Source organism: Shewanella sp. CG12_big_fil_rev_8_21_14_0_65_47_15 (assembly GCF_002783505.1).
Lineage (GTDB): Bacteria > Pseudomonadota > Gammaproteobacteria > Enterobacterales > Shewanellaceae > Shewanella.
Genome location: NZ_PFGL01000014.1, coordinates 1 through 57,671, shown reverse-complemented (window position 1 = coordinate 57,671; position 57,671 = coordinate 1). Strand labels below are relative to the sequence as shown.

Below are 57,671 nucleotides of genomic sequence, written 5' to 3'. Positions count from 1 at the left end.
CCAGAACGTCAGGCGGATGCGGTATAGCGTCCCCGGTGAAACAAGGCGATAACAGCGCGCCCCATGAACTTGAATTACAGGCTCGTTTACTCGAATGGGTAACCCAAGACAGTGAGCGGGTTAGGGCGCTTCAGCTTGCCGAGCAGTGCGCGGCAGTATATGCCATTTCGCAGTGGTGCCTTGCTGCGGGGTTTGTTCGTAACTTGGTGTGGGATCGTTTGCATGGCTTTGAGTCGAGCCCGCTAAACGATATTGACCTGATTTATTATTGCCCGCTAGACACTCGCCCTGAGCGGGATAGGGCAATTGAAGCCTATCTACGCCGTTTAGCGCCTGAGTTGCCTTGGTCGGTGAAAAATCAGGCTCGCATGCATCTTAAAAATCGAGACGCACCCTATATTTCTTGCCTCGATGCTATGGCCCATTGGCCCGAATTAGAAACTGCAGTGGGTATTTGTGCCTCATCCAATGGGCTGGCGTGCGCTGGCAGCATCCAATCTCCCTATCGACTTATCACTCCCTTCGGCTTGCAATCACTCTTTGCACTGAAATTAAGCCCTAATCCCCGCAGGGCATTAGCAATATGCCAGCAAAGGATCGCCGCTAAAGGCTGGCTTAGTCGATATCCTCTCCTCTGTCTCGAATAACGATTTTCTGTTGGTCATATTTTTATGGGCAATGGCTTCTTTGTGGCTAAAACGCTCCGCGATTTAGGGCATTGCTCTAGCCCTAGCTATGTAGCTTAAATGTTAAATCGTTTTTTGGGCGCTACCCATATCGAGGGGGTTTAGTGATGCCTAATAAATGGTACGGCTCACAAAAAATGAACCTGTATTATCAATAAATGTTCATATTGCGTGATCAAGATCCCATGTGTCATACCTAAAAATAAGTACAACGGCATGGCTTTGATTTGGATCAATAAAGTGGTCGTGTTTCTCTGGCAGTGTAGGCCTCAATTGTTAAGGATGTAATACAAAACAAAAACCTATGTTGTACATATGGAGTATGATGATGAATAGAACGACTGTTTCAACACTGATCGCTGCCACCCTTCTAGCCGCTGGTTTTACGGCTTCTGTTTCTGCACACCAAGCGGGCGATATTATCGTTCGTGCCGGTGTGGTCGTTGTTGCGCCAAATGAATCAAGCCAAGATGTCGCGGGTAACGGTGAATTTATTGTGAGCAGCGATACCCAGTTAGGTCTGAACTTCGGTTATATGTTGACCGATAACTTTGGGGTTGAATTATTAGCCGCCACACCCTTTAGCCACGATGTCTCTTTAGATGGCGTGGGTAAGATTGCCGAAACCAAACAGTTACCACCTACCTTAGTGGCTCAATATTATTTTGGTGATGCTCAATCTAAATTACGCCCCTATATTGGCGTAGGTGTGAACTACACCAATTTCTATGATAATGAGTTCACCAATGACTTAGGCGGTGCATTAACTGACTTAAGCATGAGCACCTCTTGGGGCTTAGCGGCTCAAGTCGGCTTAGATTTTCAAATGAACAAAAACTGGTTAATTAACGCATCTGTGTGGTACGCCAAAATTGACAGTGACGTGAAATTTAAACTGGCCGATGCACCCGTTACCATAGAAACTGATATAGACCCATGGGTCTATATGGTGAGTGTGGGTTACACTTTCTAATTATCTGATTGTAAAATAAAAAAGGAGCCGCAAGGCTCCTTTTTTATTTACTGATAAGACGCTAAGCTAACTTTTCGGTTTTTTAGCTTTCCAGTGGCGAGTGTTATAGATAAATTCCGGTAATAGCTTAGTGAGCCAAGCGACTAGGCGCCAACGTTTAGTCACATAAACGCGGCGTTTTCCCTGTTGCATGGCTTTTATGATCTGCGCCGCGACTTTGGGGAGAGGCGCAAGCCAAAGTGCGCTTTGCTGCATGGCGGCCTTATCAAGCAAACCTAATTGGATATCGGTAATGGTAATAGGCAATTTGAGGCGCTGGGCATGCATACTTAAGCCTTCAAGGTAATTTTGCCCAAAGGCCTTTGAGGCATGATAGGCCACACTCGGTCCTCCGCGCAGTCCCGCAATCGAATTGATTGCCGCCAGTTGTCCGTAACCTTGCTCGCGAAATAGTCTAAAAGCGGTATTGCAGATAGCGGCAAAACCTCGCACATTAACGTCGATAATGTCCTGCTCTGGCAGCCAAGGCAGATCGGGATCGTAGCTATTGAGGCCAGTATTGACTAGGACTAAGTGTGCACCATCTAGGCTATGCCAGACGGTTTCAAGTTGCTTGATAATGGTTTGAGGCTGGTCTATCTGCAGTGCAAATACTTGTACTTTTGTCGGTAATCTTGAGGCAAACTCCCGTAGCGATTCTGGATCTTGAGCAAATAGGGCTAATTCAACCTGTTGATCTGCCAGTTGCTTTGCAAGTTCGCGGCTTAAATGTGAGCTAGCACCCACAATTATCGCAGTTGCTTGGGTCATAAATTTTTCGGCAACGAAATGGTGGCTTATGATAGGAAGATATGTTCAGCAAGACAAGATTTATAGCACGGACATGTGGACATCTAGAAGTCTTTATGTATGATTAGGAGAAACAAAATGAGTCAATGGATAAACTTGAGTGTGCTGAGTTTTGTGGTGCAAAAATTCACCGCAATCGCATTAATCGCCGTGACGGGGCTATTGGCAGGTTGTGCAACCCCCAATGCGGTAGTCGAGATCAAAGGTGAGGCTATGTACCGCGAGCGAATCGCGTTGCCCAGCGAAGCCAAACTCATCGTTCAGTTGCTCGATGTATCTAAAATGGATGTGCCTGCCATAGTGATGGCCGAACGTGTGAGCCAAGGGGCACAAACCCCAACACAGTTTAGTTTTACTATGGGGCGAGATCAGTTTGAAGCTGGGCATACCTATGCCATAGGTGCAAGGATAATGCACGGTGATAAGTTATTGTTTATTAATACTCAAGCCTATCATGTCGATCTCAATTCGACAGCTGCTATGACCATAATGCTTGAGAAAGTCGGTGGCTAGTTAGCCCGCTCAGATGTGAGCTGACATACGCGCCGGATCCGTTGGTATTTACGAACAGAAGAGGCGCGGTATGCCGGTTAAAATTCCAGATCATCTGCCCGCGGCAGGGGTTTTAGAGTCAGAAAATATTTTCGTGATGTCCGAAACGCGGGCGGCGAATCAGGATATCAGGCCGATGAAGGTGCTGATCCTGAATCTTATGCCCAATAAAATCGAGACAGAAACCCAGCTTTTACGTTTACTCGGTAACACGCCGCTGCAGGTGGATGTGGATTTATTGCGCATTCACGATAAAGAATCCAAGCATACCTCCATAGATCATATGAATACCTTCTACCGTGACTTTGAGGATGTGCGCCACAAAAACTACGATGGACTGATCATTACTGGGGCGCCTCTGGGGCAAATCGATTTTGAAGATGTAGTCTATTGGGACCATATTCGTGAAATTATCGATTGGTCCCAAAAGCATGTCACCTCAGTGTTGTTTTTATGTTGGGCGGCCCATGCGGGTTTGTATCATCTCTATGGCTTACATCGAAAAATACTGCAAAAAAAGCGCTCCGGTGTATTTGTGCACCGCCGCACTTGCCAGCATTTTCCGCTGCTGCGTGGTTTTGACGATGAATTTTTTGCGCCCCATTCCCGTTTTGCCGAAATGGACCTAGAAGAAATTAGGCAACATCCACAGTTGCAAGTGCTCGCCGAATCCACTGAGGCGGGGGCCTATCTGGTCCTTAGCCGCAATAATCGTAACTTGTTTGTGATGGGCCATCCTGAATATCAAAAATCGACCCTAAACGATGAATATCGCAGGGATTTGGCCCAGGGCTTAAATCCGCATGTGCCACAAAATTACTATCGCAATAATGACCCCGAAGCCGAAGCGATTGCCCGCTGGCACAGCCACGGTAGCCTGCTGGTCAGTAATTGGCTCAATTATTACGTTTACCAGTTAACGCCCTACGATTTAAGCGATATGACGGCCATGACGCCGTGGGAGTCGCGCTAGCTTATTGTTTAGCATTTATTCTGATGTAGTCACATGGATGTGACTTAAGGTCACACTCATAGGTGCGCGCATGCGCTGCATTAACTTCTATATCCTCCGATAATCCTCTGAATTCAACTGACTCCGGTTAACACCTCCCAATCCCCGCTTGGCTGTAAATCCTTGCTGACATTTCCACCCGAGAAAATCTGCACATTAGACCAAGGAATACTTGCTTTACGTTCGCGTAAACGTCAGAGTGGTTTTATTGTCGATTTTATTAAACGTCCCGAGCCTAGCACTAGGCTGAGTGGTCAATTTAGGTTGGAGTCTCCATGAGTACTGAACAGTTAAATCAAGATATCGTTATCGTTGCCGCTAAACGTACCCCTATGGGCGGATTTCAAGGTTGTTTGTCATCCGTTGCATCACCGACCTTAGCCGCGACGGCGATTAAGGGCTTGTTAGCCGATACCCAATTGGCGGGTGAACATGTCGATGAAGTCTTGATGGGCTGTGTATTGCCTGCAGGTTTAGGCCAAGCGCCTGCACGTCAGGCGACTCTAGGTGCCGGATTACCGCTTTCTGTCGGTGCGACCACAGTCAACAAGGTCTGTGGCTCAGGTATGAAGACGGTAATGTTAGCCCACGATTTGATTAAAGCGGGCAGTGCAAAAGTCGTGATTGCAGGCGGCATGGAAAGCATGAGTCAAGCGCCGTATTTACTCGATAAAGCGCGTAGCGGTATGCGTATGGGCCATGGCAAAGTGCTCGACCATATGTTTTTAGACGGTCTTGAGGATGCCTACACAGGCGGTGCCATGGGGACATTCGCCCAGAAAACCGCCGATGAGTACGGCATTACCCGTGAGCAGATGGACGCCTTTGCCCTAAGCTCGCTCGAAAAAGCCAATGCCGCGATTAACTCGGGTGCCTTTAAAGCCGAAATTACCCCAGTCACCGTCAGTGATCGCCGTGGTGATGTGACTATCGATACCGATGAGCAGCCCGGTAATGCTCGTCCTGAAAAAATTCCTACGCTGCGCCCAGCCTTTAGCAAAGACGGCACTATCACGGCGGCCAACTCTAGCTCGATTTCCGATGGCGCTGCGGCCTTAATGTTGACCTCGCGTGGCGAAGCTGAGCGTTTAGGCTTAACTGTATTAGCGACGATTAAAGGCCACACCACCCACGCCCAAGAGCCTTCACTCTTTACCACTGCACCAGTTGGCGCTATGGCGAAATTGCTGGCGAATGTGGGTTGGTCAACGGATGAAGTCGATTTATTCGAAATCAACGAAGCCTTCGCCATGGTGACTATGCTGGCCGTGTCTGAACTCGGTTTAGATATCGCTAAGGTTAACGTTAATGGCGGCGCCTGCGCCTTAGGTCATCCTATTGGCTGCTCGGGTTCACGTCTGCTGGTGACCTTAATCCACGCATTAAAAGCCCGCGGTCTTAAGCGCGGTGTCGCCTCGCTGTGTATCGGCGGCGGCGAAGCGACGGCGATGGCGATTGAGGTTTAATCGCTAAGATTTTAGTTAAATCAACAAGGCTTAAATTAACAAGACGGGCTGGCAAGGGCAATCACATCCCTTGAGGATAATCATAATATCGCACCGCTAGCCTATCACTCTACAAGGAAAAGGATTGCAACATGACCACACAAGTAAAGCATTACATTGACGGCGAGTTTATCCAAGGTACTGGCACATCACAGATTATTGTCACCAATCCCGCGAATAACTCGCCGATTGCCGTGATTAATGCTGCCACTAGCGATGAGGTTCACGCCGCGATTGCCAGCGCCAAAGCGGCCTTTAAAACCTGGAAAGAAGTGCCTGTGTCAGAGCGCGCACGGGTCATGTTGCGTTATCAGCATCTGTTAAAAGAGCACCACGATGAACTGGCGACCATTCTTGCCAAGGAAACCGGTAAAACCTTCGAAGATGCCAAGGGCGATGTATGGCGCGGTATCGAAGTCGCCGAGCACGCCTGTAACGTAGCGTCATTATTGATGGGCGAAACCGTTGAGAACGTCGCGCGTTCAATTGATACTTATAGCTACACCCAGCCGCTCGGTGTGTGCGCGGGTATTACGCCATTTAACTTCCCGGCGATGATCCCGTTATGGATGTTCCCACTGGCGATTGCCTGCGGTAACACCTTCATTTTAAAACCTTCAGAACAAGATCCTATGACGCCGCAGCGCCTTGTTGAGCTGTTTGTTGAGGCGGGCGCACCAAAGGGCGTATTGCAACTAGTGCATGGCGATAAAACCGCCGTAGATATTCTGCTGGCAGACCCTGCGATTAAAGCGATTTCCTTCGTTGGCTCAGTGGCCGTGGGCCAATATATCTATAAAACCGGTACCGATAACTTAAAACGCGTACAAGCCTTTGCGGGCGCGAAAAACCACTGCGTGATTATGCCAGATGCGAATAAACAACAAGTGATCAACAACTTAGTTGGCGCTTCTGTGGGCGCGGCGGGTCAGCGCTGTATGGCGATTTCGGTGGCCGTGTTTGTTGGCGCCGCCAAAGAGTGGATCCCAGAATTAAAAGAAGCCCTAGCCAAAGTTCGCCCAGGTTTATGGGACGATAAAGCCGCGGGTTATGGCCCGGTTATCAGTCCTGCGGCCAAGGCACGGGTGCTGAAACTCATCGCCCAAGGCAAGGCCGAAGGCGCCGAGTGTTTGCTCGATGGCAGCGATTTTACCGTGGAAGGTTATGAGTCCGGCAATTGGATTGGCCCAACCATGTTCGATAAAGTCACTACCGACATGAGCATCTACAAGGAAGAAATCTTTGGCCCAGTACTGTGCTGCATGGAATCTGACTCCTTAGATGCGGCCATCGAACTCGTCAACGCTAGTCCTTATGGCAACGGCACTTCTATCTTTACCGCTAGCGGCGCGGCGGCCCGTAAATATCAACACGAAATTGAAGTCGGCCAAGTGGGGATTAACGTGCCTATTCCCGTGCCATTGCCATTCTTCTCATTTACCGGTTGGAAGGGCAGTTTCTACGGCGATCAACATGCCTACGGTAAGCAAGCGGTACGTTTCTATACCGAGACTAAGACCATCACTTCCCGCTGGTTCGAGTCCGATATCGCCGTGGCTTCTACGCCAAATATGAGCATTAACTTACGCTAAGCTCTGTTAAAGACACGGCGCCATTAAGGCGCCCAATTTATTCAATAAAAAAGTGACCACAGAGTCATAGGAGAGCCCAATGGATTTTAATTTCAACGATGACCAACGCCAATTTGCCGATCTGGCGCGCCAATTTGCCGCGGATGAGTTAGCGCCTTTTGCGGCTAAGTGGGATGAAGAACATCATTTCCCCAAAGACGTGATCCAAAAAGCCGGCGAGCTGGGTTTTTGCTCACTCTATTCGCCAGAATCCGAAGGCGGCATGGGCCTATCGCGCCTCGATGCCTCGATTATTTTTGAAGAACTCGCCAAGGGCTGCACCGCGACCACGGCCATGTTGACCATTCACAATATGGCGACTTGGATGGTGACAACTTGGGGGACGCAAACGCTACGTCAGACTTGGTCCGAGGCGTTAACCACTGGGCAGATGTTAGCATCATACTGCTTAACTGAGCCGGGCGCCGGGTCGGACGCCGCATCACTACAAACCAAAGCGGTACGTGATGGCGATGAATATGTGATTTCAGGCTCGAAAATGTTTATCTCGGGCGCGGGCGCAACTGAGCTTTTAGTAGTGATGTGCCGTACGGGCCAAGCTGGACCTAAGGGCATTTCAGCGATTGCGATCCCGGCCGATGCCGCTGGCGTTATCTATGGTAAGGCCGAAGATAAAATGGGCTGGAATGCCCAGCCGACTCGCCAAATCACCTTTGAAAACGTGCGCGTGCCAGTAGCTAATTTGCTCGGTGAAGAAGGCCAAGGTTTTACTTTTGCAATGAAAGGCTTAGATGGCGGTCGTATCAATATCGCCACCTGTTCAGTGGGGACGGCGCAGGCGGCCCTTGAGCGTGCAACTCAATATATGAATGAGCGGCAGCAATTTGGCAAACCCCTAGCGGCATTCCAGGCGCTACAATTTAAGCTTGCCGATATGGCAACTGAGTTAGTGGCAGCCCGCCAGATGGTGCGCCTCGCGGCCTTTAAACTCGATAGCGGCGATCCAGAAGCCACTGCCTATTGCGCTATGGCGAAACGCTTTGCCACCGATGTGGGTTTTCAAGTCTGTGATGCGGCGCTGCAAATCCATGGTGGATATGGTTATATCAGGGAGTACCCGCTGGAACGTCATTTCCGCGATGTGCGCGTACACCAGATTTTAGAAGGCACCAACGAAATTATGCGCTTAATTATCGCCCGTCGTTTGCTCGATGAAAATGCAGGACAAATCCTGTAAGTCAACGTGCAATATGCGTGACTTACCGGTTGGCGATAACAGAAAAGGAGTCTATAAAGATGGAATATTTAGTTGAACGTATCGAAGGCCACACGGCCATTCTGACGATGAATAATCCGCCAGCAAACACTTGGACCGCCGAGAGTTTGCAGGCACTCAAGACTAAAGTGCTTGAGCTGAATGCCAATAAAGAGATTTATGCCTTAGTGCTCACGGGCCAAGGGCAAAAGTTCTTTTCCGCCGGCGCCGATTTAAAGCTGTTTGCCGATGGCGATAAAGGCAATGCCGCGACTATGGCAAAGCATTTTGGTGAAGCCTTTGAAACCTTAAGCCAATTCCGCGGTGTGTCGATTGCCGCGATTAACGGTTATGCCATGGGCGGCGGTTTAGAAGTGGCGCTCGCCTGTGATATTCGCATTGCCGAAATCCAAGCTGTGATGGCTTTGCCCGAAGCGACCGTGGGTTTATTACCCTGTGCGGGCGGCACTCAAAATCTGACCGCCTTAGTTGGTGAAGGTTGGGCTAAGCGGATGATTTTATGCGGTGAGCGTGTCGATGCCACCCAGGCATTGAATCTACGCTTAGTGGAAGAAGTGGTCGAAACCGGCGAAGCCCTCAATGCGGCCATTGCCCTTGCGGCGAAGGTGGCGAACCAAAGCCCAAGCAGCGTCACCGCCTGTAAAACCCTTATCCAAGCGGGCCGTAGTATGCCGCGTATCCAAGCCTTACCAATAGAGCGTGAATTATTTGTCGGGTTATTCGATACCGAAGATCAGGCCGAAGGTGTGAATGCGTTTTTAGGGAAACGTAAAGCCGAGTGGAGAAACCGCTAATGACCCATGCAGTAGATCAGGCCACGACCACCCAAAATGTGGTGTTTCAGACCTTAGCCACCGCTTCTGGCAAGTTGATTGGAGTGGTGACACTCAATGTCGAAAAAGCCCTCAATGCCTTAGATTTAGACATGGTGCGCGCCATGACCGCGCAGCTCAATCTATGGAAGAAAGACCCCCTTATCGCTTGTATCGTTTTAGATGGCAGCGGAGAAAAGGCCTTTTGTGCGGGTGGTGATGTGCGCGCGTTATATCACGCGTCTGTTGCCGCGAAGGGACAAGTGACTGAGGTCGCTAAAGTGTTCTTCGAAGAAGAATATCGCCTCGATTATCTACTGCATACCTATGGCAAACCTGTGCTGGTGTGGGGCGATGGCATAGTGATGGGCGGCGGACTCGGTTTAATGGCGGGTGCCAGCCACAGAGTGGTGACAGAAACTTCGCGCATTGCCATGCCTGAGGTCACTATTGGCTTGTATCCCGATGTGGGCGGCAGTTATTTCCTCAATCGTATGCCGGGCAAGATGGGGTTGTTTTTAGGACTCACTGCCTATCAACTCAATGCCGCCGATGCCTGCTATGTGGGCCTTGCGGATCACTATCTAAATCGCGATGACAAAGAACTGATGTTCGATGCCATGGCCACCTTAGATTGGAGTGATACACCCGCCTTAAACCATCAACGCTTAGATAGCATGATCAACGAGTTATCTAATCAAGTGGATATCCCTAAGGGCGAAAGTGTATTAGCCGAGAGCCAAGACATTATCGACCGACTGATGGCGGGCAGCCTTGAGGATATCGTCTCGCGTATGTCGACGTTAGTGTCGGAGGATGCTTGGTTAATGAAGGCGCGGGATACCTTCCTCGCGGGCAGCCCGATCAGTTGGCACTTAATACATGTTCAAGCGCAGCTTGGTCATAAACTCAGCCTCGCCCAGTGTTTTCAATGGGAATTAACTGTCAGTGTCAATGTGTGTGCCCACGGTGATTTCTGCGAAGGCGTGCGGGCGCTGCTGATCGATAAAGACAGACAACCCCAGTGGCGTTTTAAGGATGTACAAGCGGTGCCTACGGCTGTGCTTGAGCAAATATTGGCTTCTCCCTGGGGCGAGGCGCATCCCTTAAGCCAGTTGAGCTAAGGTACTTAGATATTTAGGCACTTAGATAGTGAGAAACTTGGACATTTAATTGACTGAGTTTACGGCTGAGTTAACGGACTGAGTTAATTCGACCTAGGCTCAGTTAAGCTCGCTTTACTCTGTGGTAATGACAGCATTACCACTACACCCAAAAAGAGAACAGCACACAGGAGTGATGGCATGAGTACAGTAGCATTTATCGGTTTAGGTAATATGGGCGGCCCAATGGCGGCCAACTTGTTAAAAGCGGGCATGACGGTTCGGGTATTCGACTTAGTGCCCGAGGCGATGCAAAGCCTTGCCGACCAAGGTGCATTAGTGTCTACCACCGCCTGCGGCGCCGCGGCGGGTGCGAATGTGGTGATCACTATGTTGCCTGCGGGCAAGCATGTAAAAAGTTTATATTTAGGCAATGGCACAGACAAAGGCCTGCTCGACGTAGTTGCGGGCGATACCTTGCTGATCGATTGCTCGACAATTGATGCCCAAAGCGCGCAATTAGTGGCGGCCGAAGCGGCTAAAAGTGGCATCGAGTTTATGGATGCCCCTGTTTCTGGCGGCACAGCAGGCGCGGCAGCGGGCACCTTGACCTTTATTTGTGGTGGTTCGGATATTGCATTTGAGCGCGCCCAGATTGTGCTCAAGGCGATGGGCGTTAATATCTTCCACGCCGGCGGCCCAGGGGCGGGACAAGTCGCAAAAATCTGCAATAACATGTTGTTATCTGTGCTGATGGTCGGCACTTCTGAAGCCCTGCAAATGGGGATTGATCACGGTCTCGATCCCAAAGTGTTATCCGACATTATGAAGGTCAGCAGTGGTGGTAACTGGACGTTAGAGAAGTACAATCCCTGTCCAGGCGTGATGGAAACTGTGCCGTCTTCTAAGGGCTATCAGGGCGGCTTTATGGTAGATTTGATGGTTAAAGATCTCGGCCTGTCACAGGAAGCCGCATTATTGAGCAATTCCAGCACGCCAATGGGCGCACTCGCCCGCAGCTTGTATGTCAATCATGCAAGACAAGGTAATGGCCGCCGAGATTTTTCCAGTATTTTTGAACAATTTGCACCACTCAAAAAATAAACATTAAAACAAGGGATAACCAGATGGATTTAAAAGATAAGGTGGTCGTCATTACTGGCGGCGCGGGTGGTTTAGGCTTAGCAATGGCGCAAAATTTTGCCCAGGCGGGGGCTAAGTTGGCGCTTATCGACGTGGATCAAGAAAAGCTTGAACGAGCCTGTGCCGATCTCGGTGCCACCACTGAAGTCCAAGGTTATGCGTTAGATATTACCGATGAAGAAGACGTAGTCGCAGGCTTTGCCTATATTCTGGAAGACTTTGGCCAAGTCAACGTGTTGGTTAATAATGCCGGTATTCTGCGCGATGGCATGTTAGTCAAAGCCAAAGACGGCAAAGTGACTGACCGTATGTCATTCGAGCAATTCCAATCGGTGATCAATGTTAACCTCACTGGGACTTTCCTTTGCGGCCGTGAAGCGGCAGCCGCGATGATCGAATCCGGTCAAGCGGGCGTGATAGTGAACATTTCTAGCCTAGCGAAAGCGGGTAATATGGGGCAGTCAAACTACGCGGCCTCTAAGGCGGGCGTTGCGGCCATGTCTGTTGGCTGGGCCAAGGAGCTGGCGCGTTATAATATTCGCAGCGCAGCGGTCGCTCCCGGCGTGATTGCCACCGAGATGACGGCGGCAATGAAACCCGAAGCGCTAGAGCGGCTAGAGAAGTTGGTTCCCGTGGGGCGTCTAGGTCATGCCGATGAAATCGCTTCCACCGTACGCTTTATTATAGAGAACGACTATGTTAATGGTCGCGTGTTCGAAGTGGATGGTGGCATCCGCCTGTAATGGGGATATCCTATTAGTGTTAAGCAAAACCGAGTCTAGGCTCGGTTTTTTCTTTATTGCTAATATATTGCTGTAATTTGTCTGCCGCTGGTGAAATTTGCTTGCTGGAGTTGACATTTGGTTGTTAACCTTCAACAATCGCCATCCACTTTTTTACATAAGTTTACAAACATGTTTAACGACATGATGATGGAGTTAGTTATCTGAATGTCTTGGCAGGAAAAAGCCCTTTGGCTTGAGAAAATCACCAAACGTATGATGCTAATGGTTGGTACCTTAGGTGTATTAGTGATCTACAGTGGTTTCTTTTTCCTCCTATTTACGGGTCGTTCGCTGGCTGTCATTCCGTGGTTTTTCCTCGTGTCGCCTTGGATTTGCATTTATTTTGGTTTGACACAGGTGCAGCAGCTAAAAGTGTTAAATTGGTTTATCCAAAAATTTAAAAAATAGCCTAATGGCGCATTGAGATACCGTTGCGGTTTGTAACATGAGCAAACTTGGGGAAAAAATGGAATTACGACGCTATTTTCCATATCTGTTAAGCGCGGCTTTATTGCTGCTTAGCGGCTGTGAGCGTACGGATACACAGGGCTTATCCGTCAAGGAAAATGGCGATAGAATTGTTGCTCCCTATGGTAGCTGGCAATCGCCCCTTTCGGCTGCAGAGGTCTTTGAAAGGGTCGATGATATTGCCGAGTTACAGAGTGTGGGTGAGGCTATATATTTTTCCGAGTCCAGCGGTAAAGCACAGGGTAAGGTAGGGATTAAACGCCTCGATAAATTTGCCAATGTCACTGAGGTGGTTCTCCCTGAGTTCAATGCCAAATCCGCAGTATATGAATATGGTGGCGCGGCATTCTTAGGCATAGGTCAGAGCCTGTTCGTGACCAAACTGCAGGATCAGCTGTTTTATCGTTTTGCCCCCAATCAACCCCCGCTCCCCTTAACCCCGAATGGCACACGCCATGCCGATTGCATTTCCTATCCTAAGGGGTCACGCATTATCTGTGTGCGTGAGGATCACCGCCAAGGTGGGGAGCCAAAGGCGAGCCTAGTCACTATCAATCTGAACTTTGCGGGTGAGGGGGATACCTTTGTCTCTGGCCATGATTTTATCAGTTCCCCTCGGATTTCCCCCGATAACACTCGGCTTGCCTGGATCTCCTGGGAACATCCTTATATGCCTTGGGATAACAGTGTGTTGTGGCTTGGGGATTTAGATCGTAAGGGGCAGTTGCATCATATCCGCAGAATAAACACCCCTAAAGATTCCTCCGTAACTCAGCCGCTGTTTAGCCCAGATGGTCAGCTTTATGTGGTATCCGATATCAATAATTGGTGGAATATCTACCGCGTCACGCCTGAGGGCTCGCTCGCACCTGTGCTGGCCAAAAGCGCCGAGTTTGCCGTTCCCGATTGGCGTTTAGGGAATCATAATTACGCCTTTGAAAGCGCCAATACCTTGATTGCCAGTTATGTTGAAGGTAATCAGGCGGCGTTGATCCGTATACATTTAGACTCTGGGTTAACCGAGTCGTTAGCGGTGGATTTTGCTGAAATCGCCCAAGTGGTTAAGGGGGAGGACGGTGTCTATTTTGTGGGTGCTAAAGCCACCCCTGAAAAGGGCATTTACCGTGTCGTTGGCCGTGGTACTGAGCTAGTCTACGCCCCAGCGCTGCCAAAACTGGATCCTAACTATGTGTCGCGGGCGAAAAATATCGCCTTCACGACGGGTAAACATCAGCAGGCCTATGGCTATTTTTATGGGCCAGTGAACCCTAATTATATTGCACCAAACGATACGCGCCCGCCGTTAATTGTGATGTTGCACGGCGGCCCGACGGCAAGGGCGAGCCTCGCCTATCGCAGTGATATTCAATTTTGGACCAGCCGCGGCTTTGCGGTGCTCGATTTAAATTTCCGTGGCAGCAGTGGTTTTGGTCGCGCTTACCGCCAGAGTCTCTATGGCAACTGGGGGCAGAGTGATGTGGAAGATGCGATCAACGCGGCCAAGTATTTAGTGGCTAAAGGTTGGGTAGACGGCAGCAAACTGGCGATCCGTGGGATCAGTGCGGGTGGCTTGACTGTGATGTCATCCTTGGCTTTTTACGATGTCTTCCAAGCTGGGGTGAGCTATGAGGGGATCAGCGATTTTGAACAACTCGCCAAAGGCACCCATAAGTTTGAAACGGGTTATCTAGACCAACTAATTGGTCCCTATGCTGAAAATAAAGCCCGCTACCGTGAGCTATCGCCTTTTTACCATCTAGAGGGACTCAATGAACCTTTACTGATCTTTCAAGGGCTAAGAAATAAGATAGTACCAGCGCAGCAATCCCGGCAAATATATGAGGCGCTTAAGGCAAAGGGTGTACCTACGGCCTATGTAGGCTATGAGGATGAGCCCGATGAGGGCAGAAAACCAGAGCATAAGGCGGCGGGGTTAGAAACTGAGTTGGCTTTCTATGGCAAAGTATTTGAATTTACCCCTGCGGGTAAGCTACCAAAACTTGTGCTGGATAATGCATCTGCACTGCGGCGCAGATAAAGTCCTCTAGGCTAAAGCCGAGATCGCGGCATTGGTGTACAAATTTAAGGGATTCAATATCCTGCTGGCGATAGACGCGATATCCCGCTTCATTTCGACCGCCACAGACTAAACCAATATCGTGATAATAACGGATACTCTTAACGCTTAAGCCCGTCTGTTTCGCCACTTCACCTATCTTCATCTTGACCTCGGTTATTTACACCTATAATGCTAAGGTGAGTCGCCGATAAATTCATCCTTGACTCTCCCATAGTGGGAGACTCTATCTTAATCCTATCGTGTTTAAGTTCAACCAAGGAATATCCCATGTCTCAGATAAGACTCTATGTCGCCAATATGAATTGTGCCGGTTGTGTTGCCAAAATTGAAAAGGCTTTTGCTGCCCAGCAGGGTATCGAAGCTAGGGTCAATCTCGCCGATAAGCAAGTGACAGTGAACGGTGAAATGAGCACAGATACCGCATTGGAGCTGATGGCAAATGCGGGCTATCCGGCACAGGTGATCATCGATGCTAAGGCGGCAGCAGAGGAAAAGCGGCTAGAGGATGCGGCCGAATATCGCCTGCGGATGCGCCAAGCGCTAGCCGCGCTCGTTGTGGGCGTGCCTATGATGCTCTGGGGATTACTGGGTGGTGAGATGATGATCAACAGCCCCAGTATGCAGTTAGGTTGGGGCATTATGGGGTTGGTGACCCTTGTTTTACTGATCGCCACGGGCAAACATTTCTATCAAGGTATGTGGCGCGCGCTTAAGGCTAAAACCACCAATATGGATACCTTGATCGTGCTGGGTACGACTACGGCTTGGGCCTATTCCATGTTGGTGGTTTTGATCCCAACGGCATTTCCTATGGATACCCGCCATGTGTATTTTGAGGCGAGTGTGATGATCTTAGGCTTAATTAACCTAGGCCATGCCCTCGAGCTTAAGGCGCGGGGGAAAACCAGTGAAGCGGTGCAACGTCTGCTCGGCCTGCAATCTTCTACCGCTATTCGCATCGGGGAGAAGGGCGATGAAGAGGTTGAAATTAGCTTGCTAAAACTTGGGGATAAACTGCGTTTACGCCCAGGAGACAGAGTCGCTTTAGATGGTGTGGTGGAGTCGGGCCAATCACTGCTGGATGAAGCCATGCTCACGGGTGAACCTATTCCCGTATCTAAAAATATCGGCGATAGCCTCAGTGCCGGCACAGTCAACGGCAATGGCAGCTTAGTGTATCGAGTGACCGCTGGGCTTAAGGATACGCGGCTTGCCAAAATTATCGCCTTAGTACAGGAGGCGCAAACCTCTAAAATGCCCATTGGCCGGCTGGCGGATAAGATCTCGGCGGTGTTTGTGCCGAGTGTGGTGGTTATTGCGCTACTGGCGGCTTTGATCTGGTTCTTTGTTGGCCCCGCTCCCGCCCTAAGCCATGCGCTCGTGGTGCTGACCAGTGTGCTGATTATTGCTTGCCCCTGCGCCCTAGGGCTAGCAACGCCCATGTCAATTATGGTGGCCGTGGGCCGCGCCGCACAGATGGGCGTACTGGTCAAAAATGGCGAAGCCCTACAGAGTGCCAGCAAAGTCGATTGTGTTGTGCTCGATAAAACCGGCACAGTGACCTTAGGTAAACCCCAAGTGACGGATGTGAATTGGTCATCTGTCATTGCTGAAGAGGAGCAATTATCCCTACTCGGTGCGATTGCGAGCCTAGAGCAGCATTCCGAACATCCACTGGCGAGTGCGATAGTCCACTATGCCAAGCAATCCATAAGCCTATTGCCAGAGACGCAAGTCTTCACTAACCACCAAGGCAAAGGGATTGAGGGGCAAGTAGAAGGCGCGGCGCTGCTGGTGGGCAACCTCGCCCTGATGCAAGCCTTTAATGTGGCCGAACAGCATGGCTCTGGATTAGAGATTGAGGCGAGCTCACACTTTGCCAAACAAGGTAAAACGCCTATATATGTGGCCAAGGCGGGCAAGTTAGTGGCCACTATCGCCCTTGCCGATCCTATTAAACCCGATGCAAAAAGTGCGATCCAGGCTATGCAGCAACAGGGGATCCGTGTGGTGTTATTGACGGGGGATAATCCGTTAACGGCGCAGGCTGTTGCCGATAGCGTCGGTATTAGCGAAGTGATAGCCGGCGTATTACCCGAGCAAAAGCAGCAACATATTAAAGCATTGCAGCAACAGGGGCATATTGTTGCCATGGTGGGGGATGGCATTAACGATGCGCCCGCCTTGATGAGTGCCGATGTGGGTATTGCCATGGGATCGGGCACTGAGGTGGCGATCGAGAGTGCCGATATGACACTGCTCTCCCATCAGCTGATAGTGATTGCTAACTTATTGGCCCTGTCGCGGGCGACCATCACCAATATTAAGCAGAATCTGTTCGGTGCCTTTGTGTATAACAGTTTAGGTATTCCGGTGGCGGCGGGCGTGCTTTATCCCTTAACGGGCATGCTGTTAAGCCCTGTGATTGCCGGAGCGGCCATGGCCTTATCGTCGCTTACCGTGGTAACCAACGCCAATCGTTTAAGGAAACAGCAGCTGTAGCCTCTGCCTTGACGCCGATCCGATTTGGATTTCGCCGCCAGGACAAGGCGTTGCAGGGGAGAAGGATGAGGCCTTTTTAGTTGATAATTTAGCCCAAACTGCTATAGTGCCACGTTTATTTTTACCCCCTCAGGCTAGTGGAAATTGGTTTATGCTTATTTGCACTGCCAATAGTCTGGCCAACATTACTCGATTTGGAAGTTCATTTTGATCACAACAGCGAATATCACCATGCAGTTTGGCTCTAAGCCACTGTTTGAAAACATCTCAGTTAAATTTGGCGGCGGTAACCGTTACGGTCTTATCGGTGCAAATGGCTGCGGTAAATCAACCTTCATGAAGATCCTTTGCGGTGATCTAGAGCCAAGCAGCGGTAACGTATCTTTAGACGTCAACGAGCGTCTGGGTAAACTAAGCCAGAACCAATTCGGTTATGAGGAATACACCCTGATCGACACAGTGATCATGGGTCACCGTGAGCTGTGGAAGGTTAAGCAAGAGCGTGACCGTATTTATTCTCTGCCCGAAATGAGCGAAGAAGACGGCATTGCCGTGGCAAACCTTGAAATGGAATTTGCCGAGATGGACGGTTACACCGCCGAATCTCGTGCCGGTGAACTCCTGCTCGGTGTCGGTATTGGCATTGAGACCCACTTTGGTTTGATGTCTGAAATCGCCCCAGGTTTAAAACTGCGGGTACTGTTAGCCCAGGCATTGTTCTCCGATCCCGATGTACTGCTGCTCGACGAACCAACCAACAACTTGGACATCGACACCATCCGCTGGTTACAGGACGTACTGAACCAACGCGACAGCACCATGATCATTATTTCCCACGACCGTTACTTCCTAAACTCGGTCTGTACCCATATGGCGGACTTAGACTACGGTGAGCTGCGCGTTTACCCTGGTAACTACGACGAATATATGCAAGCGGCCACCCAGGCACGCGAACGTTTAATTGCGGATAATGCCAAGAAAAAGGCGCAAATTTCTGAGCTGCAAACCTTCGTTGCACGTTTCTCCGCCAACGCTTCTAAGGCAAAACAAGCGACTTCACGCGCCCGTCAAATCGACAAAATTAAGCTAGATGAAGTCAAAGCCTCTAGCCGCGTGAACCCCTTTATTCGTTTCGAACAGGAAAAGAAACTGTTCCGTAATGCCTTAGTGGTTGAAAATTTAACCAAAGGTTATGACACTCCGCTATTTAAAGATTTAAATCTGATTGTGGAAGTGGGTGAGCGTATCGCCATCCTCGGTGAGAACGGCGTGGGTAAAACGACCCTGCTGCGTACCTTAATCCATGATATCCCACAGGATGAAGGTCATATTCAATGGTCTGAAAACGCCAACATTGGCTACTACGCCCAGGATCACGAGTCTGATTTCGCGAACGACATGACTTTATTCGAATGGATGAGCCAGTGGCGCAAACCCGAAGATGACGATCAGTCTGTCCGTGGCATTTTAGGCCGGATGTTATTTGGCGCCGACGACATTAAAAAGTCGGTTAAAGTGTTGTCGGGTGGTGAGAAGGGGCGGATGTTATTTGGCAAGCTTATCATGCAAAAAGCCAATATTTTGATGCTCGACGAACCGACTAACCATATGGATATGGAATCTATCGAGTCATTAAACAACGCCTTAGAAAAATACGAAGGCACTTTACTCTTTGTGAGCCATGACCGCGCATTCGTATCGTCACTGGCAAACCGTATCCTTGAAATCACCCCCAAGGGTGTGAATGATTTCAGGGGCACCTACGATGAATTCCTCGCCAGCAAGGGTATCGAAGGCTAATTTTTTGCCTTAAGTGTACTAAAAAAACGCCGCTTATTGAGCGGCGTTTTTGTTTCTGGCGTTTGTCTTTGCGAATAGATAACGGCTATAGCGCCTTATCCGTTGGCTTTTGCTCTACCTAAATCACGCCGACGGTAGCAAAACCTCTGGCTTAGCCAACCCTGAGTTATGCCTGCCAGTATAATAAGTCCCATACCACTGAGCTGCTGCGCCGTTAAGGCCTCATTAAATAGCCACCATGCCAGCGTCACTACTACGACAGGTTCCACATAGGAGAGTGTGCCATAGGTGACCGAGGGCAGTTGGCTTAGGGCTTTTACCGCAAATAAAATCGCTAAAAACCCCGGAAAGAAGCCAATCGCAAGCAGCCAAGCAAATTGATTCAGACTCGGCACTAAGGGCGTGGTTAACACTAAGGGCAGTAAGCAGAGGGCGCCGACACTGAGCTGGACTAAGGTGCTTTGATAGGGCGAAGCGGCACTGGGTTTTCGATTGATTAAGATAAAGCCGCTATAGGTAATTAGCGCGAGCAGCGCATAACAATATCCCACTATTTCAGAGTCATATAGCGATTGGCTCGATGTGACGGGCAGCATTAATATAAAGCCCGCTAAGGCGAGTACCACGCTTGCCATACTGAATCGGTTGAGTCTTTCATTAAACACAAAGTGCGCAAATACCGAAGACACCACAGGCGCGAGGTAGATAATCATAATCACGGTCGCCATTTGAGTGTATTGAATGGCCTCGATATAAAAAGCCATAAATCCCGCGAGCATAGCGCCATTAATCAAGGTTCGTTTGCTGGGCCTATGGCGGATCTCCTGCCGCTTGCCGTTAAACACCATGTAAGCGGTTAAAAACAAGGCGCCAAAGAGTAAACGATAAAAGGTAATGTGTTCGGCGGGCAGGGCTGCAAAGCGGGCGAATATGCCAATAGTGCCCATTAAAGTGGCAGCCAATAGGGCAAAGATTAAGGCCAAAGCGGGGGGCGGATTCATGTGTCACCTTATAGCGTGCGATTGCGTACCGTGGAAGGACTCCAAGGGGTAAGGACGCTGAGTTTGCCCTAAAATACGCCGCTAGGCTAGCAAGGTATTAGATTACACTGTGGTGATCGTGCTAAATAACTGATCCTAAGTATGCTACATCGCAGGGTATCGCACGCAGGCACGCCATGAACTCTTCCCTGAGGGCTCCACCGTGCCATCCATGGCGCAGAGGGCCAGCTTAGCGATACCCTGCTCGACCTATAAAGTCACCCACAATTCGAAACGGCTATTTAGGGCCAAAGGCCGCTTATGCCATTAATGGCAGAGTGGCATTTGTTATCGACGATATAAGGGGCGCGCCTCTTCACTCCTGATTTCGCTGATACGAATTTCGGCGATTAATCGACTCGGGGTAGATTGGCTGATAAAGCAATCAAAGGTCAGTTCATTAGCGAGCTGTAAATGAACATGGGAACGGTTCGGGGTGAGGGATTTTAATATATCAAAAGTTAATTCAATATCGGGTTTTTCTTCGGCAATATAGTTTGCTTGATAAATAAAGTGTGGCCAAGTGTGATTGTTTGACTCAATGATATAAGCGCAACGCTCATTGGCGGGAATACTATTGGGGAGTTGTTTGTTAAAGTTATTCGTGTTTAAGGCATTTTTAATAAATTGATATTCGGTATCGTTAAAAACAATCAGCATCACTTCTTGTCTTACTGAATAAAACGGGTTTGAATCGATATTCATTTGTGGCTGTTTATCTGGATAAGTATAAAGATTATTAGCAGCGATGGATGCTTGAGCATATGGCTGCCGATAATAGTCTAGGATTTGACTATCTATTAAGCAGTTTTCAATTAAACTGATGTTGGTAATCTCCCCCTCGAACAATGCAGTTTCAGCGCATATGCCCTTTAATGTATTTTGAACCGTTAAGGGCATAATTTGCTGCTGAAGTTCGACTTCATCCCCATCGATATAGCATTTTAGCCTATGGTATTGATAGCTGATGGATAATAAATGCCAATAATCATCATTGAGTCCACCTGGAATTGATATCATTTCAATAGACAATAACCGACTATTAACGACCGATTCAATATGGCCAATTGCATTAATTTTTACCATAAAGCCGGTATGATTGAACTCACTCAAATATTGAAAGACCAACCCCCCATGTTGGGTTTTTATCCAAGCTTGAAAGGTGAAAACATCGAGTGTCCCCGTGCCTAAGAGGCGTATATTAGCCGTATTTTCTGGCGTCTCTTGAGCTATATCTTGAGATACACCTTGAGTTAGGCTATTCGAACCAGAATATAAGCTTTTTGAGGTTTTCATGGGCGATATCCTTGGGTTATGTCATGTATAACCCTTTGGCTTTATTTCCGATAAACACCATCACAGGGAGGCATTAATTCTATCGCGACCATCGGCCTTAGCACGGTAAAGGGCCGTATCGGCGGCGCACAGCATGGCGAGTGAGGTGCGGAACTGTCCGTTGATTTCACTGGCAATGCCTTGGCTGGCACTCACAGCGACATAATCGCGCAGCCCTTGCTCTGTGAAGCGCAGGGCATTAATGCCTTGCTGGATTTTTTGCGCAATAGTGAGTGCCATTTTGGCATTGTGATTAGGCAGGATTAGCGCAAATTCTTCGCCGCCGTAGCGGGCGGCAAGACCAATGTCGATAGGCACAATAGTGGCAATCACTTTGGCAATTTTTCTAAGGCATTCATCACCTTGGATATGACCAAACTGATCGTTGAACACTTTAAAATAATCCACATCGATAATGACTACGCTGATGGGGCGCTGTTTGGCGGTGCATTCTTCCCAGTGCTGTTGCAGCATTTCATCGAAATAGCGACGGTTGGCCAGTTGGGTGAGGGAGTCGGTGGCGGCTAACTTGCGCAGCTTTTGGTTTTCCGCCTTATGCTGAGTTAAATCGTGCATCACCATGACGAACATAGGTTCATGGCTGGGAATATAAGAGATGGATAACTCAATATCTTTGGCCTTGCCAGAGGCGCAGATCAGAGTGGTTTCCTGCGCGGGGTGCTGCACGGGGTGACCACAGTTGGTGCCTAGTTGCACATCGTGGCTCAGGAGATTGTCATAGCGCGCTTGATGATGTTCGGTCAAAAAATTGCGCCAGTCTTGACCCTTTAAACTCGCCTGCGGGCAATCGAGCAGCTCGGCACTGCGCCGATTGCACGAACGGATAAACCCATTGGCATTCACTAAGATCACAGCCTCGGTTAAATGTTGAATAAAGATCTCAATGGTCTCGAGGGAAGAATGCTCGAAAAAGTTCAGCGGTAGCTCGGCACTCTTTGCAGGTTGAGTTGCGGGCAATGCAGCATCATCGACAATGGATAAGGCGGGTTGTTGGCGAGCCAGTTTCGGTGAGTTTGTCATTGTTATCTTTCTCCGTGAACTTTAATCATCTGCGCTAGGCGCTTTTCTGAGGATGACTTTATTCTGGCGGAAGAAAAGATACCTTCTGCTTACCTTCTGGTTTAACCTATTGTTTATAAATGAATAAAAATTAGCTTTCGAATGATTTAGGGTAATCTTCACGTCGATTCGGCGCGATTTGTGTCGTGTAAAGGTGAAATAATGCGCAAATTTGCAAAGAAGAATTGGCTAAAAGGGGGGGGGTAATTGGCTAGCTAAGGCGTTTGGCAGCGGCAAGCAGAGGGGGTCAGGAAGGAAAAAAGGGGGACTGCTCAGCAGTCCCTTTATCAAAAATTAGTTTTGTGGGCGATTAGTAATTTCAGGATCAGGACTTACCAACAGCAAATCATTTTCCTCTGTGGCAAAAATAAATTGATACTTGCTGACACCGCTATTTTGAATATTGTTTTGCAATTGGATGCTTTGGCCATCGGCACTGACGCTGACCGTCTCAATATGTCCATCAAAGGGATTGGTAAAGCCAGCGCCAGTTAAGCGCAGTCCCTTAGGTGATGTTGGCTGTGGGACTAACTGGTAAGTGATGGTGGCATTTTCAGTGAGTTCCACATTGCCATCACATTCAATTCCCGCTTGGGCATAGTGGAACTGCGCCTGCTTTTGACTATCGAGGGTGACCATTAACTCAATCGGGGCGTTGGTGGCACACACTGGCAGGGCTGTATTGTTTAACAGTAATGTATCAGACGCAGTCACTATGGCGGCGCCTTGATATTGGGCGATGTGTGTTTGCTGACCAAACAAGGCCAAAATGTGATAGACCTCGGTGGCGGTCAAGGGGGCAGAGAGTAACTGTTTATCAAAACTGATATTTTGGCCCTGTGCAAGCCCAGTGATGCTGTCGAGGAACAGCGGTAAGTTACCGGCTAAGGCGTCCAGTGGTGACGGTGCATTGAGAAGTTGCTGTAAATCGGCAGGGGTTTTCACTGGCGCAAGGGCTTGGTCGATTTCAACTTGAGTCGCGGCCTGAGCGGTTAAGGATGCGGTGATGAGTGCTAGTGTTATCAGCGTTTTTTTCATTATAATTCCATTTAAATTCAATTAGTTTTATGTATTTAAGTATGATTGTTGGGGCTAGTAAAAAAGAGACAGGGTTGGCTGTCCCAAATCAACTTTAGTCTTGACCACGATTGATAATCTGAGGATCTGGACTTAACACCAGTAAGGTATTCGTGGTATTGCTCAACACAAATTGGAACTTAGTGGTGCCTGGTGTTCTATCGAGATCCACGACTTGCACTAACATACCATCGCTGCTAATGGTCACTGCATCGACAATTTCATCAAACGGGGTCACAAAACCCACACCGACAAATTTTAAACCTTTACCAGTCTGATCATTAAGCAGGTAAGTAACTGTACCCGCTTGAGTAACAGTCACATCACCTGGGCACTGTTGACCGTCTGCATCGGTATAGATAAATACAGGTTCACCATTTTCTAAGGTGACATTCACTTTTACAAATTGAGCTAAACCTTGTGGTGCTAACATATTAACTTCCTTTTCTTGGGTTAAAATTTAATATTATCTATGTGTGATTTTAACAGTAAGTTCTCTAGTGACTTATCTTTTGTAAATTCTCCTAAACAATCAAGAGATTTAACATAAGGCACTGTGAATTTAGGTGATTTTTCCTTTTTTACTATGGGAAATAGTAAATTTTTTGAGATGTTGCAGAGATCATGCAAGGTATTATTGTCTTTAGCTATCTTAGCTTCAAGAAGAATGCTTTTAGATAAGCTAGAAATATAGTGAAGGTTTTGAGTAAATTTTTTTGATAGTTTAAGATACTCTTCTCTTGCTTGTAAGGCATAGGCTAAGCTTTCCTTCATTTTACCGTGGCGTTGCAGGTATTGAGCGGATGCAAGAAAATAATTTGCATAAACTTCATCTCTTTTTTGTGAAGACGCTAAGTCAATATCTGAATCAAGGATGTTTTTTAAATTATTGAGGTCATCATTTTCAGTGTCTGAAAATGATAAAATCATGAATTTGAAATAATATTTTTGCTTTTTCCAAATATCATTTTGTGGGTCTAACATAAGTGCATTAGATATTGCTTCAAAGCCGAGTTTAGCCTGTTGAAGGGCCTGTTCAGGTAGGTTTTGATAATCATATAATTCAGCTAAAATTTGATGGCTACCTGATAATCTATCTAATATATATGGCTGTTTGATATTTTTGCTTAATTCTTGTTGGAGCTGAGTGTGGATTTGTATTGCGGAAAGTACATCACCTTGTGAAACCGCAGCACTCGCTAACCAAGATCTTGTATCGGCCACATCTGCAATTAACTGACTATCCTCAGGCGCTTTTGCCAAGGCGAGCAATTTAAGTCTTAGCGACTCCTCAAAATCTTGCTGTGCCTTAGCAAACTCCTGTTGCTTCATCGACACTGAGCCCAAGGTGTTATGGGCATAGGACAGCTCCATCAGCGCATCTTTATCCTCTGGCGCTAGGGCATACATGGTTTGGCTATAGACTAAATACTGTTCGAAGAAGGGGCGCGATGCGGCCCAATCACTCACATCATATTTAAGCTGACCCAACCAAAAGGCATTGGCGCCTAAGGTTTTTAGCAGGGCTAAGTTGTCTGGCTGCAATTCGAGCAGCGGCAGCATTTTTTCTTGCGCTGCGAGTAGAGCGCTGCGGGCTTCATCGATTTTATTGCGTGAATAGGCGACTTCGCCCATGGCCTCTAAGGTCTGCCCATGTTGGAAGCGGGCATCGAAGCTTAAGTACTTTTCATCGTCTTGGCTGGAAAAATCCGTGAAATATTCCAAGGCCTTATTACTGATGCCATCGAGTAAGTCCATCCGGCCGATACCGCGCATCTTATCGGCGAAGTCACCCACCATAAACCCGAGCAGATCTTCGGCGGCGAGGCGTTTTTGCTGGGCCAGCTTTTCGGCTTCGATACTGCGAACGCTCATCATGACTGAGGTTAAGGTGAGGACGCACAGCAGGGCGACTGTGATGCGCCTCGTCCAGCGCAGCATAGTGGCGCGTTTGCTGGAAGCGGCAATAAAGTCGGTTTCCCGCTCGTCTAAGTCAAACAAGGGGTTTTGCCTGAGGCTTTGGGCCTCTTTTAAGGGCTTTCCCTCGGCCAGCAAATAGGCGCTGTGTTTAGCTTCGCTTAGCCAGCGTTGGGATAAATGCTGTAGTCGGCTCTTAATGCTAAGGCTGTCGTTATGTTCGCTGATCCACGCCGTTGCCCTTGGCCAGCGGCGCAGCAGAGCTTCGTGGGCGATGCTAAAACAGGGCTCACCATTTTGCAGATGGGACACAAATAAGCGGCTATCGACCATGGCTTGCACTAGGGCGGTTTCGGCCGAGTTTTGCAACTGTGACCAGCGGGCGGTGCGGCTAGTGATGGATTTTTCATCCTCACGCAGGGTGACTAGCAGGGACAAAATCCGCGGCAGACTGGCTTTTTCGGCCTCGGTTAAATGGGAGATGGCCTGTTCGGCATTTTTACCGATAGCGCCTTCGATACCGCCTAAGGTGCGATACACAGAGACTAATAGTTTGTCATCGTCGCTTCGCTGTAAATACAGCGCCTGCAAGGTGTATTGCAACATAGGCAGCGCATCTGGGTTGCTGGCGGCATCGCTACAGAGCATTTCATCGAGCGGCATGGCGGTGTCGCTATCGATTTCCCAAGTTAAATTGGCGGCAACGGCTGGCAGGCGGATCATCTGCAGCAGCTCGGTGCGTGTCGGCGGCGCTAAGTCAAAGTGTGCGCCGCGAGATTTGCCGGCCATTAAGCTTGGGTAGCCCACAAGTAAAGGATAAAAATCGTTACGACAGGCACTGATGATAATCACGGCCTTAGAGGTGGCGAGTTGTTCCAGCAGTTCAACAAATACTGTGCGCTCGGTGTCGCTAAATAGCGGCGATGATAATAAGACCTCTAATCGGTCGATAAATAAGGCAAAGCGTGGCGTAGCATAAGTCTGATTTTTAAGGCTTTGTTTGCATATGTCGACAATGCTCTGCGGATCTTGCTCAAGCTTGGCGGCAAGCGTATCGGCGCTCATTCCCTCAAATACTGGGGTGTCGTTTAGCTCCCAGTCGAGCATGGCACTGGCCAGTACGGTGAGCAGTTGTCCCTTGCTGACATCGGCAAAATCGAGGCTGCTATAGGCCACAACGCCGACGCCATTAAAGCCATTGGCGGCCATGAGGTTGGGCAATACACCGGCATTAATTAAGGAGGATTTACCGCTACCACTGGGGCCTAAAATTAAGCAGAAGGCGCGGCCAAATTGGATTTGTTGGCTAATGCGATTCAGCAGCGTGCTAATTTGTTCGCTGCGGCCGAAGAACACGTCGGCATAGTTGGCGCTGTAGGCTTGCAGACCCGGAAATGGCGAGCCATCTTGCCAGGTTTGTGGCGTGGCGCTGGCCTCGTGGCCGACGGGAAAACGAACCTCGGCTAAGGTGCGATAGCCGCGTTTGCGTATGGTTTCTATATAGGTGGGATCGGTGGCGCTATCGCCTAATGCTCTACGTAACTGATTGATAATTTTATGTAGTGGGTTGTCGCCAGTATCAACACCCGGCCAGCAGTGGCTGACTATTTCATCACTGCTGATGACTTCGCCCGCCCGTTGGCAGAGAAATAACAGCACATCCATCGCCTTGGGCTCAAGCTGTTTAACTTGCTTACCCAGAAGCAGGCTGTTGGCGCTGGGATTGACTTGCCATTCACCCAAAAAAAATGTGCTGTCACTCATAGGATTTCCATTGCTTGAGCATCGACTCTAGCGGGGAATAAGGAGCCGCGAGTCGCTGTTATTTTTATTGTTAGCGCGTTTTGTACATTGATTGTCATCATTTCGCATGACGTCAAAACATTGACATTATGCCTAGACCCTTTGTTATTTAAAAGGAATAACCCTAGGTAATCAATGTAAATTTTATATCGGCATTGTGACGCTATTGCATGGCTTGGCACTCTGTTTATCACAGGGTTGTGAGTTTGAGCTGTAGCGCGGCAATCTTTGTTATTAAGTTGAGGCGGCTTGCGGCTGTACTCTTGGCTCGCAACAGTGCTCAAAAAAAAAGAGTGCCCAAGGTGGGCACTCAAAGCGGTTGCGAAGGGAGAAAAGGGAAGGGTTTGGTTCAATTGAGTTAGCGAGTAAGCACCAGTGCGTTGGCCTGAAAACTTAACCGCGCCATTTGCCCTTGATCCTGCAGCTCTAGCTCGTTGAGTTCGAAGGGCGGTTGCAAACCCGATGCTTGGATTAGCTTTGGGTCAAACATCAGCTTGAGTTTGGAGGACTCTGGCGTTAACCAGTTGGCCGCTTGGGTGCGCATAATCGCGACTCTTTGCCCTTCGGCATTGGTGCCTGTGAGCACGCCGCTTAAGCCAAAACGCCCGGTCTCGGCGATGTTTAGCTCAAAATTCACTTGGTTGGGTAACCCCTTATCCCACACGGTCAGCACTTCTGGCTTGATACTGGCCGAATTCACATAGGACTTAAAGACGGACTTCACCGTGCGCTGCACAGGGCGGCCATCGACTTGGGTTTGTACTGTGACTTCAATTTCACTGAAACCCGCATTGCTATTGGCTAGCTGCATGCCTTGGGGGATTTGGGCTTGCCAAGTATCGCCTCGTTTCACCATGGCAATAGTCTGGATTTCGCCATCGGCTTGTTTGAGTTTGGCCTGAGGCGCAAATTGATTATCACTTTGACTTAAGGCGAGTTTGATACCAACGCTTTGCGCATCGGCCGCGACCGCTGTGGGGGCTTTCAGACTCAGTTGATAGGGCGAGCCTTTTTCCTTCACATTCACTAAGTAATTGGCGCTAGGGGTTAAAGGTTGATTGACTTGGAGGCGATATTCTCCGGCCGTGGCCTTTTCAGACATTTGCAGTGCGCTGGAATCATCGACCAGCCCCGCGCTGGCTAAGGCTTCGGCGCTGACCATAGATTTAACCAAAGACTCGCTGGCTTGTGGGCTGCTGGACGCAGCTTTGCCCTGTGGTGCTTGGCCTATCCGCTGAATTTGTACGCGTTCGGGGGCAATGGCCTCGGCGTGCATTAGGGCACCAGAACTTAAATCACTACGGGGCGCAATACGTACTAAACTCGCCGCTTGGCTCATGGTCAGCGTCACGCCCGCATTAAGCTCGGCGCCAGTGACATTAAGCCAATATTCATCACTTTGGCTTGCCTGCTCAAGCACGGGCTGACTGGCTTGGTATTCGCCGTAGAGTGGGCTGATAAAGCTGACGTAATCGGTATTGGTATTGATGGGCGCTAGGCTTGGGGAGACGATTTCAGTGTCGACAAGATCGGTATCGCTTGGCACGGTTAAGGTTAACCCCTTGGCATACATAGGGCTGGCTTCTTTTTGTGGCTCAGGTGTCGACGCTTCATCCTGACAGGCACCGAGCAGGCCACCTAAGATAACGAGGCTGACCGCTTTGCTTAAGGTGCGGAGTGTAAATGTGTGCATGGGAAACTCCTTAAATATGATTGCGGATCAGCGTGTCTAGATTGAAGCACGCACGGCGGCTCTGCTGATGGCTCAACGGCTCTTGGCCGCCGGTCTTTTGTTTATCGGTAAACCAGACAGTGCCTGCCGCCTTTTGCGAGCTGCAATTTAAGAAACCGTCGGAGCAGCTATCGAGCCAGTTTTGGGTGGTTTCGAGTGCCACCTGATACTGATAACCCGCGCAGTAGCTATCGCTATCCCAAATCGCGGAGTCCACATCTGAGCCAACGACAACTTCGAAGGGCTTACCTAAGGATGGGCGACCCGAAGTGCCATAGAGCCAAGTGTTATTGTAGTTGGCCATCCAGCCAACTTGCTGTTGTTTCACCGCATTGCTGCCATAGCCGAGGAGCCAACCTAAGCTGGTTTCGAAGACATTACCTTGGTTAACGGCATCGGCCAGCGGCGTACCAGCACTGGAAGGTGCGAGGGCGATAACCTTTGAGGTCGCGTTGATCACCGCGGGATAACGGCTATCCCAGGTCGGATTAGATAAAATCCAGCGCACGACGTTACCGCCATTGGAGTGGGTCAGCAGGATCAAGTCGTCGATATTTTTGGCTTGGATAAAGCTATTGAGCTGGGTAGCGAGGCATCCTGCGGCAGTTTCTTCCCACATATACTGGTCAAAGTCGCAGTTGATCACTGTGTAGTTGTTGGGCACTGGAATACCTTGGCGCACCGAATTAACAAATTCGGGCGTCCAGTAATCGGCTAAGGCATTGGTCTGATGACCCGTACCGTGGATAAAGGCAATACCAGTTGCGGCTAACGTCGCTGGGCTGACAGCTAACAGACCCAAGAGCATAAGGGCTTTATTGATCTTCATGGGTATATCTCGTGTTGTTGGTCTTATTGAGAGTGGCCGCGCAGTCCGTTGCAACTGTTTAGGACAAATCGGTAGAGCGGAGGATTTGTCTTAAATTAGTGTGAAATCGGCTGACATGGCTCTGTTTATATGCGCTTAAGCGCGGGTTACTCATTTTGGGTAAAACATGAGTTAAGGCCTGAATACGACGGGATAGTTTGAATGCACTCGTTTACTGCTGCATCAAATGCGATAGATGCAAATAGGCAATTATCAACAGGGCTTAACTCAAGTTTATTAACCTAAACGCAACATTTTGTGCTGGCAAGTAAAAAAATCACCATAGAATTGAACAGCATGGCGGCATTTTCAAGCATGCGTTTTAATATCAATTTCGGGGTCGATAAGGTAATGATAAGCAATGACTAATAAATGGTACTGTGTTTTATAGTGTTTGAAATATTGGCCTGATTAGGTAAAAGAATTTTCTGTGACACTGGCTTTGTGTTTGAATTAATAGGTTTATCGTTCTGTATATAAAGGTTTTTTAGATAAGTTCGTTAAACTTCACCACTCGCTTTGGGAGATTGGCATCGGCTTAGTGCATTTAAAGCGTAAACCGATTAGGCTGAGATAGTAGATGTCATGCGACATGGGTAGGCCTAAAAAGACAAGGGAGAATAAGTTTGACGATAGAACATCATGAGCTGGTGAACTGCTTAAGTGGGCTGCAATGCCGCACTAATTTCACCATAAAAAACATTACCGAATACATGCTGCCAGAGACCAAAGAGGCCTTTTATTTACACCTCGACGGTAAATCCCCCAATCTGATTATTCGTCCTGCCTTTGAGGTCTTTTCCGGCGAATTAGCCACGATTGCTGGTGTGCATGCCAAATATGATTATTTCCACAACGCACAGATGACGCGTTTCCCTAAGCGTTTGCATAAGAGCCTGACCGAAACCCACTATGGCCTCGCCTTTAGCTTTGATAATGTTGAAGCCGTGCAGCAATTTATCGCCCGTTTGAGTGCTATTGTAAAAGGAGCATAAGCAAAGGGGCATAGATAGAACGGTTTCATGTCTGAATAACATTCCGTAGCCCTGTTTTTTCTTCGCTGTGAGCCCGGTTTAAATTCCTCAAATTTGATGAAAATGAGGAATTTAACTGCTGCCTTTTTGTGCGGCTTTTCAGTATATTCATCAATAGATGAATTTTGCTGGAGCTTGTCATGTCGCTTACTCCCGGTCGCCCGAAAGGGATTGTCCCATTTGTCGTTCAATCGGCACCACAGTCGCAGATCCCCGGTCGTCCCAAGGGCAACTCTGACGCTCGGCAACGCTTAATTAGCGCAGCCTTGAGCCTCTTTAGTCATCGCAGTTATCCAACCGTTTCTACCCGTGAAATCGCCCGCGAAGCCGAGGTCGATGCTGCGCTGATCCGTTACTATTTTGGCTCAAAAGCGGGCTTGTTCGAACAAATGGTGCGGGAAACCCTTGAGCCCGTTTTAGTACGTTTACGTGAAATATCCACAGCCGAGGCCCCGAATAATGTGGGGGAACTGATGCAGACATATTATCGTGTTATGGCCCCAAACCCCGGATTGCCACGATTGATTATACGGGTGTTACAGGAGGGCGATGGCTCGGAACCCTATCGCATTATTTTGTCCGTGTTTGAGCAAGTGCTATCTCTGTCGCGGCAATGGATCGAATCCACCTTAGTCGATGCGGGGCTTTTGAAGGAGGACATAGATCCTAGTTTAGCGCGCCTAAGTTTTGTGAGCCTTATGGTCTTTCCGTTGATTGCCCCGCCCGTATTGATGCGGCAGTTTGGCTTTTTTAGTACCGATGCCGAGGGATTACAGCGGCTAGCACTACATAATATGCAGGTGTTTACCCAGGGCGTGTTACGTGAACCTAGGAGCCCCCTATGAACTTGGGAAGAGAAATAAGCTTAAATAAAAAAATCATAGGCCCGATTTTCGGCTGTTTACTGCTGCAACTGATGGGATGTGGCGATGACTCGCTAAGGGTATTTGGCACAATCGAGCGGGATAGACTGACGCTCACCGCGCCCGTAGGAGAGTTGATCACTCAAGTGAATGTGGTTGAAGGTCAACAGGTTAAGGAGGGCGAGGTATTACTCAGACTCGATGCGACTTCGGCCAATGCGCGTCTTGCCCAGCGCCAAGCGGAACTTGAACAGGCCAAGGCAAAACTTGCTGAAGCGTTGACCGGCGCCCGTTTAGAGGATATTGAAAAAGCCAAAGCTGCGTTAGATGGCGCCAATGCCAGTGTAAAAGAGGCGTTGCAGAGCTTTGAGCGCACAAAGCGCTTATTCGTCACAAAAGTGCTTAGCCAAGCGGATTTAGATACGGCCCGTGCGGCGCGGGATACCAGTTTAGCCAAACAAGCCGAGGCGCAGCAAAGCCTGCGATTGTTAGAAAATGGCACTCGTAGTGAGCAGCTCGAACAGGCCAAAGCGGCGGTGGCCGCGGCCAGTGCCAGTGTTGCCCTCGAACAAAAAGCCTTAACAGACTTAAGCTTAGTGGCGGCGCGAGATGGGATTGTCGATACTCTGCCCTGGCGGGTGGGCGATCGTATTGCGGCCGGTACTCAGTTGATTGGTTTGCTGGCGAGCGCTAATCCCTATGCGCGGGTGTACCTGCCTGCGACCTGGCTAGACAGAGTGAAGACGGGCGATAGTGTCAACATTCGTGTCGATGGCCGCGAGACGCCGATTGTTGGCACAGTACGTAATATCCGCAGCCAACCCGCCTACACCCCTTTTTATGCGTTAAACGAGCGCGACAGGGCAAGGCTGATGTATCTCACCGATATCGATATTGCGGCAGAGGGGCAGGATTTGCCGACGGGCATGGCAGTCGAGGTGGAACTGCCATGAAAAGCGCCGATTTAGCCATCGAAACCCAGGGCATGACCCGTGCCTTTGGTGGCGTCAATGCGGTGGAAAATCTCGATTTAGCCATCCCCAAGGGGACGATTTATGGCTTTCTCGGCCCCAATGGCAGTGGAAAATCCACTTCAATCCGCATGTTGACTGGGCTACTGAGTCCAACCTCGGGGGATATTCGTGTCTTGGGTGAAACCTTGCCCGGCGCCGAGGAAAAATTGCGTCGCCGCATCGGTTATATGACGCAAAAATTCTCCCTATATGACAATCTTTCGGTGCGGGAAAACCTTGAGTTTGTCGCGCAAATTTATGGCCTTAATCGTCGCCAATCCGCCCAACGCTTAGTGGAGCTATTGGCATTGTATGATTTAGCCAGCCGCGAGAAACAAATGGCAGGCTCCATGAGTGGCGGCCAGCGGCAGCGTTTAGCCCTTGCGGCGGCGACGCTGCATCACCCTGAATTGCTGTTTTTGGATGAGCCCACCTCGGCGGTCGACCCCGAAAATCGCCGCGAGTTTTGGGAGCGCTTATTCGATCTCAGCGCCCAAGGCACGACGATTTTGGTCTCGACCCACTATATGGATGAGGCCGAGCGTTGCCATGGTTTAGCCATCCTAGAGCGGGGGATAAAACGCGCAGATGGTTCGCCCCAGCAATTGATGGCGGCGATGGGCGCTAGGGTGGTTGAAGTCAGTGGTGATGATCTACGCACCTTAAAACAATCACTTATTAGTGAGCCAGCGGTGTTGTCGGCGGCGCAGATCGGCAGTCGTTTGCGGGTGTTAGTGCGCAGCGATATTGAAGAGCCACTCGCTTGGCTTAAACCAAAGGTAGCGAGTCGGACCATGGAAGAAGTACGCGCGAGTCTTGAGGATGTGTTTGTCACTTGCACTGGCGGACGGGCCCGAGTGAATGCTCAAGGGGAGGCTAGCCATGTGGCGTAGAATTTTTGCGATAGTGATCAAAGAGCTTAGGCAACTGTCTCGGGATCGCATGACCTTTGGCATGATAGTGATGATCCCGCTGGTGCAACTGATGCTGTTTGGTTACGCCATCAACACCGATGCCCGCCATCTGCCCGCTGGGCTGGTCAATTTAAGTGATTCCGCCTATAGCCGCGCCTTAATCAAAGCGGTAGAAGCAACCCAAGTGGTCGATTTTAAACGCACTTATTTCAGTGCTCAGGAGGCCGAGGCGGCCATTACCCGCGGTGAAGTGAAGGCCGTGCTGTACCTTGACGCCGATCTCGATGAGCGCTTAGTACGTCACCCCGCCTTTGCGGGACAAGCCTATTTAGCCCAGTCCTATTTATCACAACCCGTAGGCCAATGGCTGGTGGATGGTTCGGATACGGTTGTTGCTTCAACCATTCGCAGCCTAAGACAAATGCCCTTGGATGAAATCGCGGGCAGAGCGCTAAAAACCAGTACGCCGAGTTTTGAAGTGGTGCAATATTTCAACCCAGAGCAGCGCTCCGTGGTCAATATAGTGCCCGGTCTGCTCGGGGTGATTTTGACCATGACCATGGTGATGTTCACCTCCGCCGCCATAGTGCGCGAGCGCGAGCAGGGCAATATGGAGTTTTTGATCACGACGCCAGTGCGGCCATTGGAGTTGATGCTGGGGAAAATCGTGCCCTATGTGTTGGTGGGGTTGGTGCAGGTGACCATTATCTTAACCGCTGGGCACCTGTTGTTTGCTGTGCCTATCCGCGGCGGCTTAGATTCCATCGCCCTGGCGGCCATGCTGTTTATTTGTGCCAGTTTAACCTTAGGCTTAGTGATTTCAACCATAGCCAAAACCCAGTTGCAATCGATGCAGATGACGGTATTTGTACTCTTGCCCTCGATTCTACTGTCTGGCTTTATGTTCCCCTATGAGGCCATGCCCATCGCGGCGCAGTGGATTGCCGAAGTGTTACCCGCAACCCATTTTATGCGGATGTCACGGGCCATAGTGCTGCGGGACGCCGAGGTGATGGACCTGCAGTTTGATGCCCTGTGGCTGATAGCGTTTACCTGTATAGGTTTACTGATCGCCAGTTTGCGCTTCTCTAAGCGCTTAGATTGAGTTTACAGAGTTCTATCAGTTGTTTTTGCTGAGCGGTGGGGGAATGGCCTAGGGGCATGGCTAATCCGACGGTGCGCTTCAGTTCGATATCGTGTAGGGGGCGAAATACGATATCGGCCTGTTCGAGCAATGCCGGTATCGCGGGGATCAGCGCGATACCTAACCCGGCTGCCACTAAACCCACGGCATATTCCACGGTTTGGATCCTCGCCCTGATCTGTAGCTTAATCCCTTCCATATCTAATAATTGTTGCAGACTCGTCAAAGCCTCACAGGGGGCGCGGTGAATAAAGGGCTGCTGATGCAGATCCTCCAAGCGAATCGTGTCCTGCAGACTGAGGCTGAAGGACGGTGGAATGGCGAGCAGGTAAGTGTCATGCCACAGCGGTAAAAAACTTTCCTGGGTGGTTAAGTCGCTGGTGGTGATGATCCGCGCATCGGCATCCTCTGTGGGTTCCACTAAGGTAAGATCCATATCCGGACAGGCATTGGTAAAATCCTTCAGTAACATACTCATACGCTGAACCCCGAGGGAGCGGATCAAGCCTAACTTAAAGGGAACTTGGATTTCAGGCTTACTGAACAGTGAGGCAATGGCCTTGGATTCATTCAGTAGTCGTTTTGCCAGCGGATACAGCCTATGGCCCGCATCGGTGGGGTTCACGCCTTTGCCATGGCGCTGGAATAATTGGGTATTGAGTTCAGATTCTAGGCTTGAAATAGCCGCCGAAATAGACGGCTGGGCGATATAACAGTGTTTTGCCGCGGCGCTAATACTGCCTTTCTCAAACACCACTACGAAATAGCTTAGGGCACGTAAATTCATCTTTACCTTTGCGTAAGATATAGAAAATAACTATGGATGATAGAGAAAAAGAATATTTTTCCTAGAGCAAAATTATGCCTATGCTAGGGAAATTAGCAAGCGGTACCGCCCATGCGCGTACCTTATTACCATCATTTTCTGGAAAGGAATCGACCTATGGCCCGTGTTAATTTTGACTGGCAAGACCCTCTGCAATTTAACTCCCTATTGACCGAAGAAGAGCGGATGATCCGTGACATGGTGCATGAATATGCCCAGGAAAAGTTGATGAGCCGGGTGTTAATGGCCAACCGTAATGAGCATTTTGACCGAGAGATCATGAATGAACTCGGGGAGTTAGGCCTGCTCGGGGCGACGCTGCCCGAAGAGTATGGTTGCGCCAATAGCAACTATGTGAGTTACGGCTTAGTCGCGCGGGAAATTGAGCGGGTCGATAGCGGATATCGCAGCGCCATGAGTGTGCAATCCTCCCTGGTTATGCACCCTATTTATGCCTATGGCAGCGAGGCGCAGCGACGTAAATATTTACCTAAATTGGCTAAGGGTGAATGGGTGGGCTGTTTTGGCTTAACTGAACCCGATGTCGGTTCAGATCCCGGTGGTATGCGAACCCGTGCCGAGCGCATCGATGGCGGCTACCGGATCTCGGGGGCCAAAATGTGGATCACTAACTCGCCTATCGCCGATGTGTTTGTGGTGTGGGCAAAACTCGATGGCGTTATCCGGGGGTTTGTACTTGAAAAGGGCATGAAAGGCCTAAGCGCCCCTAAGATTGAGGGCAAGTTTTCCCTGCGCGCTTCTATCACGGGGGAAATCGTGATGGATAACGTGGAGGTGGGTGAAGAGGCCCTATTGCCCAATGTCGAGGGCTTGAAAGGCCCCTTCGGTTGCTTAAATAAGGCCCGCTACGGCATCGCATGGGGCGCGTTAGGTGCGGCGGAGTTTTGCTGGCATAGGGCGCGTCAATATAGCCTAGATCGCATCCAATTTAATCGTCCACTTGCCGCTAATCAGCTGATCCAAAAGAAATTAGCCGATATGCAGACCGAGATCACCCTAGGGCTATTTACCTGTCTGCAGGCGGGGCGTTTGATGGATGCTGACAGTTTACCCGTGGAGGCGATTTCGCTTATCAAGCGTAACTCCTGCGGTAAGGCATTGGATATCGCCCGCCTTGCCCGTGATATGCACGGCGGCAATGGCATCAGCGATGAGTTCCATGTGATCCGCCATGTGATGAACTTGGAGGCGGTTAATACCTACGAAGGCACCCATGATATTCACGCATTGATTTTAGGACGGGCTCAGACGGGCATCCAAGCGTTTGGCTAGCCGCTAAGGCTTTTGCTATCAGCCTGTATCAGCTCCTTAAAACGGTCAATTGGGTGGTGAATAATGGAAGACAGAGCGATTGCCCTCGACAGACAATTTGTCGAACGAGTGCTAAAGGAAGAATTTCAACCCTTGAGTCAGGGTTGGGATCATAGACAATTGGGCCTGAGCGATGCCGATTTCTTGGGCATGTTTGAATCCCAGCTTAAGAGTCGGTTATTGGATCTCGAGTCACGCCGTATGCGTGGCCGCAACCAAGGTTTTTATACCATAGGTAGCTCGGGCCACGAGGGTAATGCCGCCTATGGGATGGCGCTGCGCCCCACGGATATGGCGTTTCTGCACTATCGCAGCGCGGCATTTATGTTGGAGCGGGGGCGACATGTGCCGGGGGAAACGCAGCTCTGGGATATGTTGTTATCCTTCGCCGCCTCCAGTGAGGACCCGATTTCCGGTGGCCGCCATAAGGTGCTGGGGAGCAAGAGCTTAATGATCCCGCCGCAAACGTCGACCATAGCCTCACATCTGCCTAAGGCCGTTGGCGCCGCCTTGAGTATTCCGCTGACCGAGCGGCTTAATTTGTCGGCTAATTTACCCAAGGATGCCATAGTGCTGTGTAACTTTGGCGATGCGTCGGCTAATCATGCCAGCGCGCAGACGGCCATCAATGCGGCGGGTTGGGCTGCCTATCAACAGGTGCCGCTGCCGCTCATGTTTGTCTGTGAAGACAATGGTATCGGGATCTCAACCCCCACGCCTAAGGGCTGGATAGCGGCGAACTTTAGTCAACGTCCCGGCATTGAATATTTTTATTGTGACGGCCGCGATCTGTTGGATTGTTACCGTGTCAGTCGGCAGGCCGCCGACTATGCGCGCAGTAAACGTAAGCCAGTGTTTTTACATGTACGCACAGTGCGTTTAATGGGCCATGCCGGCAGTGATGCCGAAATCGCCTATATGAAGAAACAGCAAATACTCGACAATGAAGCCCAAGATCCGCTGTTGGTCAGTGCCGAGCAAATTATTCGAGCTGGATTGATGACGCCGGCACAAATTGTCGCGCTATACGCCGAATTAAAGGCGAGAATTACCGCTATAGCTGGTGTCGCTGTGACTCGGCCTAAGTTGACAACCGCCACCGCAGCCATGGCATCCATAGTGCCGCCTAAGCGTGAGTCGGCATGTATGGGAGCAGGAGGCTTGGGAGCCGAAAGTATAGGAACAGCACTTTCCCCCCAAGCACTGGAGTCGCTGTTTATCGCCGATAAATTATCCCTCGGTAAGCCCGTGCATATGGGTAAGCTTATCAACTTAACCCTAACCGAATTGATGGCGCGCCAGTCCAATATCGTTATCTGCGGTGAGGATGTGGGCAAGAAAGGCGGGGTGTACCATGTGACATCGCGCTTAGTGGAACGGTTTGGGCCCAATAGGGTCATTAACACTCTGCTGGATGAAACCTCGATCCTCGGACTCGCTATCGGCATGGCCCACAATGGCATCTTGCCTATCCCCGAGATCCAGTTTTTGGCCTATGTCCATAATGCCGAAGATCAAATTCGCGGCGAGGCGGCAACCCTATCGTTCTTCTCTAATGGCCAATTCACCAATCCTATGGTGATCCGCATTGCGGGCCTAGGCTATCAGAAAGGGTTCGGTGGGCATTTCCACAATGACAACTCCTTTACTGTGTTTAGGGATATTCCTGGGCTGATCTTAGCCTGTCCGTCCAATGGGCAAGATGCCATGGGCATGCTTAGGGAATGCGTGCGCTTAGCCCAGGAAGAGCAGCGGGTGGTGATTTTCCTAGAACCCATCGCACTCTATATGACGCGAGACTTACACCAAGCGGGCGATAATCTGTGGAGCGCCGAATACCAACACCAGCATCAGGCCCCGAGGTTGCCCTTCGGGGAAATTGGTCAATATGGCCAAGGTAAGCGCCTGTGTATTATCAGTTATGGCAATGGTTATTACCTCAGTCGGCAAGCGGAAAAACGCTTAAGCGAGCAGGGTATCGACTGTACTGTGCTCGATTTACGTTATCTGGCACCACTCAATGAACAGGCCATCGCCACTGCGGCGGGCCAATGTGAGCATATCTTGATTGTTGATGAGTGTCGTCGCAGTGGATCTGTGAGTGAGGCCATCTACACGAGTTTACACGAGCACTTAGGTGCCCATTGTCCGCCGATCCTGCGCTTAAACGCCGAAGATTGTTTTATTCCGCTGGCGGATGCCGCGACGCTGCCACTGCCGAGTGTCGAGGGCATAGTGAGCGCCGCATTGGGCTTAGTTAGCACTGCATTGACTTTAGTCAGGCCGCAGGGCGAAACCGCGCGAAAGGGTTCACCGAATGTTGCACCTTCGATGGAGAGTGAGGGGTTAATTGAGAGGGAGGTACGGCCATGAGTGCCACATCGATAGACAGTAACAACGGCGCTAAGCCTAAGCAACGTGTGGTGGTGATTGCGCCGGGTCGCGGCTGTTACAACAAGGAAGAACTCGGTTATCTGGCTCGCTTTCACCCTGATAAAAAAGAATTTATTGCCAATATTGATGCATATCGCAAAGCTCTGGGCCAAGTGAGCATTGCCGCCTTAGATGCCGAAGCCAAGTATTCATTTAAGCTGCATACCCCGGGGGAAAATGCCTCGGCCCTGATCTACGCCTGTGCTATGGCGGACTTTATGGACATAGACACAGATCAGTTTGAGATAGTCGCAGTGACGGGAAATTCCATGGGGTGGTATATCGCCTTGGCATTAGCGGGGGCATTATCACCCGAGGCCGCGATTGGGGTGATCAACACTATGGGATCTATGATGTCCGAGGGCTTGATTGGCGGCCAATTGATCTACCCTGAAATGAATGAACAGTGGCGCCCCGATACGACTAAAACCGCACTGCTCGATAGGGTGATTGCGGATGTTAATCGCCATGAGGGCTGCGAGCTGTTTACTTCTATCTTCCTCGGCGGTTATCGTGTGCTGGCGGGTAATGAGGCTGGACTTAAGCTCGCCGAGGAGCAACTGCCCCAGCTCGATGATCGTTATCCCATGCGCTTATATAATCACGGTGCCTTCCATTCGCCCTTGCTCAATGGCGTCTCGGAAAAAGGTTTGGCCCAGTTGCCCTTGGAGCTGTTTCAAACACCTAAGATCCCGCTGGTGGACGGCCGAGGTCAGATCTGGACTCAATACAGTACAGATACGGCCAAACTGAGGGAGTACACTTTAGGTGAACAAGTGGTTGAGCCCTATGATTTTTCTAAAGCCGTTGCCGTGGTGATGAAAGAATTTGCCCCCGATAGAGTGATTGTGCTCGGGCCGGGAAATACCTTAGGCGGCCCAGTGGCCCAGTCACTGATCGCCATGAATGGCTTTGGCTGGCGGACAAAGGCGGATTTTAGTGCCGCTCAGCTCAGTGAACCTCGGTTAATTGCCATGGGCAATGAGCAGCAAAGGTCATTAGCACTGACAGAGTAAAGTGCAAGCGTTAATGGGATAGGGATACATCTATCCCTATCTTTACCTAAACCGTTTAACTTAAATGATGTTATCTATGGTTTGCACCGCCCCCCTTTGATGTAACGCAAAGTTAAAGGTAAATAGTTTGGGTAAGATGTTGAAATAAATGATGCTTCATCAGCATTTTTCCTATGCTGCCAAGGTCGAATATCCTAGGACATTCAGTATGCCACCAATCATATATAACAGTGCGCTCGACGCGGTCGCGTTAATTCAAAGTGGTGAAAATCTGTGGACCCATTCCATGGGGGCAACGCCGCGGATTTTACTCGATGCGTTGGCCAAGCATGCACTCAGCAAAGAAAATCTCACTTTATTACAGCTACATACCGAAGGCGCCGAATCCTTAAGTCACCCGAGTTTAAAGGGGCATTTACGCCATCGCTGCTTTTTTGGTGGCGTGCCGACGCGGGGCTTATTGCAAAGTGGCGATGCGGATTATGTGCCGATTTTCCTCTCTGAAGTGCCTAAATTGTTTCGCAGCGGCGAGCAAAAAATTGATACTGCGATCATTCAAGTGTCGCCGCCGGATAAGCACGGTATGTGTTCCCTCGGGATTTCGGTCGAAGCCACGCTTGCGGCCTGCCAAGTGGCGGGCAAGATCATCGCTCATATCAATCCACAAATGCCACGCACCCACGGCGATGGTTTTATCCATATCGACCGTTTTGCCGCCGTATATGAAGAAAGTGCCGCTTTACCTATCCATTCCTTCGGCACGGGCGATGCCGTGAGTCTGGCAATTGGCAAAAATGTGGCCCAGTTGGTATGCGATGGCGATTGCCTGCAAATGGGCATAGGTGCGATTCCCGATGCGGTGTTGTCCTGTTTAACCACCCATAGGGATCTTGGGATTCATACTGAGTTATTTTCCGATGGAGTACTGCAACTGGTTGAAAAGGGTGTCGTTAACAACAGCAAGAAGCGTTTTTATCCCGGCAAATTGGTGACAGGTTTTGCCCTTGGCAGTCAGACCTTATACGACTATGTTGATGATAATCCTGGGGTGATTTTTATGGACATTGAGCAGGTGAATGACACATCCATTATTCGCAAAAATCCCAATGTGATGGCGATTAACTCGGCGTTACAGGTCGACCTTTCTGGGCAAGTGTGCGCCGATTCCATCGGCACGAAGATCTATTCCGGTGTCGGTGGTCAGATGGATTTTATTCGCGGCGCTTGTTTATCCGAGGGCGGCCGCTCAGTGATTGCCCTGCCAAGCACCGCCGCGGGTGGCACTATTTCCCGTATCGCCACTGTGTTATCCCCCGGCGCCGGTGTGGTCACCACTCGGGCCCATGTGCATTACATAGTGACCGAATACGGCGCCGCCAATCTACGCGGCCGCAGCCTGCGCGAACGGGCACAAGCGCTGATCGCCATCGCCCACCCCGATTTTAGGGAGCAACTGAGTCGCGATGCGTTTGAAGTATGGGGATTAAGGGTGTAGCTTTAGCGCTATTAAGTCGTTCTTAAAGCCTTGGAGAAGCCAATTCTATGAATCAAGAAGAACCTTCAGTAGCAGGAAAAGCCATCTTAGATGCAGTAGAACAGCAAATAAAAAACAATGATCCACCTAAGGTAAAACAAACGTTAAAACGACTAAAATCTCTGGGCATAAGTCGAAAGGAATCAATCAAATTTATCGCCTGTGCCTTATCTATTGAAATATTTGGGGTACTTAAAAACGAAGAGGAATTTAACCCTCAACGTTACAATGAAAACTTGGATAAATTACCCGAATTGCCTTGGGAAGATGAATAAATAAACACCATATAGCAATCGTAATAGGCTAGTTCGGCACGAAAAATGAGAACTTTGGAAGCTCACTTTTTCGACATTTTTTATGATAGAACTTAACCCAGTTAAGTCATTGGTGTACCTTACAGTTAGCTAAATTGTCGAATATTTTTAGCAATCATTCCTGCAATGATTTTGAGTGGGAATCCTACTTTTGGGTCTCTGAAGTTTGGCTTAAGCACTCACTGGAATGAGTGTGCTTAATTAATGAATATCAAGTTAACTGTTTATTTCCAGTATAAAAAAACCAGCACAAGTGCTGGTTTTTTGCTGTTAGAACATTGTCGTTATGTCTTCAGGTGATTAGTTACCTGAACAGCCATAGGTGGTGAGGTAGGCATTAGCTGCCTGTGCGTTGACAATACCATAACCAAAGTAGTTATCTTTGCCAGCTGTACCTGAATCCATTGCGGTGGCTTTTAACGCCTTACGAATTTGGGTACCTGTACATTGTGAATGGTTAGACCATACCAGTGCTGCCATACCTGATACCGCTGGTGTAGCCATTGAGGTTCCACTCATAAAGCCATAATCAACTGAATCGATAGAGACAGTGGCATTCTGCGCTGCAAGCAGGCTTGCTCTGTCTTCTAATGCTGCACCGACTGCAGGAATAGAGGTCACATTAGTATCACCCAGAGTGCCATATAACATGCCCGCTTCGTTGTTGATCAGGATAGCACCAACGCCACCTGAGTTTTCGCAGTTCAGCACTTTATCGTGGAATGAGATCACCCCGCGGTCGATCACACAGACTTTACCGTTTGCACCAGAGTCAACGGCTTGTGCTGTACCCATAAAATAAGTGTTGCCCGATGCCGAACCTGCATTTTCCATTGCTGATGAGGCGACTGTTGCACCATCGATGCTCACTGTGGATGCTGTTGCCATACCTGCTGGGTAGGTTGAAAGGATATCAACACCACCGGCGGTAACTTCAACACAGATACCATCGTCATTGACGGCCTTTTTACCACGGCCGCTCAGGCAACTTGGAAACTGTGAGAAATCGGCAATATTGTTATTAGCATCGTTGGCGCCAATCATCATGACCGATGGGTAACCCGCGGGATATGAGCGAACAGAGTTGCCATCGTTACCGGCAGCTGCCACCACTAAACCACCCGCAGCGGTAAAGGCATCAAAGGCATTCTTTTCGGTATTGTTAGCTGCGCCGCCACCTAAGCTCATGCTAATAATGTTCGCGCCAGCATTGCTACATTTGTTAGCCGCATAGGCTAAGTCAGATGAATAACCCCAACCAGATTCATTAAACACTTTCACTATGTGCATAGGCACGCCGGGTGCCATACCGACAACACCGATATTGTTATCCGCCGCGCCAATGGTGCCTGCAACGTGAGTGCCATGTGGGCCGCCGTTTTGGAACCAGTTGCCCGTGCCGGAATCGTTATCACCTGTGATGTTGTTCCAGTTGAAATCTGGGTTTGAGTTGTCTAAACCTGAGTCAATAATACAGACCTTGATACCCGCATTTGGATTAAAAGTCACTTGATTTGCATGGGATTGATATACGGCATAGGGCGTGACTTGCTGCAGCATTGGATTGCCAGCATCGTCGTTATATAGCGCCATTGGCGTACGGCGTACGTCTTCTTCAATCAGGGTAATGTGTGGGTTATTGAGTAGTCCTTTAACTTGCGCTAGGTCTTTCCCTGTAAAAGTCGCCGCAATAAACTCATCTCCTTCGAGTTTAATTTCGCCGCCTAATTTTTTAGCGAGTGCCTTAACGACGCCCTGGTGTCCTGCTTCAACCTGAATGATATAACGATGGTCATCCGCTTGTGCTTGGGCGATAACGCCAACAGATAAGGCGATGATGGCACTGGCAATTTTGGTTAATCTCATTGTTCTTGCTCCATTTGTTATCAAAGTTATAAGTCCTAAGTTGCATGGAATATCTAACTGCATCCCTATGCTGCGACTAAAGTCTAGGTACTTAGGAAATTGCAACCTAACATATGAAAATGGTTTTAACAAATAAATAACAGATGTACCAAAATGTAATAACATAAGAATGTAAAAAAATAGTGACAGATTTTATGGGGATGAACTAGAGGGTTCTGTTGCAGCATATTGCAGTAAGTATCTGACAAAAAGCATTTTTAATGCATTAGCTATTGGGGTGATGCTGGGGTTTGGCGGGCTAGCAGGGCTACACAAAAGTGAATTGAATTAAGCATTGGCATGGGGGGCTTACTGTGCGTCACAGGAATAATAGTGTTTCATTTCAACAGTAGTTGAGTGAACTACCCATCAAATTTTGTCTATCCTGCGATTATATTTTCATCGCCAAAATGCAAGGTGAAAGCTATTTCCCCATGCATTCGGCTAACAGCTTGACGAAAAAGTCGCTGCCTTTGCGCTGGCAAAAGGCGATGTTGCGCTCTGGGATAGATTCGGGATCGGTATAGCTGGCTAAGGCCAATTCCATGCTTGCTTCGCGGATAATATGCAGGGTCGGGTAGGGCGCGCGGTTGGTAAAATTGGCCGGGGCATCCTGTGGTTCGCCATCGAAACAGTAATCTGGATGGAAAGTGGCGAGTTGATAAACCCCTTCATACTCGTTTTCGATTAACTCGTCATTGGCCAGATCGACAAGGTCGAGGAAGGCATAAAAGCCCTCAAAACCTCGGGGCAGAATAAACAGCGTAGTTTCGGCTTCGGGGTGCGCATCGAGGTATTGGCATTCTTCAATCAATACCTTAAGCACTTGTTTAACTTTGGTTTGTTCCACTACGAGATAGCGAATACTGCCACGTTCGACTTCGCGTCTGGCGAAGGGGCAAATATTGTATTTCATGATCACTTTTTTGACCCAGTTATCGGTTTGTTGGGTGATCATGTCGATTTCGTGCATGGTGGTCGTTTGCTCGTGCTTAAAAATTAAGGGGCGATCATAGGGATGATAGACGCCACAAGCAAGACTGCCATGGTGATATTAAAGATCTTCTGTTGGCGCTCATTTTTTAAAATTCGTTTAAGGGCCACACCAAAACCCAGCCAAACCACGGCGCAGGGGAAGGCGACACATAAAAACACCATAGCGATAGTGATGATCTGTGGAGTTAAATCTTGCTGCACCGAGGTAAAAGTGGCAATCGCGCCCACGGCCATGATCCAACCCTTAGGATTCACCCATTGAAAGGCTGCCGCTTGCATAAAACTAAAGGGTTTAGCGACGGTTTTACCTTCCATCTTGCTACTGCTGTTGGCAATTAGCCAAGAGAGATACAAAAGGTAACCTATACCAACGACTTTAATGATTTGGTGAATGATAGGATAGGCTTGGAACAGTGCGCTTAGCCCTAAGCCAATGGCGAGGATCATGGTCGGAAAGCCAAGGCTGATGCCCATCAAGTGCGGAATACTGCGTTTCACGCCAAAATTAACGCCTGATGTCATTAACATTATATTGTTTGGTCCAGGAGTGATCCCCGAAGAAAAGGCAAACAGCGCGATGGCGAATATTAACTCCATAGATAGATCTCACACCTTTCATTTTGATTTTATGACATTGTGATTTAAGGGAATTTAGCTGTCTGCAATTTAGCCATCCGCCTATCCTGATCGGATTAGATAATATTGCAGGCGAGGCATTCTAGCGGGTAAAGAGTACCGCGCCTATACGGCATGGCGAGTTTATAAAGTAAAAATAATAACAAAATATGTTTAGCGGTGAGTCTTATCGATGGCATATCGGGATAAACGGATTTAACACTATGATGCATATTGACTTTCGGTCTTGGAAATAACAACTATCCTTAAGTTTTCAAAAATAATAGAGGTAAGGGAGCAAGAGTATGAGTGTACTACCGCAAGTTTGCCGCCAATTCGCATTACTCGTGTGTGGCCTACTGAGTCTGACGGCCTGTGTGAGTATGGATGACAATGTACAACCGCTCAGGACCACCATAGTCATGTCGGGCGATCTTAGTCAGCTACCGCCATCTGCCATGACCTACAGTTGGCATCCACAGTTGCAAAAAATCTTTGTTGATGATCGATTGAACCAACAAGACGTATTGAAGCATATGCAAGATACCCTAAAAAAATCACTGCTGAGTAAGGGTTATCGCTGGGTTGAAGATCCGCAGTTGGCGGATTTTCAGGTGGGATTCGGTGTCGCCATGGGAACCGAAATGACCGATGAGCAAATTTTAGCCGCCGCGGGGCTTGTCGCAGGCCTATCGACCGAAGGCGTAAATACAAAAAAATATGATAAGGGTTCGATTCTGATCAGTTTCTTTAGACCTATAGGCGTTGCCGGGCAACCCTATGAAATGGTGTGGCGGGTATTAGCCCAAGGTTTTGCCAACATTAAGCAGATGGATGAGCTGAAGGAGAGGTTTGATGGATTAGTAGAGGAAATGCTGTTAACCCTGCCTGCGACCCAAGCGGTGCAATAGCACTGTTATCTCGGCACTGTTTATAGAGTGGCAGTTAGTAAGAAGGCGACAGTCGTGAGGCGAGTAAGATACTCGCCTTATGATCTTGCGGGAACACGAGTTTAGGATACCGTAATGATTGACTAGAGTGTTCACTGAACTATCTACAGATTACAGGCATTTTACAGGACTGGGATGTTACGTCCGCTGAGGATTTATAAAGGGAGATTATTATGACGCAAAGTATCTTTGTTAATTTAGCGGTTGAAAGTGTTCAAAAATCACGGGCTTTTTACTCCGGCCTAGGATTTGGTATCAATGAGCAATACAGCAATGAGCAGGCTGCCTGCGTCGTCATTGCGGACAATATTTTTGTGATGCTGCTGGCTAAGCCGTTCTTCTCAGGTTTTACGGATAAGGCAATTGCCGATGCCCATTCGACTACCGAGGTGCTCAACTGCCTTGACTGCGAAAGTCGGCAACGTGTCGACCAACTGGTTAAGCTCGCAGAGCAACATGGCGGTAAAGCCTACCGTGAAGCCAAGGATCAAGGATTTATGTACGGCCATGCCTTTGAAGATCCCGATGGGCATATCTGGGAACTTGTCTACATGCCAGCACAAGGTTAGTGCTAACCCATCCAAGTTACATTGGGGGAGGCGATAACCATATTTCACTATGAGTGTGTTGATATTGTTTCGTGATACCAACACACTAATTTGATTGAAAATTTTACATTTTGTTAGTCGGTTAACGCCACACTCACTTCATAGGCGCTAAATTTACGAATATTAATCACGCCCGTATCGAAGATGAGATATTGGCCTTTAATTCCCTGCAAAATTCCGCTGACCACGGCCTCCTTATCAAAATTATGGGAGGTAATTTTTTTCGGGAAAGTGTCAATCGGATAATGAATGGCTTGGATCTCTGCCTGCAAGCGCTCGATACTGTAATCGCCTTTTTGCATGCCGATTTCGTGCAACTTAGCCTCAATCAGGGGGATCAATTCTGCCGCCTTTTCAGTTAAATCGATATCCTCGGCGTGGCCCTTGAGCATAGCTTGCCAATGGGTTTTATCGTTAATCAGTTTCGCCAGTTCGACTTCCACTAGGCCAGAAATTTGCCGAGTGGCGACCTTAAATATCGGCAGGCCTTGGGTGGCACCTTGGTCTATCCAACGGGTAGGGAGCTGTGTATGGCGGGTGATACCCACTTTGATGCCCGAGGTATTGGATAGATAAACATAATGCGGTACAAAGCAATGACTTTGCGCCCACTCTGGCTCCCGGCAAGTGCCTTGGTCGTAATGGCAGGTTTCGGGCTTCATAATGCACATATCGCAACTGGCGAGTTTTTGCATACAGACAAAACAGTGGCCTTGGGAATAGCTTTTCTTGGTCTTTTTGCCGCAGTTACAGCAGAAGATATTACCCGTGTGAGTCAAAGTTAATCGCTTACCAATCAAGGGATTCAGTTGCAGCAACTCGTCGCCAACTACCAATTGATACTGTACTTGTTGCGCCTCATCTAAGTGTGCGCGCATTTTTTTTAGCGTTCCTAACATAGGGATCCCTAGTTTTTATTATGTCACTGAGTCCTGTTAAGACATCCTCAGCGCATTATGTTTAGTTCGTCATTGCTTGGTGTGCAGTATACAAGATTATCCAATCGAGTTTAGATAGGAATTTTCGATTGATAGCCGTTGTGTATCTTGCGCTCAATAATGGCTATTCAGTCTGCGATTGATGTTAATGATTTGAGTCTTATGATGAAAACCAGTAAGTTAGCCAGCATTACAAATGGAGGTGTACTTATGCGGTTGGTTTTAGTGCTGATGTTTTTCTTTTCAACGGCTGTCTTCGCACAGACGGATAAGATGGTAATTCATTCAGAAATCTTGAATGATGACATCAACTTACAAATCCATTTACCAGATACCTATGCGCATTCCAACGATTTTAAATACCCTATATTGATCGTTTTAGATGGCTCTACCCAATTTGAGCATGTGGCGGCGAATGTCGGTTTTTTAAGTAGCTATGCCATTATTCCTGAAATGATCACCGTTGGTGTGAGTTCGGATCAACGGATGAAGTATTTCACGCCGACTCAAATCAATAAATTCAAAGACAGCTCCGGCGGTGCTGAACAATTCAGACTGTTTTTAGAGCAAGAGCTGCTCAGTACATTAGGCAAAAAATACCGCACCTCGGATTATCAATTACTGACGGGTCACTCCTTAGCTGGATTGTTTAGCAGTTATGTGGCCTTGACGCCAAATAGCCAATTTGATGCGGTAATTTCAATCAGTCCTAGTTTATGGTGGGACAGTGATTGGCTAGTGCTTAAGTCGGCAGAGTTATTACCAGCCAAGCGTGCAAAACCACTGCGCTGGTTTTTGAGTATGGCAAGTGAACCCAATGAAATGGCGAGCGCGTTTGCGGCGCAAATTAAGCAGTTGCAAGACGGCTTAGGCATAAACTCCACGGGTAACGCATCAAAGCAACTGCATTGGTTTTACAAACATTTCCCCGATGAAACCCACGACAGTACGCCGCTTGTAGGCAATATTGAGGCATTAAAGACTCTTTTTGTCGGTTGGAATGCAGTGCCTGAAATTGCCGTTATGCCACTCAAGGATCTAAAACACTTCTATCGACAAAAGAGCGCTGAGTTTGGCTATGAATTTCCACTCTTTGCTCAGCAATATAATGTTTATGGACTCAAAGCCAGTTATGAACAAAAAACGGCTTGGGGCGTTGAAATTCTCGCTGAGGGGACGCGCGTGTTCCCCAATTCAGAAGTGTTATGGGACAGTTTAGCGACCGCCTATGATCTGGATGGGCAGCTTGAGCAGGCGATAAAAGCCTCCGACAAAGCCGTGCTACTGGCAAAACAAACGGATTCAGTGTTTTTAAATGAGATCCTCAGTCAAGCTAAACACTTGCAGTCGCAAGCGAAAAAGTAACCGCCCCCAGAGATGCTTTAACTACAAAGTTGCAACATGTTTGGACAAGTCTCACGCGGCTAGGTAATCTTGTGATCTTTTTGTTCGCTGAGAAATTAACTTGCCTGCCAACCTGTTATTACTGCTTGCCGCCGCCATTTGGGGTTTTGGCTTTGTCGCCCAAACCTTAGGTATGGAACATCTATCACCCTTTGCCTTCAATGGGTTGCGTTTTCTTATTGGCACACTCTCCCTGGTGCCATTAGTCTGGTTTTTACATAGGCAACATAAAATCCATGTGAGCACTGCAAAGGAGTTTGCCATCGGTAGTGGGGTTGTGGGTCTACTGCTATTTGCGGGTGCGTCATTTCAGCAGGTGGGTCTACTGTATACCACGGCGGCAAATGCCGGATTTATCACAGGTTTATATATAGTGTTAGTGCCGATCTTGGGGCTGGCACTTAAACATACCACGGGCGCTAACACTTGGGTGGGTTGTGCCATTGCCGCACTTGGATTGTATTTTTTAAGTGTCAAAGAGGGCATGACCATAGGTTACGGCGATGCGCTGCAGCTAGTGGGCGCACTCTTTTGGGCGCTGCATATTTTAGCCGTAGATCATTTTGCCAAGCGAATTTCCCCTGTATTGCTGGCGATGATGCAATTTTTGGTCTGCGGCGTACTTAGCTTAATGGTGTCGGCGGTGATTGAGGTCACGACCCTCGACGGCGTGCTGGCAGCCTGGGGTTCGCTTGCCTATGCGGGGCTGATTTCGGTGGGCATCGCCTACACACTGCAGGTCTTGGCGCAAAAGCATGCCCATCCCGCCCATGCGGCGATTATTCTTAGCTTAGAAACCGTATTTGCGGCCATAGGTGGCATTCTATTTTTAGGGGAAAGTTTAGGGATCCGCGCCTTGTTCGGCTGTGCCTTGATGCTGCTTGGCATGTTGATATCCCAAGTGCCGCTGCGGTATTTAGTCAAATCTAGGCACGAGAAGCTCAGTTAGTGTATCGCTGAAAACACCGCTGTTTGCTAGCGGCATTTTATCCGTCGTTTTAGCCGCAGCCTTGTACCCGCGTGTTGTACCGGCGCATTGTACCATAGTGAAGTCGGGCTTTAGCGACTGAGTTTATCCAGCACCAAATCGTCACCGAGGGAATAGAGGGATTGCACCAGTTGATCTTCTTGGGCGAGATCAGTCAGTCCAAGACCGATAGTCGCCCTAAAGAGGGCAATCCCAGTGTGACCTGCGGTTTCGAATTGGCTGCTAAATTGCTCAATATTGATCCCCAGCGCCGTGATCCTATTCGAAATATCCAGCACCAGTCCGGGTCTATCGTAGGCCACTAGGCTATAGGTTAAGCGCTTAATGGGTTTTGGGACTATGGCAGTTTTAGAGTAGGTGAGGGTGAGGCCGTCGATGCATTCCAAGGCCTCAATCAACTCATCCATCCGCATTGAGGGGATTTCGAGTAGTAAAATTGCGGCAAAAACCCCGTCGATATGGCGCAATTCGGAGTCAAGCCAGTTGCCACCATGACGACTTACGGCATGGGCAATTTGCTCTACTAATCCTTTTCTATCAGGTGCTTGAAGTGTAATTAAGTATCGTAGCATGGCAAATGATTCCTATATTTTTGTAAAAGGCACCTGTTTTAAAACTGGGTGTAACACAACTGTCATCTTTGCGTCATATAATCCAACGCACTTAGAATGAAGGATGTTGTTATTGCTCAGTTTACGTTCAAACAGTGTAAGCATAGCAGTTTACGGATCCTAGCGAAAAACTCACAGGCTTTAATAATAGAGGTTCTTAATGGAAAGTCAGGTCATTCAACCTGGTTCTGCACCGCACAATATGCTTAAAGGCGGACGTTCGAGTCGCAGGGCATTTAAGGATAAAGCGGCTCAAGTCGGAGTCACTATTGGCGGCACTATGGTGTTTGTTGCCCTATTGCTGATTTTCTTCTATTTGCTGTACGTGATAAAACCCATTTTCGATAGTGCAGATGTCACCCCCGTTAAGAGTGTGGACTATCAGCATGCAGAAGTGGCGACCTTAATGGTGGGCGCCGATGAGCAGAATGAGGTGCTGTACCGTGTGGCCGTCGACGGCCAAGTGGATTTTTACACCGTTGCCGACGGTAGCCTACTTTCTAGCTTTACTCCGTCACTGCCAGCGGGCGTGACCGTCACCAGTGCTAGCGTTGCCGCGCCAAGCGAACAGCGTTTTGCCCTTGGCTTAAGCAATGGTCAAGCCCTAGTGGTCGGTATTGAGTTTGGTTTAACTTACCCTAATAACAAACGCCTGATCACCCCTAAGTTGCGTTATTCGGCGGGGGAAACGCCGATCACTATTGATGAGTCTGGCAGTGGGATCCATAAACTGACCTTTACCTACAGCTCAGACAAAATGAGCTTTGCCTATCAAGATGAGCAGGGTATTTGGCGTTTAAGCCGCCTCGAAGGTCAAGAAAATATGATGACCGAAGAAGTGGAATGGACTGCCACTAACACCATCATTCCCGATGCGCCAAAGAAAGTGGCTCACCAGTTGATGACCCCTGATCAGCGTCAACTGATGCTACAGATGGGCAATAAAGTGTTTATCTATAATATCCGCGAAGCCGAAAGCATTGATTTAATGCAAGTTATTGATGCTGAAAAGGATAAATCTAAGGTCAATAATATTGCCTTGCTTGCGGGTGCAAGTTCCATTCTTGTCAGTTATGACTCTGGCGTGGTGACTCAGTATTTCCAAGTGAATGGTCCAAAAGGGCGTTTATACCAGGAAATTCGTGAATTTAACGATCTCGCCCCTATCGCGTCTATTGCCTCCGAGTTTTACCGTAAGAGTTTTGCCGTAGTCAGTCCCGAGGGCGAATTGTCTCTGCTTTACACTACGAGCCAACGTGAACTGTTTGATGAAAAGTTTGACCTTAAAAATCCTGGTGTGATGGGCTTTAGTCCACGCTCCAATGGCATCGTTGTCGAGGCCGATAACACGCTGAATATTTTCTATGTGGAGAACTCACACCCTGAGGTTTCTTGGAGTGCCCTGTGGAATGAGGTGTGGTACGAGGGATATCCAGAGCCTAAATTTGTGTGGCAATCGACCTCGGGCAGCGATGATTTTGAAGCTAAGCTAAGCCTTATGCCATTGGCCTACGGCACGATGAAGGCGGCGTTTTATGCCATGTTATTTGCCGTGCCCCTGTCCATCGCTGGCGCTATCTATACCGCTTATTTTATGTCGCCTAAGGTGCGCGGCCTTGTCAAACCCACTATCGAGATTATGGAAGCATTACCGACGGTTATCCTTGGCTTCTTAGCGGGTCTGTGGTTAGCGCCCCTGATCGAAGAACATCTCCCCGGCATCTTGATTTTACTTATCCTCTTGCCGACCTCGATTCTCGGCTCGGCCTATGGTTGGAGCAAGTTGCCCGGCAGGTGGAAACAACGTCTGCCCGAGGTTTATCAAGAGCTAATGCTGATCCCCGTGATTTGTTTTGTGGGTTGGTTCTCCTTTGCGATAAGCCCCATGATTGAAGTAGCGCTATTCGATGGCAACACTCGTCAATTTATCACTAACGAATTAGGTATCACCTTCGATCAACGTAACGCGCTGGTGGTGGGGATCGCCATGGGTTTTGCGGTGATCCCAACGATTTTCTCGATTGCCGAAGATGCGATTTTCTCTGTGCCTCGCCACTTATCTAACGGCAGTTTAGCTTTGGGCGCAACGCCTTGGCAGACATTGACGCGGGTGGTATTGCTCACCGCCAGCCCGGGGATTTTCTCGGCTGTGATGATGGGCCTTGGCCGCGCCGTAGGTGAAACCATGATAGTGCTAATGGCAACGGGTAACACCGCCATTATGGAATGGAGCGTGTTTGAAGGTATGCGGACGCTGGCGGCTAACATCGCGGTGGAAATGCCTGAGTCGGCGATTGGTAGCTCGCACTACCGTGTGCTGTTCCTCGCGGCCTTTGTGCTGTTCGTCTTTACCTTCTTCTTTAACACGATTGCCGAAGTGGTAAGACAGCGTCTACGTGATCGCTATAGCTCGCTGTAACGGAGATAAGATAATGACTTTAAATACTATTTCGCCAGTGACCTTGAGAGGTTTGTGCAATGGGTAAGTGGGTTAAATCAGGCTCGCCGTGGATTTGGATGACAGGCGGTGCGGTGAGCATCAGTTTGATTGCAGTATTAGGCTTATTACTGCTGATTGCATGGCGCGGATTAAGCTATTTTTGGCCTGCGGATATTTATCAATGGGAACTTGAGGATAACACCGGCGCACGTTCGACCTTGATTGGTGAAATCTATGATAGGGAAGAAGTCCCCAGCGAGCGTTTGATTGCCGCGGGTCATGTGTTTAAACAAGCGCCTGGCGAGTTTGTGACGCGCTACTTAGTCAAAACCGGTAACCGTGAGTTTGTCGGCTTAGATTTCCGTTGGATTTTAGCAACAGACATTATCAGCCGTAGCGAGCCTGCCGATGTGGCCATGCTCGAGCGGGCCAAAAACGGTAACTTTTACGGTTATCCCGTGGCCGTGATTGAAAATGGCCAGCGCCTAAATTTAGTCAACGATGCCATTGAATCGTCCTTAATGGAGCATATCGACCGTGCTGTTGCTCTGTCTGATAAAGCGTTATTACTGCAAAAACAAGATATTGGCGCGATTAACTACAAGATTGAAAAACTACGTTTAAAAGAGCGTCGTTACGAGTTAGATGGTGAGTTGACCGATAGTCGTAAGCAAGAGTTAGATGCGGCGAAACTCGCGCTCGAACAAGACTATAAAGTACTTGAAAAAGAGCTGTTTGCCCTGCGTGATGAAGCGGCTCGTGACTCTGTTATCGTGCGTGATATGCGTGGTGTTGAGGTTGAACTTAAGCTGGATTCGGTACTCGATGTTACCTACGTCAACCACTTAGGCTTGATGGGTAAAATCGGTCATTGGTTTACTGGGCTTGGCCGTTTCCTTATGGATGACCCACGCGAAGCCAACACCGAGGGCGGCGTATTCCCTGCGATTTTCGGTACCGTGTTTATGGTGCTGTTGATGGCGATTATCGTAACGCCATTTGGGGTGATTGCCGCGATTTACCTGCACGAATATGCCAAGAAAGGCCCAATCACTAAGATGATCCGCATTGCAGTAATCAACTTAGCGGGTGTGCCATCGATTGTGTACGGGGTGTTTGGTTTAGGGTTCTTCGTATACATGATGGGTGGCTCGATTGACCAACTGTTTTACGCCGAAGCCTTACCGTCACCGACTTTTGGTTCGCCAGGGGTGATTTGGTCGGCGTTAACCTTAGCGATTCTGACCTTGCCAGTGGTGATTGTATCGACCGAAGAAGGCTTAAGCCGTATTCCTAGCGCGGTGCGTCAAGGCAGTTTGGCACTGGGCGCAACCAAGGCCGAAACCCTGTGGCGGATTGTGATCCCGATGGCAAGCCCTGCGATCATGACGGGTCTGATTTTAGCCGTGGCCCGCGCTGCGGGTGAGGTGGCACCGTTAATGCTGGTGGGTGTAGTGAAATTAGCACCGACATTGCCACTGGACTTAAACTTCCCGTTCGTGCATTTAGAACGTAAATTCATGCACTTAGGGTTCCATATTTATGATGTGGGCTTCCAGAGTCCTAACGTTGAAGCGGCACGTCCTCTGGTATACGCCACCTCCTTCTTGCTGGTAACAGTGATTGTGGCACTGAACTTAACCGCGATTAGTGTGCGTAACCACTTACGTGAAAAATATCGTTCGCTTGAGCATTAATCAGCGATTATCCTGAAAGTATTAGGACTGAATATGATTTCTATAGATTCGACAGCCATGAAAACCAACAACTTTGACTTAGCAAACTTGAGCCAGAACGATACCGCACTGGAGATCCGCAACTTAGACCTGCGCTATGGCGACAAGCAAGCGCTGTTTAATGTGTCGATGAAGATCCCCAAGAAGCAAGTTACGGCGTTTATCGGCCCCAGCGGTTGTGGTAAATCCACCTTATTGCGCTGTATTAACCGCATGAACGATCTGGTCGACAACTGCCATATCGACGGCGAGATTTTGCTGCACGGTCAAAATATTTATGACAAAAAAATCGACGTTGCCGCCTTGCGCCGCAACGTAGGTATGGTGTTCCAGCGTCCTAACCCATTCCCTAAGTCGATTTACGAAAACGTGGTTTATGGTCTGCGTCTGCAGGGCATTAATAACCGCCGTGAACTCGACGAAGCGGCCGAGCGTTCGCTACGCGGCGCGGCGATTTGGGATGAAGTGAAAGACCGTCTGCACGATAACGCCTTTGGCTTATCCGGTGGTCAACAGCAACGTCTGGTGATTGCCCGTGCGATTGCCATCGAGCCAGAAGTATTACTGCTCGACGAACCGACTTCGGCCCTCGACCCGATTTCAACCTTAACCATCGAAGAGCTGATCACTGAGCTTAAGACTAAGTACACAGTGGTTATCGTTACCCACAACATGCAACAGGCGGCGCGGGTGTCGGATCAAACAGCCTTTATGTATATGGGCGAATTGGTGGAATACGCCGATACCAACACCATTTTCACCACACCGAAAAAACGTAAGACCGAAGACTACATTACCGGCCGTTACGGTTAATCAGTGATCAAATAAACGCCACTGTCTAGGCGAGAGCCTAGACCTTGAAACAGTTGAGTAAAAGGTTGGCCAAATGGAAAATATGAATTTAAGTAAGCACATCTCAGGGCAGTTTACCGCTGAGTTGGATGATATCCGCAACCGCGTCCTCGCTATGGGCGGCTTGGTTGAACGTCAGTTAGAGCAAGCTATCGATGCCCTAAGCACCTTAGATGCCGAGCTTGCCCAGCGAGTGATCGATGGCGATCATAAAGTCAACGGTATGGAAGTCTCTATCGACGAAGAATGCACTCGTATTATCGCTAAGCGTCAACCCGCGGCGAGCGACCTACGTCTGATCATCGCCATTTCAAAATCCATTGCCGATCTGGAGCGCATCGGTGATGCCTGTGTGCGTATTGCCAAGGCCGCATTAGATAAGCGTTTGAATAATCAGCAGCCATTATTGGTCAGCATTGAAAATATGGGCCGCCATGCGACCCGTATGTTACATGCGACCCTCGATGCGTTGGCGCGTATGGATGCCGATTCCGCACTGGAACTGCATAAGGAAGATGCCAAGCTGGACCGCGAATACGAAGGCATTATCCGTCAATTGATGACCTATATGATGGAAGATCCGCGCTCAATCCCAGACATATTAGACGTACTGTGGGCGGCGCGTGCGGTTGAACGTGTCGGCGATCGCTGTAAAAATATTTGTGAATACATTATTTACTACGTCAAAGGCAAAGACGTTCGCCATACTTCCTACGAAGATATGGAAAAGGATATGAAGGGCTAACACACGCATTAATCTGCTGTTGTAATGCCTGAATAAAACGCTCCGCAGCCTCTGTGGAGCGTTTTGCTTTTAGGGCTTTTAAATGCGGTTTAATAAATGCCGACTGCTTTATAGACAGATTTGACAGGGATAATAGCAATGATGAGTCAATTCGATTTGGCAAAAACGTATTGGAAAATTCTGCTGGGCTAGTATAACTGAGTGAACTGTAATTTTAGTTGCTAGACGTTGGCTGGTATCCACGCATATAGTCTTGCCATGGCATTTGCTCACCGACGCGCAGCAAGTCCGTCCTTGGATGCTCGACCGCCCCGTCCATGGGGCGGACGGTCGTCTCGCAAACCTCCATGGCTCACCTGTTTAGCATCGGCGTAGTATTTAAGTGTTAAAAAAATATACAGAATGGTTTGGGACAAAAGCGAGCTGAATTTTCGCGGAATTATCTTCATTACGGATAAACAAAAATAATC

General features: G+C 48.9%; 50 protein-coding genes and 1 pseudogene (1 of these 51 running past the window's edge). 34 read left to right on the top strand and 17 right to left on the bottom strand.

Annotated elements, in window-relative coordinates:
• The 3 genes from maiA to ompW all read left to right on the top strand — a co-directional run.
• On the top strand, positions 1-27 hold the final stretch of the coding sequence (gene maiA / locus COW15_RS03870; protein WP_293630187.1) for a maleylacetoacetate isomerase. It extends 624 nt beyond the left edge of the window; only the last 27 of its 651 coding nucleotides appear in the window; its start codon lies beyond the left edge, outside the window; it ends in the stop codon at positions 25-27.
• 8 nt (positions 28-35) lie between these two features.
• Complete coding sequence (locus COW15_RS03865; RefSeq protein ID WP_293630185.1) at positions 36-647, top strand: nucleotidyltransferase family protein; 612 nt, start codon at positions 36-38, stop codon at positions 645-647.
• A gap of 364 nt (positions 648-1,011) precedes the next feature.
• Entirely contained in the window at positions 1,012-1,659 is a 648-nt protein-coding gene (gene ompW, locus COW15_RS03860) for an outer membrane protein OmpW (RefSeq protein ID WP_293630183.1), read from the top strand.
• A gap of 66 nt (positions 1,660-1,725) precedes the next feature.
• Here the strand turns inward: ompW and COW15_RS03855 are convergent, their stop codons facing one another.
• Entirely contained in the window at positions 1,726-2,469 is a 744-nt protein-coding gene (locus COW15_RS03855) for an SDR family NAD(P)-dependent oxidoreductase (RefSeq protein WP_293630181.1), read from the bottom strand.
• Between the two features lie 117 nt (positions 2,470-2,586).
• Between COW15_RS03855 and COW15_RS03850 the strand changes: the two genes are divergently transcribed.
• The 11 genes from COW15_RS03850 (at position 2,587) to COW15_RS03800 (ending at position 14,794) form a co-directional block, all read left to right on the top strand.
• Entirely contained in the window at positions 2,587-3,021 is a 435-nt protein-coding gene (locus COW15_RS03850) for a YbaY family lipoprotein (protein ID WP_293630179.1), read from the top strand.
• A gap of 70 nt (positions 3,022-3,091) precedes the next feature.
• Positions 3,092-4,033, top strand: coding sequence for a homoserine O-succinyltransferase (metA, locus tag COW15_RS03845; RefSeq protein WP_293630177.1), 942 nt, complete (start codon positions 3,092-3,094; stop codon positions 4,031-4,033).
• Positions 4,034-4,347: 314 nt separating this feature from the next.
• Positions 4,348-5,538, top strand: coding sequence for an acetyl-CoA C-acyltransferase (locus COW15_RS03840; protein WP_293630175.1), 1,191 nt, complete (start codon positions 4,348-4,350; stop codon positions 5,536-5,538).
• Positions 5,539-5,669: 131 nt separating this feature from the next.
• Complete coding sequence (locus tag COW15_RS03835; RefSeq protein WP_293630173.1) at positions 5,670-7,169, top strand: CoA-acylating methylmalonate-semialdehyde dehydrogenase; 1,500 nt, start codon at positions 5,670-5,672, stop codon at positions 7,167-7,169.
• Positions 7,170-7,248: 79 nt separating this feature from the next.
• The gene (locus tag COW15_RS03830; protein ID WP_293630171.1) at positions 7,249-8,406 is read left to right on the top strand and encodes an acyl-CoA dehydrogenase family protein; all 1,158 of its coding nucleotides are present in this window, start codon (positions 7,249-7,251) and stop codon (positions 8,404-8,406) included.
• Positions 8,407-8,465: 59 nt separating this feature from the next.
• Positions 8,466-9,239 (top strand): enoyl-CoA hydratase, encoded by a 774-nt coding sequence (locus tag COW15_RS03825; protein WP_293630169.1) that lies wholly within the window; start codon positions 8,466-8,468, stop codon positions 9,237-9,239.
• On the top strand, positions 9,239-10,381 hold the full coding sequence (locus COW15_RS03820; protein WP_293630168.1) for an enoyl-CoA hydratase/isomerase family protein: 1,143 nt from the start codon (positions 9,239-9,241) through the stop codon (positions 10,379-10,381). The genes COW15_RS03825 and COW15_RS03820 overlap by 1 nt, the downstream gene beginning before the upstream one ends.
• 180 nt (positions 10,382-10,561) lie before the next feature.
• Positions 10,562-11,464: a 3-hydroxyisobutyrate dehydrogenase gene (gene mmsB / locus COW15_RS03815; RefSeq protein WP_293630167.1), complete on the top strand. Its 903-nt coding sequence runs from the start codon at positions 10,562-10,564 to the stop codon at positions 11,462-11,464.
• A gap of 23 nt (positions 11,465-11,487) precedes the next feature.
• On the top strand, positions 11,488-12,246 hold the full coding sequence (locus tag COW15_RS03810) for an SDR family oxidoreductase (protein WP_293630166.1): 759 nt from the start codon (positions 11,488-11,490) through the stop codon (positions 12,244-12,246).
• 207 nt (positions 12,247-12,453) lie between these two features.
• On the top strand, positions 12,454-12,696 hold the full coding sequence (locus tag COW15_RS03805; protein ID WP_293630165.1) for a hypothetical protein: 243 nt from the start codon (positions 12,454-12,456) through the stop codon (positions 12,694-12,696).
• A 58-nt stretch (positions 12,697-12,754) separates the two neighbouring features.
• A complete protein-coding gene (locus COW15_RS03800) occupies positions 12,755-14,794 on the top strand; it encodes a prolyl oligopeptidase family serine peptidase (RefSeq protein ID WP_293630164.1) in 2,040 nt (679 codons plus the stop codon).
• Between the two features lies 1 nt (position 14,795).
• Here COW15_RS03800 and COW15_RS03795 read toward each other — a convergent pair.
• Positions 14,796-14,978: pseudogene (locus COW15_RS03795) on the bottom strand (MerR family transcriptional regulator); the annotation flags it as partial.
• Between the two features lie 125 nt (positions 14,979-15,103).
• Here COW15_RS03795 and COW15_RS03790 point away from each other — a divergent pair.
• Together COW15_RS03790 and COW15_RS03785 are read left to right on the top strand one after the other, a co-directional pair.
• Complete coding sequence (locus COW15_RS03790; RefSeq protein WP_293630162.1) at positions 15,104-17,338, top strand: heavy metal translocating P-type ATPase; 2,235 nt, start codon at positions 15,104-15,106, stop codon at positions 17,336-17,338.
• A 207-nt stretch (positions 17,339-17,545) separates the two neighbouring features.
• Positions 17,546-19,138, top strand: coding sequence for an ABC-F family ATPase (locus COW15_RS03785; RefSeq protein WP_293630160.1), 1,593 nt, complete (start codon positions 17,546-17,548; stop codon positions 19,136-19,138).
• Positions 19,139-19,233: 95 nt separating this feature from the next.
• Here COW15_RS03785 and COW15_RS03780 read toward each other — a convergent pair whose 3' ends face one another.
• The 8 genes from COW15_RS03780 to COW15_RS03745 all read right to left on the bottom strand — a co-directional run bounded on the left by COW15_RS03780 (position 19,234) and on the right by COW15_RS03745 (position 29,951).
• The gene (locus tag COW15_RS03780; protein WP_293630159.1) at positions 19,234-20,139 is read right to left on the bottom strand and encodes a DMT family transporter; all 906 of its coding nucleotides are present in this window, start codon (positions 20,137-20,139) and stop codon (positions 19,234-19,236) included.
• A gap of 327 nt (positions 20,140-20,466) precedes the next feature.
• Positions 20,467-21,474: a LamG-like jellyroll fold domain-containing protein gene (locus COW15_RS03775; RefSeq protein ID WP_293630158.1), complete on the bottom strand. Its 1,008-nt coding sequence runs from the start codon at positions 21,472-21,474 to the stop codon at positions 20,467-20,469.
• A 60-nt stretch (positions 21,475-21,534) separates the two neighbouring features.
• Entirely contained in the window at positions 21,535-22,554 is a 1,020-nt protein-coding gene (locus tag COW15_RS03770; RefSeq protein ID WP_293630157.1) for a sensor domain-containing diguanylate cyclase, read from the bottom strand.
• 333 nt (positions 22,555-22,887) lie between these two features.
• The gene (locus COW15_RS03765; RefSeq protein ID WP_293630155.1) at positions 22,888-23,631 is read right to left on the bottom strand and encodes a DP-EP family protein; all 744 of its coding nucleotides are present in this window, start codon (positions 23,629-23,631) and stop codon (positions 22,888-22,890) included.
• Positions 23,632-23,725: 94 nt separating this feature from the next.
• Positions 23,726-24,103 (bottom strand): DP-EP family protein, encoded by a 378-nt coding sequence (locus COW15_RS03760; protein WP_293630153.1) that lies wholly within the window; start codon positions 24,101-24,103, stop codon positions 23,726-23,728.
• 20 nt (positions 24,104-24,123) lie between these two features.
• Positions 24,124-27,351, bottom strand: coding sequence for a winged helix-turn-helix domain-containing protein (locus COW15_RS03755; RefSeq protein ID WP_293630151.1), 3,228 nt, complete (start codon positions 27,349-27,351; stop codon positions 24,124-24,126).
• Between the two features lie 397 nt (positions 27,352-27,748).
• The gene (locus tag COW15_RS03750; protein ID WP_293630149.1) at positions 27,749-29,083 is read right to left on the bottom strand and encodes a DUF4785 domain-containing protein; all 1,335 of its coding nucleotides are present in this window, start codon (positions 29,081-29,083) and stop codon (positions 27,749-27,751) included.
• A gap of 10 nt (positions 29,084-29,093) precedes the next feature.
• Entirely contained in the window at positions 29,094-29,951 is an 858-nt protein-coding gene (locus COW15_RS03745) for a hypothetical protein (RefSeq protein ID WP_293630147.1), read from the bottom strand.
• 665 nt (positions 29,952-30,616) lie between these two features.
• Between COW15_RS03745 and COW15_RS03740 the strand changes: the two genes are divergently transcribed.
• The 5 genes from COW15_RS03740 to COW15_RS03720 all read left to right on the top strand — a co-directional run bounded on the left by COW15_RS03740 (position 30,617) and on the right by COW15_RS03720 (position 34,919).
• Positions 30,617-30,985: a hypothetical protein gene (locus tag COW15_RS03740; protein ID WP_293630146.1), complete on the top strand. Its 369-nt coding sequence runs from the start codon at positions 30,617-30,619 to the stop codon at positions 30,983-30,985.
• 179 nt (positions 30,986-31,164) lie between these two features.
• Positions 31,165-31,869 carry a TetR/AcrR family transcriptional regulator gene (locus COW15_RS03735; protein WP_293630145.1) on the top strand — a complete coding sequence of 235 codons (705 nt, stop codon included), beginning with the start codon at positions 31,165-31,167 and terminating at the stop codon, positions 31,867-31,869.
• Positions 31,866-32,840 (top strand): HlyD family efflux transporter periplasmic adaptor subunit, encoded by a 975-nt coding sequence (locus tag COW15_RS03730; protein WP_293630144.1) that lies wholly within the window; start codon positions 31,866-31,868, stop codon positions 32,838-32,840. The genes COW15_RS03735 and COW15_RS03730 overlap by 4 nt, the downstream gene beginning before the upstream one ends.
• Positions 32,837-33,793: an ABC transporter ATP-binding protein gene (locus tag COW15_RS03725; protein WP_293630142.1), complete on the top strand. Its 957-nt coding sequence runs from the start codon at positions 32,837-32,839 to the stop codon at positions 33,791-33,793. The genes COW15_RS03730 and COW15_RS03725 overlap by 4 nt, the downstream gene beginning before the upstream one ends.
• Positions 33,783-34,919 carry an ABC transporter permease gene (locus COW15_RS03720; RefSeq protein ID WP_293630140.1) on the top strand — a complete coding sequence of 379 codons (1,137 nt, stop codon included), beginning with the start codon at positions 33,783-33,785 and terminating at the stop codon, positions 34,917-34,919. Before COW15_RS03725 ends, COW15_RS03720 begins: the two co-directional genes overlap by 11 nt.
• On the opposite strand, the gene COW15_RS03715 is transcribed toward COW15_RS03720, so the two are convergent.
• A complete protein-coding gene (locus COW15_RS03715; protein ID WP_293630138.1) occupies positions 34,903-35,745 on the bottom strand; it encodes a LysR family transcriptional regulator in 843 nt (280 codons plus the stop codon). The two genes, COW15_RS03720 and COW15_RS03715, sit on opposite strands and share 17 nt — an antisense overlap.
• A gap of 156 nt (positions 35,746-35,901) precedes the next feature.
• Here COW15_RS03715 and COW15_RS03710 point away from each other — a divergent pair, with 156 nt between their 5' ends.
• From COW15_RS03710 to COW15_RS03690, 5 genes are all read left to right on the top strand, one after another.
• Positions 35,902-37,077, top strand: a complete 1,176-nt coding sequence (locus tag COW15_RS03710) for an acyl-CoA dehydrogenase (protein WP_007646928.1) — start codon at positions 35,902-35,904, stop codon at positions 37,075-37,077.
• Between the two features lie 63 nt (positions 37,078-37,140).
• Positions 37,141-39,489 (top strand): alpha-ketoacid dehydrogenase subunit alpha/beta, encoded by a 2,349-nt coding sequence (locus COW15_RS03705; RefSeq protein WP_293630134.1) that lies wholly within the window; start codon positions 37,141-37,143, stop codon positions 39,487-39,489.
• Complete coding sequence (locus COW15_RS03700) at positions 39,486-40,565, top strand: ACP S-malonyltransferase (RefSeq protein WP_293630133.1); 1,080 nt, start codon at positions 39,486-39,488, stop codon at positions 40,563-40,565. The genes COW15_RS03705 and COW15_RS03700 overlap by 4 nt, the downstream gene beginning before the upstream one ends.
• Positions 40,566-40,773: 208 nt before the next feature.
• The gene (locus tag COW15_RS03695; protein WP_293630132.1) at positions 40,774-42,060 is read left to right on the top strand and encodes an acetyl-CoA hydrolase/transferase C-terminal domain-containing protein; all 1,287 of its coding nucleotides are present in this window, start codon (positions 40,774-40,776) and stop codon (positions 42,058-42,060) included.
• A 47-nt stretch (positions 42,061-42,107) separates the two neighbouring features.
• Entirely contained in the window at positions 42,108-42,374 is a 267-nt protein-coding gene (locus COW15_RS03690) for a hypothetical protein (protein WP_293630130.1), read from the top strand.
• Between the two features lie 339 nt (positions 42,375-42,713).
• Here COW15_RS03690 and COW15_RS03685 read toward each other — a convergent pair whose 3' ends face one another.
• From COW15_RS03685 to COW15_RS03675, 3 genes are all read right to left on the bottom strand, one after another.
• Positions 42,714-44,279 (bottom strand): S8 family serine peptidase, encoded by a 1,566-nt coding sequence (locus COW15_RS03685; protein WP_293630128.1) that lies wholly within the window; start codon positions 44,277-44,279, stop codon positions 42,714-42,716.
• Between the two features lie 463 nt (positions 44,280-44,742).
• A complete protein-coding gene (locus COW15_RS03680; protein ID WP_293630126.1) occupies positions 44,743-45,291 on the bottom strand; it encodes a DUF1415 domain-containing protein in 549 nt (182 codons plus the stop codon).
• 26 nt (positions 45,292-45,317) lie between these two features.
• Entirely contained in the window at positions 45,318-45,911 is a 594-nt protein-coding gene (locus tag COW15_RS03675) for a LysE family translocator (protein WP_293630124.1), read from the bottom strand.
• Between the two features lie 323 nt (positions 45,912-46,234).
• Here COW15_RS03675 and COW15_RS03670 point away from each other — a divergent pair, with 323 nt between their 5' ends.
• Together COW15_RS03670 and COW15_RS03665 are read left to right on the top strand one after the other, a co-directional pair.
• Positions 46,235-46,840, top strand: coding sequence for a DUF4136 domain-containing protein (locus tag COW15_RS03670; protein ID WP_293630122.1), 606 nt, complete (start codon positions 46,235-46,237; stop codon positions 46,838-46,840).
• A gap of 212 nt (positions 46,841-47,052) precedes the next feature.
• Complete coding sequence (locus COW15_RS03665; RefSeq protein WP_293630120.1) at positions 47,053-47,448, top strand: VOC family protein; 396 nt, start codon at positions 47,053-47,055, stop codon at positions 47,446-47,448.
• Positions 47,449-47,561: 113 nt separating this feature from the next.
• Here COW15_RS03665 and COW15_RS03660 read toward each other — a convergent pair whose 3' ends face one another.
• On the bottom strand, positions 47,562-48,386 hold the full coding sequence (locus COW15_RS03660) for a DUF2797 domain-containing protein (RefSeq protein ID WP_293630118.1): 825 nt from the start codon (positions 48,384-48,386) through the stop codon (positions 47,562-47,564).
• 249 nt (positions 48,387-48,635) lie between these two features.
• Here COW15_RS03660 and COW15_RS03655 point away from each other — a divergent pair, with 249 nt between their 5' ends.
• Both COW15_RS03655 and COW15_RS03650 read left to right on the top strand, forming a co-directional pair.
• The gene (locus tag COW15_RS03655; RefSeq protein WP_293630116.1) at positions 48,636-49,790 is read left to right on the top strand and encodes an alpha/beta hydrolase-fold protein; all 1,155 of its coding nucleotides are present in this window, start codon (positions 48,636-48,638) and stop codon (positions 49,788-49,790) included.
• Between the two features lie 100 nt (positions 49,791-49,890).
• Positions 49,891-50,778, top strand: coding sequence for a DMT family transporter (locus COW15_RS03650; RefSeq protein ID WP_293630114.1), 888 nt, complete (start codon positions 49,891-49,893; stop codon positions 50,776-50,778).
• A 110-nt stretch (positions 50,779-50,888) separates the two neighbouring features.
• On the opposite strand, the gene COW15_RS03645 is transcribed toward COW15_RS03650, so the two are convergent.
• Entirely contained in the window at positions 50,889-51,389 is a 501-nt protein-coding gene (locus COW15_RS03645) for an ACT domain-containing protein (protein WP_293630113.1), read from the bottom strand.
• Between the two features lie 199 nt (positions 51,390-51,588).
• Here COW15_RS03645 and COW15_RS03640 point away from each other — a divergent pair, with 199 nt between their 5' ends.
• From COW15_RS03640 to phoU, 4 genes are all read left to right on the top strand, one after another.
• Complete coding sequence (locus tag COW15_RS03640) at positions 51,589-53,847, top strand: ABC transporter permease subunit (RefSeq protein ID WP_293630111.1); 2,259 nt, start codon at positions 51,589-51,591, stop codon at positions 53,845-53,847.
• 59 nt (positions 53,848-53,906) lie between these two features.
• Positions 53,907-55,565, top strand: coding sequence for a phosphate ABC transporter permease PstA (gene pstA, locus COW15_RS03635; protein ID WP_293630109.1), 1,659 nt, complete (start codon positions 53,907-53,909; stop codon positions 55,563-55,565).
• A gap of 33 nt (positions 55,566-55,598) precedes the next feature.
• Positions 55,599-56,417 carry a phosphate ABC transporter ATP-binding protein PstB gene (gene pstB, locus COW15_RS03630; RefSeq protein ID WP_011623310.1) on the top strand — a complete coding sequence of 273 codons (819 nt, stop codon included), beginning with the start codon at positions 55,599-55,601 and terminating at the stop codon, positions 56,415-56,417.
• A gap of 73 nt (positions 56,418-56,490) precedes the next feature.
• Positions 56,491-57,201 (top strand): phosphate signaling complex protein PhoU, encoded by a 711-nt coding sequence (gene phoU / locus COW15_RS03625; RefSeq protein WP_253988394.1) that lies wholly within the window; start codon positions 56,491-56,493, stop codon positions 57,199-57,201.
• Between the two features lie 269 nt (positions 57,202-57,470).
• Here the strand turns inward: phoU and COW15_RS03620 are convergent.
• Positions 57,471-57,671, bottom strand: a 201-nt coding sequence (locus COW15_RS03620) for a hypothetical protein (protein WP_293630074.1), incomplete at its 5' end; no start/stop codon positions are given.

Bases quoted from the DNA above. Each gene is read 5' to 3' on its own strand.
- COW15_RS03695 (WP_293630132.1), top strand. From the start codon at position 40,774: ATGCCACCAATCATATATAACAGTGCGCTCGACGCGGTCGCGTTAATT.
- COW15_RS03825 (WP_293630169.1), top strand. From the start codon at position 8,466: ATGGAATATTTAGTTGAACGTATCGAAGGCCACACGGCCATTCTGACG.
- COW15_RS03715 (WP_293630138.1), bottom strand. From the start codon at position 35,745: ATGAATTTACGTGCCCTAAGCTATTTCGTAGTGGTGTTTGAGAAAGGC.
- COW15_RS03655 (WP_293630116.1), top strand. From the start codon at position 48,636: ATGCGGTTGGTTTTAGTGCTGATGTTTTTCTTTTCAACGGCTGTCTTC.
- COW15_RS03775 (WP_293630158.1), bottom strand. From the start codon at position 21,474: ATGAAAACCTCAAAAAGCTTATATTCTGGTTCGAATAGCCTAACTCAA.
- COW15_RS03690 (WP_293630130.1), top strand. From the start codon at position 42,108: ATGAATCAAGAAGAACCTTCAGTAGCAGGAAAAGCCATCTTAGATGCA.
- pstA (WP_293630109.1), top strand. From the start codon at position 53,907: ATGGGTAAGTGGGTTAAATCAGGCTCGCCGTGGATTTGGATGACAGGC.
- COW15_RS03810 (WP_293630166.1), top strand. From the start codon at position 11,488: ATGGATTTAAAAGATAAGGTGGTCGTCATTACTGGCGGCGCGGGTGGT.
- COW15_RS03680 (WP_293630126.1), bottom strand. From the start codon at position 45,291: ATGCACGAAATCGACATGATCACCCAACAAACCGATAACTGGGTCAAA.
- COW15_RS03675 (WP_293630124.1), bottom strand. From the start codon at position 45,911: ATGGAGTTAATATTCGCCATCGCGCTGTTTGCCTTTTCTTCGGGGATC.
- COW15_RS03640 (WP_293630111.1), top strand. From the start codon at position 51,589: ATGGAAAGTCAGGTCATTCAACCTGGTTCTGCACCGCACAATATGCTT.
- COW15_RS03840 (WP_293630175.1), top strand. From the start codon at position 4,348: ATGAGTACTGAACAGTTAAATCAAGATATCGTTATCGTTGCCGCTAAA.
- COW15_RS03750 (WP_293630149.1), bottom strand. From the start codon at position 29,083: ATGCACACATTTACACTCCGCACCTTAAGCAAAGCGGTCAGCCTCGTT.
- metA (WP_293630177.1), top strand. From the start codon at position 3,092: ATGCCGGTTAAAATTCCAGATCATCTGCCCGCGGCAGGGGTTTTAGAG.
- COW15_RS03685 (WP_293630128.1), bottom strand. From the start codon at position 44,279: ATGAGATTAACCAAAATTGCCAGTGCCATCATCGCCTTATCTGTTGGC.
- COW15_RS03760 (WP_293630153.1), bottom strand. From the start codon at position 24,103: ATGTTAGCACCACAAGGTTTAGCTCAATTTGTAAAAGTGAATGTCACC.
- COW15_RS03670 (WP_293630122.1), top strand. From the start codon at position 46,235: ATGAGTGTACTACCGCAAGTTTGCCGCCAATTCGCATTACTCGTGTGT.
- COW15_RS03835 (WP_293630173.1), top strand. From the start codon at position 5,670: ATGACCACACAAGTAAAGCATTACATTGACGGCGAGTTTATCCAAGGT.
- COW15_RS03745 (WP_293630147.1), bottom strand. From the start codon at position 29,951: ATGAAGATCAATAAAGCCCTTATGCTCTTGGGTCTGTTAGCTGTCAGC.
- COW15_RS03765 (WP_293630155.1), bottom strand. From the start codon at position 23,631: ATGAAAAAAACGCTGATAACACTAGCACTCATCACCGCATCCTTAACC.
- COW15_RS03805 (WP_293630165.1), top strand. From the start codon at position 12,454: ATGTCTTGGCAGGAAAAAGCCCTTTGGCTTGAGAAAATCACCAAACGT.
- COW15_RS03730 (WP_293630144.1), top strand. From the start codon at position 31,866: ATGAACTTGGGAAGAGAAATAAGCTTAAATAAAAAAATCATAGGCCCG.
- COW15_RS03660 (WP_293630118.1), bottom strand. From the start codon at position 48,386: ATGTTAGGAACGCTAAAAAAAATGCGCGCACACTTAGATGAGGCGCAA.
- COW15_RS03645 (WP_293630113.1), bottom strand. From the start codon at position 51,389: ATGCTACGATACTTAATTACACTTCAAGCACCTGATAGAAAAGGATTA.
- COW15_RS03700 (WP_293630133.1), top strand. From the start codon at position 39,486: ATGAGTGCCACATCGATAGACAGTAACAACGGCGCTAAGCCTAAGCAA.
- COW15_RS03770 (WP_293630157.1), bottom strand. From the start codon at position 22,554: ATGACAAACTCACCGAAACTGGCTCGCCAACAACCCGCCTTATCCATT.
- COW15_RS03790 (WP_293630162.1), top strand. From the start codon at position 15,104: ATGTCTCAGATAAGACTCTATGTCGCCAATATGAATTGTGCCGGTTGT.
- COW15_RS03830 (WP_293630171.1), top strand. From the start codon at position 7,249: ATGGATTTTAATTTCAACGATGACCAACGCCAATTTGCCGATCTGGCG.
- ompW (WP_293630183.1), top strand. From the start codon at position 1,012: ATGATGAATAGAACGACTGTTTCAACACTGATCGCTGCCACCCTTCTA.
- COW15_RS03705 (WP_293630134.1), top strand. From the start codon at position 37,141: ATGGAAGACAGAGCGATTGCCCTCGACAGACAATTTGTCGAACGAGTG.
- COW15_RS03820 (WP_293630168.1), top strand. From the start codon at position 9,239: ATGACCCATGCAGTAGATCAGGCCACGACCACCCAAAATGTGGTGTTT.
- COW15_RS03710 (WP_007646928.1), top strand. From the start codon at position 35,902: ATGGCCCGTGTTAATTTTGACTGGCAAGACCCTCTGCAATTTAACTCC.
- COW15_RS03720 (WP_293630140.1), top strand. From the start codon at position 33,783: ATGTGGCGTAGAATTTTTGCGATAGTGATCAAAGAGCTTAGGCAACTG.
- COW15_RS03850 (WP_293630179.1), top strand. From the start codon at position 2,587: ATGAGTCAATGGATAAACTTGAGTGTGCTGAGTTTTGTGGTGCAAAAA.
- phoU (WP_253988394.1), top strand. From the start codon at position 56,491: ATGGAAAATATGAATTTAAGTAAGCACATCTCAGGGCAGTTTACCGCT.
- pstB (WP_011623310.1), top strand. From the start codon at position 55,599: ATGATTTCTATAGATTCGACAGCCATGAAAACCAACAACTTTGACTTA.
- COW15_RS03665 (WP_293630120.1), top strand. From the start codon at position 47,053: ATGACGCAAAGTATCTTTGTTAATTTAGCGGTTGAAAGTGTTCAAAAA.
- COW15_RS03780 (WP_293630159.1), bottom strand. From the start codon at position 20,139: ATGAATCCGCCCCCCGCTTTGGCCTTAATCTTTGCCCTATTGGCTGCC.
- COW15_RS03855 (WP_293630181.1), bottom strand. From the start codon at position 2,469: ATGACCCAAGCAACTGCGATAATTGTGGGTGCTAGCTCACATTTAAGC.
- COW15_RS03735 (WP_293630145.1), top strand. From the start codon at position 31,165: ATGTCGCTTACTCCCGGTCGCCCGAAAGGGATTGTCCCATTTGTCGTT.
- COW15_RS03725 (WP_293630142.1), top strand. From the start codon at position 32,837: ATGAAAAGCGCCGATTTAGCCATCGAAACCCAGGGCATGACCCGTGCC.
- COW15_RS03755 (WP_293630151.1), bottom strand. From the start codon at position 27,351: ATGAGTGACAGCACATTTTTTTTGGGTGAATGGCAAGTCAATCCCAGC.
- COW15_RS03800 (WP_293630164.1), top strand. From the start codon at position 12,755: ATGGAATTACGACGCTATTTTCCATATCTGTTAAGCGCGGCTTTATTG.
- mmsB (WP_293630167.1), top strand. From the start codon at position 10,562: ATGAGTACAGTAGCATTTATCGGTTTAGGTAATATGGGCGGCCCAATG.